Origin of the sequence: Amycolatopsis sp. NPDC026612 (assembly GCF_040638285.1) — a bacterium.
Classification (GTDB): Bacteria; Actinomycetota; Actinomycetes; order Mycobacteriales; family Pseudonocardiaceae; genus Amycolatopsis.
The window spans coordinates 51,320-108,829 of record NZ_JBEZYB010000001.1; the positions used below are offsets into that span (position 1 = coordinate 51,320).

The 57,510-nt window shown below is 69.4% G+C and carries 49 protein-coding genes and 4 pseudogenes (2 of these 53 only partly in view); 29 read left to right on the plus strand and 24 right to left on the minus strand.

The genetic code is table 11. The features are described 5' to 3' along the window. Window positions 1-103 carry the 3' portion of a LysR family transcriptional regulator gene (locus AB0F15_RS00350; RefSeq protein ID WP_360262908.1) on the plus strand. Its footprint begins 746 nt before the window's first position, so only the last 103 of its 849 coding nucleotides appear in the window; its start codon lies beyond the left edge, outside the window; its stop codon occupies window positions 101-103. Between the two features lie 380 nt (window positions 104-483). Continuing rightward, the gene (locus AB0F15_RS00355) at window positions 484-1,095 is read left to right on the plus strand and encodes a hypothetical protein (RefSeq protein ID WP_360262910.1); all 612 of its coding nucleotides are present in this window, start codon (window positions 484-486) and stop codon (window positions 1,093-1,095) included. Window positions 1,096-1,349: 254 nt separating this feature from the next. Here the strand turns inward: AB0F15_RS00355 and AB0F15_RS00360 are convergent, their stop codons facing one another. After that, window positions 1,350-1,553 (minus strand): hypothetical protein, encoded by a 204-nt coding sequence (locus AB0F15_RS00360; RefSeq protein WP_360262912.1) that lies wholly within the window; start codon window positions 1,551-1,553, stop codon window positions 1,350-1,352. Next, the gene (locus AB0F15_RS00365; protein WP_360262914.1) at window positions 1,550-3,109 is read right to left on the minus strand and encodes a hypothetical protein; all 1,560 of its coding nucleotides are present in this window, start codon (window positions 3,107-3,109) and stop codon (window positions 1,550-1,552) included. Before AB0F15_RS00365 ends, AB0F15_RS00360 begins: the two co-directional genes overlap by 4 nt. A gap of 258 nt (window positions 3,110-3,367) precedes the next feature. Between AB0F15_RS00365 and AB0F15_RS00370 the strand changes: the two genes are divergently transcribed. Next, window positions 3,368-4,360: a chemotaxis protein CheB gene (locus tag AB0F15_RS00370; protein WP_360262916.1), complete on the plus strand. Its 993-nt coding sequence runs from the start codon at window positions 3,368-3,370 to the stop codon at window positions 4,358-4,360. A gap of 82 nt (window positions 4,361-4,442) precedes the next feature. On the opposite strand, the pseudogene AB0F15_RS00375 reads toward AB0F15_RS00370, so the two are convergent. From AB0F15_RS00375 to AB0F15_RS00400, 6 genes and pseudogenes are all read right to left on the minus strand, one after another. Next, a pseudogene (locus AB0F15_RS00375) lies at window positions 4,443-5,213 on the minus strand (SDR family NAD(P)-dependent oxidoreductase); the annotation flags it as partial. Between the two features lie 85 nt (window positions 5,214-5,298). Further along, complete coding sequence (locus AB0F15_RS00380; RefSeq protein ID WP_360262918.1) at window positions 5,299-5,436, minus strand: hypothetical protein; 138 nt, start codon at window positions 5,434-5,436, stop codon at window positions 5,299-5,301. Between the two features lie 150 nt (window positions 5,437-5,586). Beyond that, window positions 5,587-6,801 carry an MFS transporter gene (locus AB0F15_RS00385; RefSeq protein ID WP_360262920.1) on the minus strand — a complete coding sequence of 405 codons (1,215 nt, stop codon included), beginning with the start codon at window positions 6,799-6,801 and terminating at the stop codon, window positions 5,587-5,589. 113 nt (window positions 6,802-6,914) lie between these two features. Continuing rightward, window positions 6,915-7,535 carry an NAD(P)-binding domain-containing protein gene (locus AB0F15_RS00390; RefSeq protein ID WP_360262922.1) on the minus strand — a complete coding sequence of 207 codons (621 nt, stop codon included), beginning with the start codon at window positions 7,533-7,535 and terminating at the stop codon, window positions 6,915-6,917. A gap of 38 nt (window positions 7,536-7,573) precedes the next feature. Further along, window positions 7,574-8,302, minus strand: a complete 729-nt coding sequence (locus tag AB0F15_RS00395; RefSeq protein WP_360262924.1) for an SDR family oxidoreductase — start codon at window positions 8,300-8,302, stop codon at window positions 7,574-7,576. Between the two features lie 127 nt (window positions 8,303-8,429). After that, the gene (locus AB0F15_RS00400) at window positions 8,430-9,341 is read right to left on the minus strand and encodes a LysR family transcriptional regulator (RefSeq protein WP_360262926.1); all 912 of its coding nucleotides are present in this window, start codon (window positions 9,339-9,341) and stop codon (window positions 8,430-8,432) included. 107 nt (window positions 9,342-9,448) lie between these two features. Between AB0F15_RS00400 and AB0F15_RS00405 the strand changes: the two genes are divergently transcribed. Then, window positions 9,449-10,369: an NAD-dependent epimerase/dehydratase family protein gene (locus AB0F15_RS00405; RefSeq protein WP_360262929.1), complete on the plus strand. Its 921-nt coding sequence runs from the start codon at window positions 9,449-9,451 to the stop codon at window positions 10,367-10,369. Window positions 10,370-10,717: 348 nt separating this feature from the next. On the opposite strand, the gene AB0F15_RS00410 is transcribed toward AB0F15_RS00405, so the two are convergent. Beyond that, a complete protein-coding gene (locus AB0F15_RS00410; RefSeq protein WP_360262932.1) occupies window positions 10,718-11,347 on the minus strand; it encodes a TetR/AcrR family transcriptional regulator in 630 nt (209 codons plus the stop codon). Between the two features lie 89 nt (window positions 11,348-11,436). Here AB0F15_RS00410 and AB0F15_RS00415 point away from each other — a divergent pair, with 89 nt between their 5' ends. From AB0F15_RS00415 to AB0F15_RS00430, 4 genes are all read left to right on the plus strand, one after another. Then, window positions 11,437-12,366 (plus strand): carotenoid biosynthesis protein, encoded by a 930-nt coding sequence (locus AB0F15_RS00415; protein ID WP_360262934.1) that lies wholly within the window; start codon window positions 11,437-11,439, stop codon window positions 12,364-12,366. Beyond that, complete coding sequence (locus AB0F15_RS00420) at window positions 12,367-13,374, plus strand: alpha/beta fold hydrolase (RefSeq protein ID WP_360262937.1); 1,008 nt, start codon at window positions 12,367-12,369, stop codon at window positions 13,372-13,374. It abuts the gene before it with no gap. Between the two features lie 154 nt (window positions 13,375-13,528). Next, window positions 13,529-13,765: a hypothetical protein gene (locus AB0F15_RS00425; RefSeq protein ID WP_360262940.1), complete on the plus strand. Its 237-nt coding sequence runs from the start codon at window positions 13,529-13,531 to the stop codon at window positions 13,763-13,765. Beyond that, window positions 13,762-14,655, plus strand: coding sequence for a TIGR04222 domain-containing membrane protein (locus AB0F15_RS00430; protein WP_360262943.1), 894 nt, complete (start codon window positions 13,762-13,764; stop codon window positions 14,653-14,655). Before AB0F15_RS00425 ends, AB0F15_RS00430 begins: the two co-directional genes overlap by 4 nt. An 89-nt stretch (window positions 14,656-14,744) precedes the next feature. Here AB0F15_RS00430 and AB0F15_RS00435 read toward each other — a convergent pair whose 3' ends face one another. The 5 genes and pseudogenes from AB0F15_RS00435 to AB0F15_RS00455 all read right to left on the minus strand — a co-directional run bounded on the left by AB0F15_RS00435 (window position 14,745) and on the right by AB0F15_RS00455 (window position 17,318). Next, entirely contained in the window at window positions 14,745-15,236 is a 492-nt protein-coding gene (locus AB0F15_RS00435; protein WP_360263825.1) for a flavin reductase family protein, read from the minus strand. 279 nt (window positions 15,237-15,515) lie between these two features. Further along, window positions 15,516-15,674 (minus strand): annotated as a pseudogene (locus AB0F15_RS00440) (molybdopterin dinucleotide binding domain-containing protein); the annotation flags it as partial. 311 nt (window positions 15,675-15,985) lie between these two features. Further along, window positions 15,986-16,615: pseudogene (locus tag AB0F15_RS00445) on the minus strand (molybdopterin-dependent oxidoreductase); the annotation flags it as partial. Between the two features lie 33 nt (window positions 16,616-16,648). Further along, a complete protein-coding gene (locus AB0F15_RS00450) occupies window positions 16,649-16,774 on the minus strand; it encodes a hypothetical protein (protein ID WP_360262946.1) in 126 nt (41 codons plus the stop codon). A 25-nt stretch (window positions 16,775-16,799) separates the two neighbouring features. Continuing rightward, window positions 16,800-17,318, minus strand: coding sequence for a winged helix-turn-helix domain-containing protein (locus AB0F15_RS00455; RefSeq protein WP_360262949.1), 519 nt, complete (start codon window positions 17,316-17,318; stop codon window positions 16,800-16,802). Between the two features lie 269 nt (window positions 17,319-17,587). Between AB0F15_RS00455 and AB0F15_RS00460 the strand changes: the two genes are divergently transcribed. From AB0F15_RS00460 to AB0F15_RS00475, 4 genes are read left to right on the plus strand one after another with little or no spacing between them, the layout of a single operon-like run. Beyond that, window positions 17,588-19,198 carry an ABC transporter substrate-binding protein gene (locus AB0F15_RS00460; protein WP_360262952.1) on the plus strand — a complete coding sequence of 537 codons (1,611 nt, stop codon included), beginning with the start codon at window positions 17,588-17,590 and terminating at the stop codon, window positions 19,196-19,198. Further along, on the plus strand, window positions 19,195-20,148 hold the full coding sequence (locus AB0F15_RS00465; protein ID WP_360263828.1) for an ABC transporter permease: 954 nt from the start codon (window positions 19,195-19,197) through the stop codon (window positions 20,146-20,148). The genes AB0F15_RS00460 and AB0F15_RS00465 overlap by 4 nt, the downstream gene beginning before the upstream one ends. After that, the gene (locus AB0F15_RS00470) at window positions 20,141-20,974 is read left to right on the plus strand and encodes an ABC transporter permease (RefSeq protein ID WP_360262954.1); all 834 of its coding nucleotides are present in this window, start codon (window positions 20,141-20,143) and stop codon (window positions 20,972-20,974) included. Before AB0F15_RS00465 ends, AB0F15_RS00470 begins: the two co-directional genes overlap by 8 nt. Then, entirely contained in the window at window positions 20,971-22,542 is a 1,572-nt protein-coding gene (locus AB0F15_RS00475) for an ABC transporter ATP-binding protein (protein WP_360262957.1), read from the plus strand. The genes AB0F15_RS00470 and AB0F15_RS00475 overlap by 4 nt, the downstream gene beginning before the upstream one ends. A gap of 63 nt (window positions 22,543-22,605) precedes the next feature. Here AB0F15_RS00475 and AB0F15_RS00480 read toward each other — a convergent pair whose 3' ends face one another. The 4 genes from AB0F15_RS00480 to AB0F15_RS00495 all read right to left on the minus strand — a co-directional run bounded on the left by AB0F15_RS00480 (window position 22,606) and on the right by AB0F15_RS00495 (window position 26,237). After that, complete coding sequence (locus AB0F15_RS00480) at window positions 22,606-23,793, minus strand: acyl-CoA dehydrogenase family protein (protein WP_360262960.1); 1,188 nt, start codon at window positions 23,791-23,793, stop codon at window positions 22,606-22,608. Beyond that, the gene (gene sfnG / locus AB0F15_RS00485; protein WP_360262962.1) at window positions 23,790-24,935 is read right to left on the minus strand and encodes a dimethylsulfone monooxygenase SfnG; all 1,146 of its coding nucleotides are present in this window, start codon (window positions 24,933-24,935) and stop codon (window positions 23,790-23,792) included. Before sfnG ends, AB0F15_RS00480 begins: the two co-directional genes overlap by 4 nt. A 384-nt stretch (window positions 24,936-25,319) precedes the next feature. Continuing rightward, complete coding sequence (locus AB0F15_RS00490; RefSeq protein ID WP_360262964.1) at window positions 25,320-25,772, minus strand: ATP-binding protein; 453 nt, start codon at window positions 25,770-25,772, stop codon at window positions 25,320-25,322. Window positions 25,773-25,928: 156 nt separating this feature from the next. After that, window positions 25,929-26,237 carry an ANTAR domain-containing protein gene (locus AB0F15_RS00495; protein ID WP_360262967.1) on the minus strand — a complete coding sequence of 103 codons (309 nt, stop codon included), beginning with the start codon at window positions 26,235-26,237 and terminating at the stop codon, window positions 25,929-25,931. A gap of 229 nt (window positions 26,238-26,466) precedes the next feature. On the opposite strand from AB0F15_RS00495, the pseudogene AB0F15_RS00500 reads away from it, so the two are divergent. Then, window positions 26,467-26,951, plus strand: a pseudogene (locus AB0F15_RS00500) (molybdopterin-dependent oxidoreductase). A gap of 150 nt (window positions 26,952-27,101) precedes the next feature. Here AB0F15_RS00500 and AB0F15_RS00505 read toward each other — a convergent pair. Further along, window positions 27,102-27,452: a helix-turn-helix domain-containing protein gene (locus tag AB0F15_RS00505; RefSeq protein WP_360262970.1), complete on the minus strand. Its 351-nt coding sequence runs from the start codon at window positions 27,450-27,452 to the stop codon at window positions 27,102-27,104. A 768-nt stretch (window positions 27,453-28,220) separates the two neighbouring features. Between AB0F15_RS00505 and AB0F15_RS00510 the strand changes: the two genes are divergently transcribed. Then, window positions 28,221-28,481 carry a hypothetical protein gene (locus AB0F15_RS00510; protein ID WP_360262972.1) on the plus strand — a complete coding sequence of 87 codons (261 nt, stop codon included), beginning with the start codon at window positions 28,221-28,223 and terminating at the stop codon, window positions 28,479-28,481. Between the two features lie 39 nt (window positions 28,482-28,520). Here the strand turns inward: AB0F15_RS00510 and AB0F15_RS00515 are convergent, their stop codons facing one another. Next, window positions 28,521-29,228, minus strand: a complete 708-nt coding sequence (locus AB0F15_RS00515) for a pentapeptide repeat-containing protein (RefSeq protein ID WP_360262974.1) — start codon at window positions 29,226-29,228, stop codon at window positions 28,521-28,523. 67 nt (window positions 29,229-29,295) lie between these two features. On the opposite strand from AB0F15_RS00515, the gene AB0F15_RS00520 reads away from it, so the two are divergent. The 9 genes from AB0F15_RS00520 (at window position 29,296) to AB0F15_RS00560 (ending at window position 44,654) form a co-directional block, all read left to right on the plus strand. Further along, window positions 29,296-29,832, plus strand: a complete 537-nt coding sequence (locus AB0F15_RS00520) for a DUF4232 domain-containing protein (protein WP_360262976.1) — start codon at window positions 29,296-29,298, stop codon at window positions 29,830-29,832. A 649-nt stretch (window positions 29,833-30,481) separates the two neighbouring features. Then, window positions 30,482-33,019, plus strand: a complete 2,538-nt coding sequence (locus AB0F15_RS00525; protein WP_360262979.1) for a vWA domain-containing protein — start codon at window positions 30,482-30,484, stop codon at window positions 33,017-33,019. A gap of 61 nt (window positions 33,020-33,080) precedes the next feature. Continuing rightward, on the plus strand, window positions 33,081-34,160 hold the full coding sequence (locus tag AB0F15_RS00530) for a DUF4407 domain-containing protein (protein WP_360262982.1): 1,080 nt from the start codon (window positions 33,081-33,083) through the stop codon (window positions 34,158-34,160). An 83-nt stretch (window positions 34,161-34,243) separates the two neighbouring features. After that, a complete protein-coding gene (locus AB0F15_RS00535) occupies window positions 34,244-35,239 on the plus strand; it encodes a hypothetical protein (RefSeq protein WP_360262984.1) in 996 nt (331 codons plus the stop codon). A gap of 88 nt (window positions 35,240-35,327) precedes the next feature. Further along, window positions 35,328-38,474, plus strand: a complete 3,147-nt coding sequence (locus AB0F15_RS00540) for a tubulin-like doman-containing protein (RefSeq protein WP_360262986.1) — start codon at window positions 35,328-35,330, stop codon at window positions 38,472-38,474. Between the two features lie 8 nt (window positions 38,475-38,482). Then, a complete protein-coding gene (locus AB0F15_RS00545) occupies window positions 38,483-40,672 on the plus strand; it encodes a hypothetical protein (RefSeq protein WP_360262988.1) in 2,190 nt (729 codons plus the stop codon). Beyond that, window positions 40,673-41,674, plus strand: a complete 1,002-nt coding sequence (locus AB0F15_RS00550) for a hypothetical protein (RefSeq protein WP_360262990.1) — start codon at window positions 40,673-40,675, stop codon at window positions 41,672-41,674. A gap of 20 nt (window positions 41,675-41,694) precedes the next feature. After that, a complete protein-coding gene (locus AB0F15_RS00555; RefSeq protein ID WP_360262993.1) occupies window positions 41,695-42,756 on the plus strand; it encodes a hypothetical protein in 1,062 nt (353 codons plus the stop codon). Beyond that, on the plus strand, window positions 42,753-44,654 hold the full coding sequence (locus AB0F15_RS00560; protein WP_360262996.1) for a hypothetical protein: 1,902 nt from the start codon (window positions 42,753-42,755) through the stop codon (window positions 44,652-44,654). Before AB0F15_RS00555 ends, AB0F15_RS00560 begins: the two co-directional genes overlap by 4 nt. A gap of 56 nt (window positions 44,655-44,710) precedes the next feature. Here the strand turns inward: AB0F15_RS00560 and AB0F15_RS00565 are convergent, their stop codons facing one another. After that, the gene (locus AB0F15_RS00565; RefSeq protein ID WP_360263830.1) at window positions 44,711-46,039 is read right to left on the minus strand and encodes a glycosyltransferase; all 1,329 of its coding nucleotides are present in this window, start codon (window positions 46,037-46,039) and stop codon (window positions 44,711-44,713) included. 655 nt (window positions 46,040-46,694) lie between these two features. Between AB0F15_RS00565 and wecB the strand changes: the two genes are divergently transcribed. Together wecB and AB0F15_RS00575 are read left to right on the plus strand one after the other, a co-directional pair. Beyond that, window positions 46,695-47,846 (plus strand): UDP-N-acetylglucosamine 2-epimerase (non-hydrolyzing), encoded by a 1,152-nt coding sequence (gene wecB, locus AB0F15_RS00570; RefSeq protein ID WP_360262998.1) that lies wholly within the window; start codon window positions 46,695-46,697, stop codon window positions 47,844-47,846. Window positions 47,847-47,899: 53 nt separating this feature from the next. Beyond that, entirely contained in the window at window positions 47,900-51,577 is a 3,678-nt protein-coding gene (locus AB0F15_RS00575) for a hypothetical protein (RefSeq protein ID WP_360263000.1), read from the plus strand. Window positions 51,578-51,640: 63 nt separating this feature from the next. Here the strand turns inward: AB0F15_RS00575 and AB0F15_RS00580 are convergent, their stop codons facing one another. Further along, window positions 51,641-53,338 (minus strand): hypothetical protein, encoded by a 1,698-nt coding sequence (locus AB0F15_RS00580; protein ID WP_360263002.1) that lies wholly within the window; start codon window positions 53,336-53,338, stop codon window positions 51,641-51,643. A gap of 548 nt (window positions 53,339-53,886) precedes the next feature. On the opposite strand from AB0F15_RS00580, the gene AB0F15_RS00585 reads away from it, so the two are divergent. After that, the gene (locus AB0F15_RS00585; RefSeq protein WP_360263005.1) at window positions 53,887-54,084 is read left to right on the plus strand and encodes a hypothetical protein; all 198 of its coding nucleotides are present in this window, start codon (window positions 53,887-53,889) and stop codon (window positions 54,082-54,084) included. Between the two features lie 36 nt (window positions 54,085-54,120). Here AB0F15_RS00585 and AB0F15_RS00590 read toward each other — a convergent pair whose 3' ends face one another. Together AB0F15_RS00590 and AB0F15_RS00595 are read right to left on the minus strand one after the other, a co-directional pair. Beyond that, window positions 54,121-54,591, minus strand: a complete 471-nt coding sequence (locus AB0F15_RS00590) for a YdeI/OmpD-associated family protein (RefSeq protein ID WP_360263008.1) — start codon at window positions 54,589-54,591, stop codon at window positions 54,121-54,123. A 117-nt stretch (window positions 54,592-54,708) separates the two neighbouring features. Continuing rightward, a complete protein-coding gene (locus AB0F15_RS00595; protein ID WP_360263011.1) occupies window positions 54,709-55,611 on the minus strand; it encodes a hypothetical protein in 903 nt (300 codons plus the stop codon). Between the two features lie 444 nt (window positions 55,612-56,055). Here AB0F15_RS00595 and AB0F15_RS00600 point away from each other — a divergent pair, with 444 nt between their 5' ends. The 3 genes from AB0F15_RS00600 to AB0F15_RS00610 all read left to right on the plus strand — a co-directional run. Then, entirely contained in the window at window positions 56,056-56,340 is a 285-nt protein-coding gene (locus tag AB0F15_RS00600) for a hypothetical protein (RefSeq protein WP_360263013.1), read from the plus strand. A 142-nt stretch (window positions 56,341-56,482) separates the two neighbouring features. Continuing rightward, a complete protein-coding gene (locus tag AB0F15_RS00605; protein WP_360263016.1) occupies window positions 56,483-56,992 on the plus strand; it encodes a histidine phosphatase family protein in 510 nt (169 codons plus the stop codon). 113 nt (window positions 56,993-57,105) lie between these two features. Continuing rightward, window positions 57,106-57,510 carry the 5' end (the start) of an alginate lyase family protein gene (locus AB0F15_RS00610; protein ID WP_360263018.1) on the plus strand. The gene runs 900 nt beyond the window's last position, so 405 of the gene's 1,305 nt are visible here — the first part of the coding sequence; its start codon is at window positions 57,106-57,108; its stop codon lies off the right edge, out of view.

The window sequence follows — 57,510 nt, forward strand, 5'->3', positions numbered from 1 at the left end:
ACCGGTGGCCGACGCACCAACGATCACCACGGTGATCGCCTGGCCACCGCACAGCCGTTCCCGTCCGGTCGCGGACCTCGTGCGAACAGCTCTCCGACTCTGACCTGGCCGCCGCACGAGTGAAGACACACCTTGTCCGTTGACCGATCGTTTCCGGACAAGATCAAGAGTGCCGCACGAGTTGCCGGCGCTGGTGTGGGCAGACGAACATGGCCACGCGCTCGAGCTGCACGTCCCGCAATGGCAGATCGACCCGAACGGCGGACGGCGGCCGCCGCATCGGCTGGTGTTCGACCTCGACGCTGGGCCGAGACCTCGATCGACTGATGGCGCTCTGTGATTAGGGCCAGTCCTGCTCTCTGAAATTCCCCAGTCGGGTGGCTGCGTGATTCTCCGTGTGATGTGTCCTGAACGGATCGTTGTGATGGGCAGCCGCAGGAAAAGAGGTCGCCCTGACGCGGTTTGTCGGACATGATCGGTGCTGTGGGATCGTTCGTGGAACGCCTGAAGCGGGCGCAGGCTTCGTATGAGCTCGTGCGGGTTTCGCGTGTGCTGGGTGACGCGGACCCCGTCGAGGGCTATGTCGTGGACGTGGGCGAGCGATGGGTTCTGGTCGCGGTCCTGGATGCGAGTGTCGTTGTCGACGGCTTCGTGGCCGTTCCGATCGCTGATATCGCGCGAGTCAAGACGCGCAGGGGTTCCCGTGAGTTCGTTGAGCGTGCCCTGCGTCTGCACGACGAGTGGCCACCGGCGCCGCCCGCCGCAACGATCTCGCTCGACGATCTGGTCCCGCTGGTCCGGTCTGCGGCTCGGGAGTATCCGACCATCACGATTCACATCGAAGGTCGCGAACCGGATGTCTGCTTTATCGGGATTCCGGTCAAGTTCGGGCGCCGATCGCTTCGTCTCCTTGAAGTGGACCCGAACGCCGAATGGTGGGACCGCTCACGGAAATGGGCATGGTCGGACATCACTCGCGTCGATTTCGGCGGCCGTTACGAACGCACCCTGTTCGAGGTTGCCGGAACCCCGCCCAGCGACCGCTTGCCGCTCGACTGGCAGTATCCGCTTGAGAGAAACGGCATGCGTGACTGACACGTGGGGTAGCAAGCTTGGCGAGGGAATCCACTTCAGCTGGCTCGGTTGGCGCGGCGGCGTTTAGTGGTGCGCAGCCGGAACGACTCGGTGCCGGTCTCGTTCAGTGTTCATCGAGTGTGGAGGATGCGGTCTGGCATGCTGGCACGGACGTCCATCTGGGTTCACTGGTAGCCACTCGTCGGCCTGGGACGATCTTCCGGTTGTTCGGACGCCTCAGATCAAGATGTCCGGACAAGTCGGAAGCTCATGGGTTAGTCGCCGCGCGCCGCTTCGATCCGTTTGAACAAGGTCGTGGTGAGGAGTTGTGTCTGCGTTCCCCATGCTGCGGCGAACGCCCGCCATCGGTCGGGTGAATCACCGCAGATTTCGGCGACTTTCGCCGCGAGCCGCGGCCCGTACACGGGATGGCGCTCGAGTTCGCGCACGGGCATGCGCCAGGCGAGGTCGTCGGTCATATGGGCGGAGCTGAGGGCGTGAGCGACGATTGAGTCCCGCTCTCGGCCCCGATCGCGGAGCAGGTCGGCAAGCGCCGCCACGGGTCTGCCATCGCCGAGAGTTCCTCGTCCGTCGGCAGGTTTTCCGTGGCTGGCGCTGGCTTGGCTGCAGGGACTGTACGTGATTGCCGGGCGGTGAGCACCTCGGCGCACAGACGACGTGTGCGGCTGCGGGCGGGCAGTGGCTCCTCGATGTCATGGAGGTGATCGTCCGGTAGGTGTTCGAGCAGGCGACGGAGCTGCGCCGTCGATGCCGCGGGGTTTGCCACGATCGCATCGACGAGCTGGTAGTACGAGACCTGCTGTCGAGGTCGGGCGTCTACGGCGGTGGTCACCAAAGCATCGACGCACGCGGAAGTGGTGGTCGCCTTGGCGACTGCTACGAGATCGGCCCACTCGCCCGTGTGGGCGATCCGCACCGGATCCCATCCGCCGGCGATCATGTCGGCGATCACGTCGCCCACCTCGTCTCGCGCAAGCTGCGTGAGTCGTGGAAACCGCTTCAGACAAGCGAGCACATCAGTGGCCTCCGCGGTCTTCAATTCCGGCAGGCACTGAAGTAGTTCGGTGTCGGTGAGTTCGTCGGCGGCGAGAAACGCGCGCCTGATCCGTGAACCCAGTTCGGGGTGGGACAGCAGTTCCTCGCGCCGATCGGACGGCTGCTCGGCGATCAGGTCTCTGAGCAGCATCTCCGAGGTGTGCCGATCCCGCCGGCCCGGGACTTCGGACGGGGGTTCCGGCGGCTGCGAACCGAGCACCACGTCGAGGATGGTCGCGGCGAGTTGCGTTTTCGTCTGAGCGGGCCAGTTCTTGGCATCCCACCAAAGCTTCGCGGCGTCGTCGTAGGACAGCGTGGCGACCTCGCGCATGGCTGTCTGCGAGATCTCGGGCCGCTGTAGCGCGGCTCCGAGAACGCTTGCCTTGGCGGGAAACCGGTTCAGCAGTTCGAGAGCCTGCCGCGGCAGTGCAGCAGTCGGCAGCGACGAGATCCGCGGCGTCCCACGACTCCACACCGGCCAGCAGTCTCTGCCGCGTCTCGTTGTCGAGGTCCGTTCGAGCGAGCAGCGGCTTGATCCCCCGCGAGGATATCCACTGAGCGGCTTTGTCGACGAGTTGCTGCTTTCCTTCTTCCGGCAGACCCGGCAACGCGGCCAGGCGCCCCACAGACCTTGCGACTCGGCGGAGGACCAGCCGGTACCCAAGGAAGGTTCAGGGTGCTCGTTAGCCGTCACGGCGGGAACCACCCTACGGCGTGGGAGACCGACAGCGAGTCTGGCTGCCGGCAGGTCGTCGACGACGACGAGATCCTGGCTCCACTCACCTGGCCAAGCCACGATCAGCAGGTCACTCTCTTCGGCGGCACCGAGCATCGCGCGCTTCGCGGCGTCAGTCTTGGCCTGGGTGACCAAGCCGTCCGCACCTATTCGTAACAACGTCACCGTCCCGGCCAGCCAGGGCAAGGACTCCGCCGAACTCGTCGTCCTCAGTCGCGCGTCGAAAACGATCTTTCCCCTCATCCGCACCAGCGTAGGGCGTCGACCTGCTCGCATACATCGTTTCCGCTATGAAAGCCGGTGAGCTCCCGGACCTGACGCCGTTGCATTCCTTGGCTCAAGAGGTGACTGTTCAGACCGCGGCTGTTCGAGTGAGCGGCCTCGAGGGCCAGGTTCCCGTCTGCCTCGCGGCGACGGCGGTGTCTCCTCTTCCTCGCGGGTGAGGGACGGCCGTGGTTCATTCGCGGCTGCGCGGGTACTCGTGGGCAGAAGGAGGCATCCATGACACCTCGACCGCGCGATGTGGTCGTCGTCGGCGCATCGGCCGGCGGGGTCGAAGCTCTGCGGGCCATGGTGGCCGGACTGCCGGCTGATCTGCCGGCCAGCGTGCTCGTCGTGCTGCACATGCCGGCCGGGGGCACCAGCGCACTGCCCGCCATCCTCGGCCGCGCGGGACCCTTGCCGGCGCGAGCGGCGCGGAACGGCGAACCGCTGGAACACGGGCGCGTCTACGTGGCACGGCCGGACCACCACCTGCTTGTGGCCGACGGTGCCGTGGCGCTCTCCCGCGGGCCGACCGAGAACGGGCACCGGCCCGCGATCAACGCCTTGTTCCGCTCGGCGGCGATCGCGAAGGGTGCCGCGGTGACCGGGGTGCTGCTGAGCGGCCTTCTGGACGACGGCGTGGCGGGATTGCACGCGATCGCCGGCCAGGGTGGCCGCGTGGTGGTGCAGGACCCCCGGGACGCGCTGTACCGCAGCATGCCCGAGCACGCGCTGCGGGCGCTCACCGCCGACCACGTGGCCGCCGCGGCCGACATCGGCGAGGTGCTCGCCAAAATCACCGCCGAGCAGGTCGAGACCGCCTTCGGACCGGCGCCGGCGCTGCTGCGGTGGGAGAACGAGATCGCGGGCGCGAGACCCGCCGAGACGGGAGCGGAAGCCGTGGGCGAACCGTCCGAGTTCGCGTGCCCCGACTGTCACGGCGTGCTCGCGGACATCGACGCCGGCGACCGGTACCGCTGCCGGGTCGGGCACGCCTGGACCGCCGAAGCGCTGCTCGAGGCCCAGCGTTCCGCGGTGGATCACGCGTTCTGGACCGCACTTCGCGCGCTCGAGGAGAAGGTGGCGCTGTGCAGCCGGTTGGCTTCCCGGGCCCGCGAGCGCGGCAGCCAGCGGATCGCCGAGCGGTACGACCGGCAGGCCCGGGAGGCGAAGGAAGCCGCACACGTCCTCCGGCACCAGATGGATGTCCGGACTGACGAACTCAGCTGACGGCCCCGCTTCGGCGGCAGCCAGAACTTGGAGGTCGCCGGCCGCGCGCACCTGATCCGCCCGGCTTCGACGTCCCGGTCGATCAGTCCGGGTTCCCGGAGCCCGGTTCGTGCAGCTTGCCCTGGGCGGTGGCCTTCATCCGATCCGGAAGGACCCTCGACACCCCCGCCATCGCCTTGTTGGCGACCGAACCGGCGACGACCTTCTGCTGTCCCTTCATCAACGCCTCGTAACCCTGCCGCGCGACCTCGGCGGGGTCGTCCTTCTTGCCGGAGCCGACCTTCGTGTCCTCCATGCCTGCCCGCTCGAAGAACTCGGTGTCGGTCGGTCCGGGCAGCAGGGTGGTGACCGTGACTCCGGTGTCCTCCAGTTCGATCCGCAGGGCTTCGGCGAAGGAGGTGATGAACGCTTTCGAGGCCGAATACACGGCGTTGTGGGGAACCGGCGCGGTCGAGGCGATCGACGAGGTGAACAGCACCCGCCCGTGGCGGCGTGCAGCCATGGCGGGGGTGGCCCGCTTGGCGAGGTGCACCGCGGAGGTGACGTTGAGGTTGATGGTGTTCAGCAGGGCACGCAGGTCGGTGTCCCCGGCGACGTCTCCGGCGACGCTCACCCCGGCGTTGATCGCCACCGCGTCGATGGGGCGGCCGCCGGCCTCGACGCGGGCCATCAGCTCTTCCACACCGGCGAAGGAGGCCAAGTCGGTGCGGACGGAGTCGACTTCGGCACCGCGTTCCTGAAGCTGCTTCGCCGCGCTGATCAGTTCGGCGTCTTCGGCGGCGATCACGAGGTCGAAACCGTGGTCGGCGAACTGCTTCGCCAGTTCCAGTCCGATCCCGCTCGACGCCCCGGTGACGACGGCCGCTGCGGGCTAACCCGTGTTTCCCCGGCGCGGCACCGGGTAGGCGGCAGGCGAAGGAAAGAGGCACCATGTCCGATCACGAACTCGCATCCGGTCCCTCGACGAGAACCAGGTCCGCACCCTCGTCGAGCACGAGCACGAGCACGAACACGCCCACGGCGGGCGGTTGCCGATCCTGCAGCTCCTCGAAACCCGCCTCGACCAGCTGCGTCACGGTGCCGAACCCGCGCCCGGCGATCCCCAGGCGGCACCACCCCTGAGCGGCACGCCGGGCGGCTCGCCGGTCGGCGAATCGACCGCGGCCCCGAGGTCAACACCGCTGCGGCACGGCGTTGCCGAGCAGACCCCGGCTCGGCTCACCCGGTCAGCGACCGGTCCGGAACGCCGCGCGCCGGCCGAAACCGACTCCGATGAGCGCGACGGCGGCGAGGATGGTCATCACTGCAGGCAGGCTCTTCGCGCCGACGCCGTCGACGATGATCGCCCCTACCGCACCGGCTGCGAAGATCGCCAGGTTGAAGGCGGTGGTGACCATGGAGATGGCCGCGTCGGCGTGCTCACCGGTGGCTGCTCCCGCGGCGGTCTGCAGCTGTGTCGCCGAGCCGCCGAAGGCGAGTCCCCACAGGATGATGGCGAGGATCGCGAGCGGCGTGGATCCGTGGGCGGCGAGGAGAATCACGCCGGCGACGATGAACAGGCCCAGGCTGGCCAGGGTGAGTCGGCGGAGCATGCGGTCGACCAGCGTGCCGGTGATCCAGACACCGCCGATCGCGGCGACGCCGAAGATGACCAGCGCGACGTCGGGTGTCAGGTCGAGGTGTTCCTGCCGCAGGTAGGGGGCGATGTAGGTGTAGAGGAGGTTGTGCGCGAGCAGCCAGCCGAAGACGACGGCGAGGATGGTCGCCAGACCGGGGATGCGCAGCACCTTGCGGAGCGGGATACGCGTGTGCGCGTGCTGGCCCGGAGCGTCGGGGACGACGATCAGCGCGCCGGCGAGGATGGCCGCGGTGAACAGGGCCGTCCCGGCGAACGCCCAGCGCCACCCGACCGTCGTGCCGAGCCAGGTGCCCAGCGGAGTTCCGGCGGCGAGCGCGAGCGGGATGCCGGTCATGGCGATGGCCAGGGCGCGGCCGGCGCGCTCCGGAGCGGTGATGCGGATGGCGTATCCGGCGAGCATGCCCCACAGCAGACCGGAAAACGCGCCCGCGACGAAGCGGACGGCGAGAGCGACGGGCAGGTCGGGGGCGAGTGCGGTGGCCGTGTTCGCGAGGAGGAATCCGAGCAGCCCGAGGCACAGCAGCGGCTTGCGCCGCGCCCCGCGGGTCAGCATGACCGCGGGAATCGCCCCGAGGACCGCGCCGACCGCGTAGGCACTGACGAGCTGTCCGGCCGAGCCGTCGGAGACGCGGAGTCCGCCGGCGATCTGCGGGAGCAGCCCGGCCGGCATCGTTTCGGTCACGATGCCGATGAAAGTGGTGCAGGCCATCACGATCAGCGCCGGCAGCGGAAACCGCGGGGCCGGCCGACCGGAAGCGGGCGTGCTGCCGGTCGCGGCCGGTGCCTGGGTGGTGTCGGACATTTTCGGCTCCTTGGGGTACTTGCCGCGCCAGGCGGCCGGCGCGGCAAGTACGGTGAGATTGCTCTGGGTGGTCGAGTGATCGGGACGGTCCGGCGCCAGGGGCGGGCGCGCGCTCAGCCGGAAGTGCTGACGCCGAGGCTGAAGTCGAAGTTTCCCGCGCCGTGACGGCCCAGGCCCATCATCACCAGGCCCATTCCCTCCAGCCAGCGCGCCATTTCCAACGGGCCGGTGTCCAGCGGACGCAGCCCGAGGCTCTTGATGAACGCCGACACACTCGCCTTGGCCTGGGCGTCGTCGCCGGCGATGAGCACGTCCAGCGGGCCGCCCTTGGCCAGCATGTGACCGAAGACGGTGTTGAACGCCTTGACGACGTGCGCGCCGGCCGGAGCGACCTTGGCGATCTCCTGCGCGATGGAAGTGCCGGCCGGGGTGGTCAGCCCGGTGGCGTCGGCGTCGAAAGCGTTGGCGATGTCGACGATGACCTTGCCCGCCAGCGCATCCCTGTACCGGGCGACGACCGGCGCGGCGTCGGCGTGCGGCACGGCGAGGATGACGAGGTCGCCGGCCGGTGCGGTGCCGAACGTCCCGATCGTGGCGTCGCCGAGCGCTTGGGCGACGCTCGCGGCCTTGGCCGCGTCGCGGCCGATGACCTCGACGGCATTGCCGCCGCCGACCGCCCGGGCGCCGATGGTGCGGGCCATGTTTCCCAGGCCGATGATGCTGATGCTGCTCATGAGTTGGTTCTTTCTTCCAGTCGCGATGAATGTGGTGGTCAGGCCCAGCGCGCTCCGCCGTCGACGTGGAGGGTTTCGCCGGTGATGAACGGGTTGATCAGCAGCGCGCGGGCGGCGGCCGAGACGTCGGAGGGCTCCCCGACACGGCGTGCCGGCGCGGTGGCCGCGACGCGCTGGAACAGCAGGTCCCTGTCGGGGACAGCGGTGTTCCAGGCGCTGGTGGCGATCACGCCCGGCGAGATCGCGTTGACGCGAGTGGGCGCCAGCTCGACCGCGAGAGCGGACACGAGCGCGCTCACGCTGCCGTTGGTCGCCGCCATCACGACACCTCCCGGCGCCGGCCGCCACGCGCCCAGCCCGGAAAAGAACAGCAGCGAACCCTCCTCGGCGATCACCGGCGCGAAGTGCTTGGCCAGCAGGATCGGGCCGAAAACCTTGGCGTCGAAGGCCGCGAGCACCGCGCGGCGCTCAGCGGAGACGACCGGCCCGTTCGCTCGCTCCGTGGCGACGCTGACGAGGTGGTCCAGGCCACCTGCGGCCCTGGCCTCGTCCGCGGCCGCCTGGATCGACTCCTCGTCCGACAGGTCGAGGGCCATGGGCCGGACGTCGTCCCCGACGGCCTTCGCCGCGACAGCCGTTTTCTCGAAGTCCCGGCCCGCGAGCGTGACCCGCACCCCTTCCCGCAGAAGATCGGTGGCCAACGCGGCAGCTATGTCCGAGCTGCCCCCCACGATCAGAACGCGCTTGTTCTCCAGTGCATACGTCATCGATTGCTCCTCGAAGTCACGCAGGACAGGCAGCACGCCCGTGCCCTGACCGCCTGTGCAACTACCGGCGAGGAGCCAACCTTCCCGTCTCAGTATCGATAGATATGAGGACAGGGATAGATTTTTCTCATATCACCTCTTCGCTGAGTTGAACCCGCACGTCGCGGGGGACGCGCACGCCGTACCTGCGCATGCTGGTGATGAACCGCGCCGCGAGCGGGTCGAGTGTGGCGGGGGTGACCGCCACCAGTTGCCGGACCCAGCGTGGTGAGAACGATCGGACCGCGCCCGGGAAGCCGGCGCTGATTGCGCTCACCGGGCATACCGCGACGCCCAGGCCGGCGGCCGCGAGTTGCGGGGCCGCGGCGGTCACGGATGTCCGCATCACGGGCTCCGGGCGGACGCCGGCCTTGGTGAGGGACCGGTCGAGCCACGTGCTGAGGCCGTTGTCCGGGGCGAAGTGCACGAGGCGCACGCCGTCGAGATCCGGTACGCGCACGACCGGCTGCCGGGCGAAGACGTGGTCCCTCGGTGCGGCCAGCACGATCTCCTCGTCAGCGACCGCGGTGGTCGTGAACCGCTCGGGTACGGGTGCGGGCATCAGCACGACGTCGGCTTCGTCGGCGTCGACGAAGCCGTGGAGCTCTTCTGCCGACACGGATTCACGCAAGGTGATCGCCACCTCGGGGTGACGCTGGTGCCACTCGCGCATGACCGGGGCGAGCACGGACACCAGGCTCTGCGCGCAGGCCAGCCGCAGCGCTCCGCCGGTCGCTTCGCCGACGGCGCGGGCCGACCGGACCGCGGAGGCGGCCGCCTCGATCGCTCGCCTGGCGTCCGCGACCGCGGCCCGCCCGGCGGGAGTGAGCTTGACTCCCCGAGGTTCGCGGCGAAGCAGGGGTGTTCCGGCCTCGCGTTCCAGCGCGGCGAGCTGGTGGGAGACCGCGGGCTGCGATGAATGCAGCAGCCGTGCGGCCTGGGTGACCGAGCCGGAGTCCGCGACCGCGACGAGGCATTCCAGCGCCCGAAGAGAAGCCATCCACGGATCTTATCGCACGCCGTCAAAGTATGAATCTTTTGGAGGGAATGGTTCGCGGCCCGGGCTGCTTCACCCAGTGAAGGCTGGTTCCGACGAAGGAGAGTTTCATGGCACAGACGTTCGTCACGGGTGGTTCAGGGTTCATCGGCCAGGCGCTGGTGCGCCGGCTTCTCAGCGAGGGACATGCAGTCCGCGTCCTGGTCCGCAGCGAGGACTCGGCCGCGAAGGTGTCGGCGCTGGGCGCGGAACCCGTGCGCGGCGAGCTCACCGACCCGGCCACGTGGCAGGACGAGGTGACGGGCAGCGAGGTGGTGTTCCACCTCGCTGCCGAGACCGACATCTCCGCCGATCGTGCGCGTCAAGAGCTGGTGACGGTTCGCGGCACCCAGGCAGCGGTGGAGACGGCCCGCTACGCGAAGGTTCCCCGGTTCGTCCATTGTGGAACCGAAGCTGTGCTCCTGGCCGGGGACCCGCTCGTGGAAGCCGACGAGACCGCGCCGCTGCGGCCGGATTCGGAGGCCGTTTACTGCGCGGTCAAGGCCGACGCCGAGAAGATCGTGCTCGACGCGAACGGACCGGGCTTCGCCACGGTGTCGATCCGCCCGAGGATGGTCTGGGGTCCCGGCAGCATCCTGATCGACATGCTGATCGAGATGGTGAAGGCGGGGCAGTTCGCCTGGATCGAAGGCGGCCGGCACACGACTGAGATCACCTTCGTCGACAACTGCGTCGAGGGCCTCGTACTCGGCTGGCAGCGTGGCCGGCCGGGCCAGGCCTACTTCGTCACCGACCAGCACCGCGTCACCTTCCGCGATTTCTGGGAGACCGTCTTCGAGATCTACGGCGTCGACAAGCCGACCACCGAGCTGGACGCCGAGACTGCCGCCCGTACGGTCCCCGTACCCGCTCGATGGTTCCTCGGGCAGACGTGCACCCTGCGGACCGACAAGGCCGTGACCGAACTCGGGTACCAGCCCGTTGTCTCGCACGCCGCCGCGCTGGACGCCCTCCGGAACTCGCGACCGTGACGCAACTGCCGGTGCGTCAGGCGACGTCGACGACCGCACGCATGTCCTGCCGGCGGTTGAACGCGCCGACCACCCGCGTGACGGTGGACGACCGCCCAGCCGGAGCACGCAGTTCAGCTGCTCGGCGATCGTTTCGGGTGCCGGCACCGCGCGCAACGTCAGTGCTGTGCGGACAGCGGGGTCCAGCGCCGGGTGGCAGCACATGAAGATCAGCCCGAGCTGGTCCCGGGGTGCCAACCTCAACCCGGCCCGGCTGCCTCGGTTCGTCCCGGCCGGAGACGGCGGCCCGGTCGGTGATTTGCGGTAGCGGCAGGAGGCCCTGCTGCAGCAGGGCCGGCGCGGTGCCTGTCACTTGTCGGCGTTGACGAGCATCCGCTGGAGCAGGGCGGTGACCTGCGCCGTCAGTTCGGGGACGCTGGAGCCGCGGCTGGCCGACGCGCCGGCCAGCGGCCCGTCGATCGACAGCACCGCCAGGCCGACAGCCACCGACCACAGCATGGTCACCAGCGGAACCGGGTCGCCGGCCGGGGCGGCGCCTTCGCGCTGGGCCGCGATCACCGTGTCGGTGACCAGCTTCATCCCCTCCTGCGCGTGGGTCGCGGCCGTGTGTCCCTTCGTCGTCTCGGACAACTCCGGGCGGTACATGAGCCGGGCGTACGCGGTGTGCTCACGGGAGAACCTCACGTAAGCCTCGATCATGGCCCCCAGGGCTTCCACCGGGGTGCCGGCGCTCTCGTGCGCCGCCCGCATCTCGGTCACCAGTCGTTCGAAGCCGCGTGCCGTGATGGTGGTGAGCAGCTCAGCCCGGTCGGCGAAGTGATGGTAGGGGGCTCCAGGGCTCACGCCGGCTTCTCTCGCGACGCGGCGAAGGCTGACCGCGCCGATGCCCTCACTCTCGATCAGCGCGACGCAGGCTCGGATCAACTCTTCTCGCAGGGCACCGTGGTGGTAGGTGCTCCTGGTCTCGCTGGCTGGCACCCCTTGAGTCTAGACGGGCTAATCTATACAGTGATTAGAATCAGAACGCCGATTAGATTGTCGTCGGCGTACCGCCGAGAAGAGGTTGCATGACCACTGTCAAACCCACCGGCCGCGTGCACCCCGCGGGAAATTCACCGCCGCGCTACGGCTGGACCGTCGCCGGCCGCGTCCTCGTCGCGATCGCGGCGCTGGTGGTCGTCGTCCAGCCCGTCCTCGGCATCACGACACCCGTCGTCATGTTCTTCGCGATACCCCTCGCCGTCGTCCTGGCCCGTCGGCGCTACGGCTGGCGAATGACGGGACTGTTCTTCGCCGTCACCTTCGTCGTCGCGAACGCCTTCGAGAACTTGAGCATCTCCACCGGCTTTCCGTTCGGCGGCTATCACTATCCCGGCGGCGGCCCGCGGATCGGCGACTTCCCGATCCAGGTCGCAGTGGCCTATTGCTCACTCGCGATGGTCTGCTGGCTGACCACGGCCGCGTTGTTCGACAACGCCGACCGGAGCCTGGGTGATCGCGGCAACCGGGCCCGCCGCGTCGACATCGTCGTTTTGCCCGTGGTCGCCGCCGCCCTGATGACCATGTTCGATCTCGGCGCCGATTCGGTCAGCGCCACCATCCAGAAGAACTGGATCTGGGATCGCGGCGGCGCCGTCTTCGGCGTGCCTTGGACCAACTACCTCGGATGGTGGTTCGTCACTTACGTCTTCTTCCAGATCTTCGCTCTGGTGCTGGCCGGCCGCCGCCGGTCGGTCGATCCCTCCCTCGACAACAGGCAGAGTGAGCCCGTCGCGTTGGCCGTCGCCATCTATTTCCTGCTCGCAGCCACCACGATGGTTCTTTTCTTCACTCAGGCCGGCCGTACGGTGACCGACGCCGCCGGACACACCTGGAGCACTGACGACATCTACGGAACCATGTTCACTTTCAACCTTTTCGGTCCGGTCGTCATCGTCGTCATCGCCGTAACGCGAATCATCCGTTCCGCCCTCGTCGGCCCTACTCAAGGATATTGAATGCGAATCGAAGAACACGGCCTGCGTGCGGCCGGTGGCGAAGCGGTGGCGAGCCGCTCGTCGTTCCTGGAAGGCGGGATACCCGTCAGCCGGCCCTCCGCCGTGACGACCTTCCAGCCCCTCACCATGGCCGTCCCCGGGCGGCCGGTCGCCCTTCAGGTCAAGGTTTCCGCGCCGGCCACCGGCAAGGAACTGCCGGTCATCCTGCTGTCACACGGACACGGCTCCTCGAACCACCTTTCCTCACTCCACGGCTATGCGCCGCTGGCGGACTTCTTCGCCGCGCACGGCTTCGTCGTCATCCAGCCCACCCACCTGGACTCGACGACGCTGGGCCTGCGCGACGAGAACGACCCGGAGGCGTCTCTGCACTGGCGGTCCCGGGTCCAGGACATGACGCACCTCCTCGGCCACCTCGACGAAATCCAGACGACTGTGCCGGGCCTGCGCGGGCGTCCGGACAGCAGCCGGATCGCCGTCGTCGGGCACTCCATGGGCGGCACCACCGCGACCATGCTCCTGGGCCAGGGCGTGACCGACCCGGTGGATGGACCGCTGGATCTCGCCGACGACCGGATCAAGGCCGGCATCGCCATGGCACCCGCCGGCAACGGCGCCGACCTCACGCCGCCCGCGAAGGCGCAGTCGCCCGCGATGCGGACGCTGACCTTCGGCACCATGACCAAGCCGGCCCTGATCGTGTACGGCGACAACGACTTCAACCCGGCCTTCTCCGCGTGCCGAGACTGGCGGTCCGACGCCTACTTCCAGAGCCCCGGCCCGAAAAGCCTGCTGACCCTGTTCGGCGCACAGCATTCGCTCGGTGGTGTCGCGGGCTACGACGCGAAGGAAACCAAGGACGAGAACCCGCAGCGAGTCGCCCTGCTCCGGGCGATGTCGTGGGCCTACCTGCGCAGTCAGCTCTACCCCGGCGACCCGGCTTGGGCTCGCGCGGTCGACGCCCTGAACCGGACGGCCCAGCCGCTGGGCAAGGTGGAGTCCAAGTGATGGTCAGGCAGACCGGCGCGGACCTGGTCCTCCGTGGACCCGGTGGCCCCTGTCCGGCTCGCCACGAGCCCGGCCGTCCGCTCGGTTTCCACCAGGCCGCGGTGCACCACCGTGACGCCGACACGGCCGGATCGCCATCGGCAAGGTCATTCTGGTGGGGTGGTTTGTTCCCCGTCCCACACCCAACCGGGGGAAGCTCATCGACGCCCTCAACACCGAACTCGCCGCCTGGCAACGCACCATCGACACCGAACGGCGCCAGGTCCGCTGGCAGTTCTTCACCGACGAAGCACGCGTCAAACTCCGCCACTTAAATCCTCCTCAAGAGAGCAACCCGCCGCCCGTCCTCGAACGTAGTCTTCGCACACGGACGATGGAGGCGGAGTCATGACCGACACCTGGAACATTTCCGGCCCGGTTTTCGCAGGTCTCTGCCTGAGCCTCCTGGTCCTGCCGGCGCTGTCTGCAGCGGTGCGCCTCCGGCTGCTGCGGCGCGGCCGCGCGGGCGGTGTCCCCGAGACGGCAGAAGAGCTCGCGTTGCTGACCGGTGGCCGCCCGCGCGTTGGCGAGGTCGTCGTCGCGCGGCTGCTGGAGCAGCAGATCGTCCGGCTCGACAGCACCGGACGGCTCTCACGCGTCCAGGGCACAGCGTCCGACGACCTGGGCCGGGCGGCCCTGGGCAGGATCGGCAAGCACGGCGCCTCGGTCGATTGGATCCGCAACGCGGTCGGGGACCAGCCGGCGGTGGCGGAGCAGCAGGCCGGGCTGATCGCCCGGGGCCTGCTCACTGATCCCCGGAAAGTGCGCTCGAGCTGGGTGTCCACCGCGGTGGCGGCCTGGCTGCTGGTCGTACTCGGCGTCGTCCGGATGGTCGCCGGGTCGAGCACCGGGCATCCGGTGGGGTACCTGCTCGGGCTGGTGGCGGTCGGCACGGTCGCGGCGATCGCCAGCACGGTCAAGGCGCGCAGCGAACCGCGGGTCACGGCCACCGCCGCCGGCCGGGTGGCCGCCGACGAGGCGCGCCGGGCAGGGACGTTCGTGGCCGGCCCGTCGGGCTTGGTCGCCTCGGGCGGCCTCGCCGGGCATCCCGACAAGGACGTCCGGTTGGCTGTCGCGCGCGCCACGCGGCGCTCGACTGCACGCACTTCCAGCCATGGCGGCCGCTTCGCGGGTGCCGCCGGCGGTGGGTTCGCCGGCTTCTACGGCGGCAGCTCCTGCGGCGGGGGTGGCGGTTCCTGTGGAGGTGGCGGCGGCGGAGGTGGCGGGGGCTGCGGCGGTTGAAACGCCGACGCGAGCGCCTGCGTCTCATGCCACCCGCCGGTCCGGGCTGCCGCTGCTGCCTGTCCACCGCCTCGTTGCTCGGCCGGCCTTCACACCGCGGCGAGCCGGCGGAACCGGCTGCCGTGGAAGACCAGGGGCGGGGTTTCGGCCGTGTGCAGGCCGTGGATGCGCAGCAGGGCGATCAGGTGGTCGCCAGCGAGGACTTCTTCGTGCAGCGAGCACTCCAGCCAGGCGCTCGAACCGCTGATGAACACGCTGCTGTGGGGCCCGGGCTCCCACTCGACGTCGCGAAAGCGGTCACCTTGGCGCGCCGACAGCCGAAGGCAGGCTTCGTCCTGGCCCTCGGCGAGGACGCTCAAGCCGAGCCGGCGCCGGTCCCGCAGCCTTGGCCACGTCGACGACGTGCGCTGGATGCAGATCGACACCAGCGGCGGAGCCAGCGAGACCGACGTGAAGGAGCTGGCGGCCATCCCGTGGGGGACACCGTCGATGAGGGCGCACACGGCGGTGACCCCGGAGGGGAAGCAGCCGAAGGCTTCGCGCAACCGGCTTTCGGACGTCACGGGCTGCAACTCGATCATCGGTTTCCTCTCTCGATCGGTGGCCGCCAGGCCCGTACTTCCGGGACCGGGCCGGTGAATCGCTCGATCTCGACCAGGGCGTGCTGTCCGGCGCAGCCTTGCGACAGGCGGGACGACGGGATGTCGGCGGTCAGGACGTTCGGGTTGCCGTGGGCGCACAGCAGGCCGGTGGGGTGGTCGTCGACCGGGTCGAACCAGGCGCCGGTCGCGAGCTGGACGACACCCCGGCCGGACGGCGTCGTCCAGGACGGCGCCCGCGAGGCAGGCGCCGCGGGTGTTGAACACCCGGACGACGTCGCCGGGCGAGATGCCGCGGTGCGCCGCGTCGGCCGGGTTGAGCCGGATCGGTTCGCGGCCGGCCACCTTGCCCGCCTGGCTGACCTCGCCCGCGTCGAGTTGCTGTGCAGGCGGGTGTGCGGCTGGTTCGCGATCAGCCACAGCGGCCCCGACTCGGTCGGCGGCAGCCAGACCGGGTGGCCGGGGCAGTCCGGGTAGCCGAACCCGGCGACGGTCGCCGACGTGATTTCGATGCGGCCGCTCGGGGTGGGCAGGGGATGCGCGTCCGGGTCGGCGCGGAAGTCCGCGAACAGCGTGTGGTGCTCACGGCCGGGCGGGAGCCGCAGCTCGCCCGCGGCCCAGAACTCCGCGAACGACGGCGTGTCGCGCCAGCCGTCGTAGAGGTGTTCCAGCCACTGCCGGGTCGTGCGGCCTTCGGTGAATTCCGCAGAAACGCGGAGCCGCTCCGCCAGCGCGGCGAAAATCGCGTAGTCGTCACGCGCTTCGCCGGCGGGCGCGGCGATCCGGTGCATCGCGATCACGTGGGTGTCGCGACGGCCGGAGCCGATGTCCTCGCGTTCCAACGCGGTCGTGGCGGGCAGCACGATGTCGGCGTGCCGGGCGGTGGCCGTCCAGTGTGGCTCGTGGACGATCACCGTGTCGGGGCGGGTGAACGCGCGGCGGAGGCGGTTGAGGTCCTGGTGGTGGTGGAACGGGTTGCCGCCCACCCAGTAGACGAGCCGCGTGTCCGGGTAGCGGCGAGCTTCGCCGTTGTAATCGTAGGTCTCGCCGGGGTGCAGCAGCAGGTCGGCGATCCGCGCGACCGGGATGTACTCCTCGACCGGGTTCACGCCCTGCGGAAGGTACGGGATCCGCAGCTCCGGCCCGGTGCCGCCGACGTCGCCCATCGAGCCGTAGCCGTGGCCGAACCCGCCGCCCGGCAGGCCGATCTGTCCCAGCATCGCGGCCAGGGCGATGCCTGCCCACACCGGCTGTTCGCCGTGTTCGGCGTGCTGCAGGGACCACGTCACCGTGACCAGGGTTCGTTTCGCGGCCATTTCGCGGGCCAGCGCGACGATGTTCGCGGCCGGGATGCCGGTGATGCCGCCGGGGTTGAGGTGATGTTCGGCGAACCTTCAGCGGTGGTAACCGAATGCTTCGGTCCGCCGGGTGAGGTCGACGGTGTTGCGCACGGCTTCGGCGACGTCGGACCCCGAACTGATCGGGACGAGGCCCAGCACCGACAAGGGGACGTCAGCCACGAGAATTCTCCTGTTCGGCAGCGGTTCAGACCAGGGCTACCCGCGCTGATCCCTCGAAGCGGTAGCCGACGCCGCGGACCGTGGTGATCGGATCCAGGTGTGGCTCGAGCTTGGCGCGGAGCTTGCGGACGTGGACGTCGACCGTCCGATCGCCGCCGTGCTGCCGCGGCCAGAGCGCGGATTTCAGCGCGGCGCGGGTGAAGACCCGGTCCGGGTGCGCGCGCAGGAAACGCAGCAGATCGAACTCCAGCCGGGTCAGCGTGAGCAGGTTGCCCAGCAGGACCGCGCGCCGGGAATCGGTTTCGATGCGAAGGAGCGGGTCGGAGACCAGTCTGAGGTGCGGCCCCGGCTTCGCGGTGGCGGCCGGTCCGGCCGCCGCGGGCCGAGGATGGACGGTCGTGACGTCGACGCTCGCCAGGCCGTCCAACGCGGTGGACAGCCGGGCGGCGACGAGGGCCGCATCGCCGGCTCGGCCGGCGAGGTCGATCCGGATGTCCATGCGGAACACCTCGGAGGTCGTGCGTCGTTCGGGCTGGGTCGTCATGAGCGCGATTGTGGTCCGTGACCGTCTCGGCGTGAAGGATGCCCGGCGGGTGGAACGACTTGACGGCACGGGGCCCGCTGTCGGCACGATGATCGTGTTCTGCGAAGCAGACGGATCCGCACCGACGAGCGCTTCGCCCAGGCTTTGTGTCAAGGGCACGTCCTCGCGGTACCAATCATTGAGACGCCGGTTCGCACAGTGGGACGGTCTCAAGCGCATGACTAGCGTCGGGTCCGAAGACGCAACCATTTCCGGCTGGAGGCCGTCCGGTGTCCCGACTTTCCTTTGCCCGCAACGCCGCGGCCCTGCTCGCTCTGCCCGTGCTGCTGACCGCCTGCTCCGCCGCGGGCACCGAACAGGCCGCCGATGCCGGCCCGCCGAAGCCCGGCGGCACGCTGAGACTGGGCATCTCGTCCGCGCCCGACTGCCTCGACCCGCAGCAGGTCGCCACGAACGCGTCGATCAACGTCGGCCGCCAGCTGGTCGACTCGCTGACCGACCAGGACTCGAAGACCGGCGAGATCAAGCCGTGGCTGGCCGAGAAGTGGTACGTGAGCGCCGATTCGACGGCGTTCACCTTCCACCTGCGTCCCGGCGCGACGTTTTCCGACGGCAGCCCGGTCGACGCCGCCGCCGTGAAGACGAGTTTCGACGGCATCAAGGCCCTCGGCACGAAGGCCCAGCTCGGCTACGGTTACCTGGCCGCGTACAAGGCCTCGGCGGTCGTCGACCCGCAGACCGTCCGCCTCGAGTTCTCCGCGCCCAGTGCGCAGTTCTTGCAGGCCAGCTCGACGGTCTCGCTCGGCGTCCTGGCTCCGGCGGCGTATCGGAAGACGCCGGAACAGCGCTGCCAGGGCAACGGCCTGATCGGTTCCGGGCCGTTCGTGTTCGAAAGCCTGAAGCAGAACCAGGAAATCGTGCTGGCCAAGCGAAAGGGCTACGCGTGGGGCTCGTCGCTGTTCAAGCACAGCGGCGAGGCCTACCTCGACAAGATCGACTACAAGATCGTGCCCGAGCCCGGCGTCCGCACCGGCAGCCTCGCCTCCGGCCAGCTCGACGCGGCCACCGACATCCAGCCGGTCGACGAGCCGCAGTTCACCGCCAACGGCTTCACCGAGAACATCCGGCCCAACCCCGGCGTCGTGTTCAACCTGCACGCCAACACCACCCGCGGCGTGCTCACCGACGAGAAGGTGCGCCAGGCCGTGCTCAAGGGCGTCGACCGCGCCGAGGTCGTGAACACCGTGCTGACGCCCAGCTACAAGGCGGCCACGAGCATCCTCGGCTCGGCGACACCGTTGGTCAGCGACCTCTCGCAGCAGCTGGCGTACGACCAGAAGGGCGCGGCCGCGCTGCTCGACGGCGACGGCTGGGCGCCCGGACCGGACGGGATCCGCGTCAAGGACGGGCAGAAGCTGAGCGCGTCGGTGGTGTTCTCGCCGGTGTTCAACCAGAACCGCAGCGTCCTGGAACTGATCCAGCAGCAGCTCCGCAAGATCGGCTTCGACCTGAAGATCGAGCAGCACACCACGGCCGAGACCACGCAGATCCAGCTGTCCGGCGACTACGACTTCCTCTGGTACAACGTGACCCGCGCCGACCCGGACATCCTGCGCGGCCAGTTCTCCACCAAGGCCGGCAACCGCAGCAAGCTCACACCGGGCAACCCCCTGGATGTTGCGCTCGACGCCCAGTCGTCCACTGTGGACATCGCGAAGCGCAAGCCGTCCGCCGACGAGGCGCAGAAGCTGATCATCGAACACGCCTACGCCATCCCGGTGTTCGAGCTGACCCAGGTCGTCGCGCTGAGCTCGAAGGCGCACGCCGTCGACTTCGAAGCGTCATCACGGCTGCAGCTCTTCGACGCGTGGCTGTCGTGAGGCGCTACCTGCTCCGCCGTTTCGGGCAGGCGGTGTTCGTGCTGTGGGCGGCGTTCACGCTGTCGTTCCTGATCCTCTACCTGCTGCCGGGGGACGCCGTTTCGGCGAAGCTCGCCAGCGGCGAGGCCGGTTCGTCGGCGACGCCCGAGCAGCTCGCCGCCGCCCGCGCCGAGTACGGCCTCGACTCGCCCCTGCCCGTGCAGTACCTGAAACGGCTGGTCTCGGCCCTGCACGGCGACTTCGGCCGCAGCGTCGCGACCGGCGACGACGCGTCGCACATGGTCGTGACGGCACTGCCGCCGACGCTCGCGGTGACCGGTCTGGCCCTGGTGTTCGCCGTCCTGTTCGGCGGTGGGTCGGCGTTCCTCGGGACGTTCACGCGGTTCCGCTGGCTGCGGCAGGCGCTGCTGTCGCTGCCGTCGCTGGCGATCTCGCTGCCGCCGTTCTGGGTCGGGCTGCTGCTGATCCAGTTCTTCTCGTTCCGGCTGCGGCTGCTGCCCGCCCTCGGCACCCAGGGCTTCGAGACGATCATCCTGCCCGCCGTCACGCTGGCCCTGCCGACCGGCGCGATCATCGGGCAGGTGCTGGCGAAGAGCCTCGCCACCCAGCAGGAGGAGCCGTACGCGGAGATCGCCGCGACGAAGGGCGCGAGCCGCTGGCGCGTCCACTTCGGACACCTGCTGCGCAACGCGGCGGTGCCGGCGCTGACAGTCGCCGGCGTGGTCGCGGGCAACCTCGTCGCGGGTTCGGTGATCACCGAAACGGTGTTCTCGCGCGACGGCGTCGGCCGGATCACCGCGGCCGCCGTCACCGCGCAGGACGTCCCGGTGGTGCAGGCGGTGATCGTGCTGGCCGCGCTGGTGTTCGTGGCGCTCAACCTCCTCGTCGACCTGCTGTACCCGCTGCTCGACCCGCGCATCGCCCGGACGCCGGAGGTGGCCCGTGGTTGACCTCGCCGAAGCCCCCGCGCGGCACTTTCACGTGAAAGTGCCGCCCGGGCTCCTGCTGGCTGTCGCCGTGCTGGCGTTCGTGCTGCTCGCGGCGTTCGTGCCGGCCCTGCTGACCGGGCACGACCCGATCACCGGCGTCCCGGCCGAACGGCTGCACGGGCCGTCGCTGCACCACCTGTTCGGCACCGACGAAACCGGCCGGGACGTCTACGCGCGCGTGATCCACGGTGCGTCGCTCTCGCTGCGGGCCACCGCGATCGCCGTGCTCGTGGCGCTCCTCGCCGGCTCGGCGCTCGGCCTGCTCGCCGGGTTCCGCGGAGGCTGGGCCGACACCGCGATCATGCGGGTCGTCGACGTCTTCCTGGCCATCCCGCCGATCCTCTTGTCGCTGGCCCTGGTCACGGCGCTCGGCTTCGGCACGACGAACGTCGCGATCGCCGTCGGCATCGCGAACCTGGCGTCCTTCGCGCGGGTAATGCGCGCAGAGGTGCTTCGCGTGCGCAACGGTGTGTTCGTCGAGGCGGCACGGGCCTCCGGAGTGCGCTGGTCGGGCGTGCTGCTGCGGCACGTCCTGCCGAACGCGGCGGGCCCGGTGCTCGCGCTGGCGACGCTCACCCTCGGCACCGCCGTGCTCGAGGTGTCCGCGCTGAGCTTCCTCGGCTTCGGCGCGACACCGCCGACGCCGGAGTGGGGCTCGCTCGTCGCGGGCGGGCGCAGCTTCCTGGCCACCGCGTGGTGGATGACGACGTTCCCGGGCCTGACGGTGGCGGCGGTGGTCCTCGCCGCGAACCGGCTGTCCCGCGCGCTGGACGGAGGAGACCGATGACCCTGCTGCGCATCACGGATCTGGCCGTGTCGTACCAGGCGGTGCCGGCCGTGCGGGACGTCGGGTTCGACGTCGGCGAGGGAGAAGTGGTCGCCGTCGTCGGCGAATCGGGCTCGGGCAAGTCGACGACCGCGCACGCGGCGATCGGGCTGCTCCCGCGCGGCGGCCGGGTCGACGGCGGCGCGATCACCTTCGACGGCCGGGACCTGCTTCGCCTCTCGGACAAGCAGTGGCGCGGAGTGCGCGGGCGCGAGATCGCGCTGGTCCCGCAGGATCCGGCGGTCTCGCTGAACCCGGTGCACCGGATCGGCGACCAGGTCGCGGAGGTGCTGCGGATCCACGGACTCGCAGAGCGGCGCACCGCGTCCCTGCAGGCGATCGAACTGCTCGAACGCGCCGGCGTGCCGTCGCCGGAACTGCGGGCCCGGCAGTACCCGCACCAGCTGTCCGGTGGCCTGCGGCAGCGCGTGCTCATCGCGGCCGCGCTGGCCGGACGGCCGAAGCTGATCATCGCGGACGAGCCGACCAGCGCTCTGGACGTCACCGTGCAGCGGCGGATCCTCGACCACCTGACGTCGCTGGCCGCGGATTCCGGCACGGCGATCCTGCTGATCACGCACGACCTCGGCGTCGCGGCCGATCGGGCGTCGCGGATCGTGGTGCTCTCGCAGGGTTCTGTGGTCGAGGAAGGCTCGTCAGTGGTCAGCGCGCCCACGCATCCGTACACGCGGCAGCTGCTCGCGGCGGCGCCGAGCATGTCGAGTGCGTTGCGTCCGGCAGCGCCGCCCGCCGAGCCGCTGGTTTCGGTGCGAGACCTGGCGAAGACGTTCGACGGCGGGATCCGCGCGGTGGACGGCGTCTCGTTCGACATCCCGCGCGGGCAGACCCTGGCCCTGGTCGGCGAGTCCGGCTCGGGCAAGTCGACGACCGCGCGGATGGTCCTGCGGCTCGAAACGCCCTCGGCCGGCACGGTCGAGTTCGACGGCCGGGACATCACCGCACTGCCGGGCGGCGACCTGCGCCGGCTGCGGCGGCGGATGCAGATCGTCTACCAGAACCCGTACGCGTCGCTCAACCCGAAGTTCTCCATCGAGGACGTCGTCGCGGAACCGCTGCGGGCGTTCGGGGTGCCGGATCGCCGTGCCCGCGTTTCCGAGCTGCTGGAACAGGTGGCCTTGCCGTCGTCGGTGGCGCGCCGGAAGCCGGCGGAACTGTCCGGCGGCCAGCGGCAACGGGTGGCGATCGCCCGGGCCCTTGCGCTGAAGCCGGACCTGGTGGTGTGCGACGAACCGGTGTCGGCGCTGGACGTCTCGGTGCAGGCCCAGATCCTGCGGCTGCTGGCAGACCTGCAGTCCTCGATGGGCTTGTCGTACCTGTTCATCTCGCACGACCTGGCCGTGGTCCGCCAGCTCGCGGACCACGTCGGGGTCATGCGCGAAGGCACGCTGGTGGAGCTGGGCCCGGCGGCCCAGGTGCTGGCGGAACCGGAGTCGGAGTACACGAAGGAGCTGCTGGCGGCGATTCCCGGGAGCCGGATGCGGAACGGGCTGAGCACCACGGGACGGTGAAAAACAGGCGTCGCCGGCGGCCGGTGGGACGAGGTCGAAGTCCCTCCGGCCGCCGGGCCGGGCTTACGTGTACCAGGTCGGCTGCGGGTGCTCGCCGTTCAGGGCGTAGGCCCCGACTTCCCGCCGCTTGTAGGGCAACGGGTCGTGCAGCGAGTGCGTCCGCAGGTTCCGCCAGAACCGGTCCAGCCCGTACTTCGACGCGCTCGCCCGCGCACCGGTCAGTTCGAAGATCCGGGTGCCGATCTCCAGGCCGGTGTCGACGATCCGCTGCTTGGCAGCCGCGATCAGCACCGCGACCTCGCCGCGCGCCTCGGGCGTCAGGTCTTCCCGCGGTGCGTGCAGGATCGGCGAGATCGCCGCGCCGGCCTTGTCGACCAGGGCCTCGGCCGCCCACAGCTTGGCCTGCAGGTCGCCGTACCCTTCGAGGACGTACCACTCCTCGGTCGCGGACTGCTTGTCGTCCCCGCCGTAGGGCCAGGGCCGCGTCCGCTCCCGCGTGTACGCCAGCGCGGATTCCAACGCACCCTGCGCGATGCCGAGGTAGAAGTTGGTGAACACGAGCTGGATGGCCGGTACGTTCAGCGTGTTGTAGACCAACGGCCGGAATTCCCGGTCCACGTATCCCGCGGCGTCCGACCAGGGCACGCGGACGTCCGAAATGGTGACGCTGCCCGATTCCGTGAGCCGTTGCCCGAGGTTGTCCCAGTCGTCGTGGAACACGATTCCCGGTTGGTTCGACGGCACGATCGCGAAGATGTGCTCGTCGGTCCCTTCGAGCACGCCCTCCAGCACGGTCAGGTCGGACACCTTGCCGCCGGTGGAAAACGACTTGTGCCCGTTGAAGACCAGTTCGTCGCCGTCCTGGCCGATCTTCAGGTCCGAGTCGCGCGGGTTGACCGCGCCGCCGAAGAAGAAGTTGTTGCGGGTGTACAGCTCCTCGACCGCGGTGATCTGCGCGTCGGTCGCGACCAGCCGCGCCGCCCACGCCCACAGGTAGTGGTAGCCCAGCAGCTGGCCGATCGAGCCGTCCGCCTTCGCGACCTCCCGGATCACCCGGTAGGCGGTCTCCCAGGTCTGCCCGCCGCCGCCGTGCTCGACCGGGCCGAGCAGGGTGACCAGGCCGTTGTCCTTGAGCAGCTGGACCTCGGCGTAGGGTGTCTTGCCCTCGCGGTCGCGCTCGACGGCGTCGATCGCCAGTTGTGCGGCGACCTCGCGGGCACGGGCGAGCCAGTCGGTTTCGGTGGTGGTCACGAGAAGCTCCCAACGGGTTCGGGGGTGGCGGCGCTGGTGTCGAGCTCCTTCTCGAGCTCGCGGATGATCGGCAGGACGTGGCGGCCGAAGTACACGACGTCCTCGTGGTAGTGCAGGAATCCGAGCAGGAGCAGGTTCGCGCCGCGTCGCTTGTACTCGACGGCCCGCCGGGCGATCTGCTCGGGTGTGCCGATCAGGCCGGTGCGGAACCCGTCGTTGTACTGGACCAGGTCGGCGAAGTCCGAGTCCGCCCACATGCCTTTCTTGTCCGAAGTGGACTTCCCGGCCTGTTTCACGGCGGACCGGAACCCTTCGACGGCCTGGACGTCGGCCTTTTCCACGATCTCCCGGAGCACGGCCTTGGCCTCGGCCTCGGTGTCGCGGGCGATGACGAAGCCGTTGATGCCGAACCGGACCGCGTGGTCGTTTTCGGCCGCGTAGCCGCGGACCTCTTCGACCTGCTCGCTGAACCCGTCGAAGTCCTTGCCGTTGCTGAAGTACCAGTCCGACACCCGGCCGGCCAGCTTGCGGGCCGCGGTGGAATTGCCACCCTGGAACACTTCCGGATGCGGCCGGTCCGGGCCGGCGACGGGTTTCGGCTTGATGTCGAAGTCGTGGATCCGGTAGAAATCGCCCCTGAACTCGGCCGATTCGTTCGTCCACAGTTCCTTGAGGACGCGGATGAACTCCTCGGAGCGCCGGTAGCGCTCGTCGTGCTCCAGCCACGGCTCGCCGAGGCCGGTGAACTCACCCTTGAACCAGCCGCTGACCACGTTCACCGCGGCCCGACCGCCGGACAGGACGTCCGCGCTGGCGATGAACTTGGCCAGCACTCCCGGCTGCCACAACCCGGGGTGGACGGCCGCGATCACCTTCAGCCGCTGGGTGGCCAGCAGCAGCGCGAGGCTGAACCCGGTGGACTCGTGCTGGTAGGAGGCGCCGTAGCTGGCGGTGTAGCGGACCTGGGTCAGCGCGTATTCGAACCCGTTGTTCTCCGCGAGCACGGCGAGCTCGCGGTTGTAGTCGTAACCCCAGTCGGTGCGCTGTTCGATAGTGCTCGTGACGAGCCCGCCACTGACATTCGGTACCCAATAGGCGAATTTCAGGGGCTGTTGAGGATCGGGTGGGGGAAAGCTGGGCATGAGGACTCCACCAAACGGTTTGAGGATTTGTGTATCGACGGCCGCTCGCCAACCTGCTCCGAGTAAAGCGCTGGACAGGTCCGACGGGCAACGCGGTCCACGGCGTGGGAATGGTCACCCGCAATGGGCAGTGGAGATCGAGAACGGTTTCTCTGTTCCGCCCGTCCACTCGAGTGGCGTGGTCACCAGGGCGCCGGCAGTCGCTGCGTACCGCTCCGGAACCGTCCACATCGGAGTGCGGGATTCAGCGGGCGAAGGGGTGGCGCGCTTGGGTTTCGCGAGCGAGGCCGTCGAGCGCCGCCGGTGGCCGATCGGGCGGGCGAGGTCGGCGGGCGCCGCGGTAGGCGACGATTCGGGTCGAGCGCACCGACGCCGGCCCGGGAATCAGGCCGCGGTGTTCGGCCGCATCGCCGCGGGCCGCCAGATCATCGTCACCTGGGTGCCGTGCGCACCGGTGTCGACCGTCAGCTGGTCGGTGACCTCGTCGATCAGGAGGAGGCCGCGGCCACCCGACGTCGGTGAGGCCGGCGCGCGGTCCGGTTTCGCGGGGATCCCGCGCCCGGTGTCGGTCACGGTGACCTTGACCGTGTCACCGGCCCAGTCGGCGTACAACCGTGCCCAGCCGGGCCGGTCGGGGTAGGCGTGCGCGATGTCGTACCGGCTGGCGGGGTCCAGCGGTAGCTGCTCGAGCCAGCTGGCCGGCTTGCGGCGCAGAACGGCCGCTTCACCAGGCAACGCCGGCGCGAGTTCTTCGAAACTCGACCGGATGGACGGGTCGATCGGCGCGCCGGCACCGGCCGTGGCGGGTTCAGCCGCCTCGGTGTCGCTGCTCTCCATGTCCGGCTCGGGAGTACGTCGGTGCACGATCAGCCCTATCCCGCGTCCGCAAGCGCCCCGCGGCCCGCGAGCGTCGTTCATCGACGGAAGTACCCGGGGCCTTCGGTTCTCACCCGTGACCGGACACGAGCGCCTCGGCGCGGATGCCATCCGGCCCTAACGGGTGACGTCGTCGACGAGTGCCTGGGCGACCTCGCGCAGTTTCGTGTTGGTGACCTGCGAACGCTGCCGCAGCATGTCGAACGCCTCGTCCGCGGAGCAGCGGTGTTGCGCCATGAGGATGCCCTTGGCCTGGTCGATGACGGGCCGCGTGCGCAACGCCTCGCGCAGCTGGTCGGCTTCCAGCGCGGCGCTCCGGTACCGGAGCGCCCACACCAGGGCCGCATGAGGAGCCTTGGCCTCGCGGCGCGGCGTGACGTCGAGCCTTTCGAGGGTCGTGCGGTGTTCGTCCTGCGGCGGGGTCAATCTCCTCACCTCCCGGGGACGGGACATCTCACCGATGAGCTGCCCAGGACCACGGCCTGGCAAACGTTCCTGCCCCGCTCGGCCCTCGACCAGGGACTCGCGTTCCGCTCCGTGGACGTGCTGGCCTCGCACTGGCCGCGCCGCTGCGGCCGCGGGGCCGATCGTCAAGCCGGTGCCACCGGAGCTGTTCGAGGTCCACGGCACCAACGCGGAGACCCGCTGGGAGGCGATGCGCGGCCAGGGGTACCGCGACCTGCTGGCCCTGCCGTCCGAGACGATCACCGCGTTCATCGAATGTGCCGGCAACGGCCGGAGCTTCTTCACCGGCCAGCAGGGGCAGCCGGTGAGCGGGACCGCGTGGCGCGCTGGCGCGGGGTCCGGCTCGCGATGGTGCTGGCGAAGGCCGGGCTGACCCGCGACGCGGTGGACGTGCTGCCGGAGGGCCTCGACCCGGACTACGTGGCGGCCGGGGTGAACCTCGGCAAGGTGCGGTGGCCGCTGCTGCCGGACCACGGTTTCCCGGTGCGGCTCGTGGTGCCGTCGTGGGCCGGGATCTCGTCGATCAAGTGGCTGGGCCGGATCGAGGTGTCGGCGAGGCCGCTGGTGTCGCCGTGGAACACCCGGTTCTACCGGCTGCTGGGCCCGGACTACTCGGCCGAGGGCACCCTCGTCACCGAGCAGGTGGTGAAGAGCGCCACGGTGAGCCCCGCATGACCCGGCCGGGTTCGTGCCCCCGGCCCGTGGTCGAGCTGACGTCCGCATCCGGGACCATCCGCCGGGGCACGGCTGGTGGCTTTCGACGCACATCGGCACGCGGCCCTGGCCGCGTGCCGAGTCGGTCGATCAGTCGGTCGATCGTGGGGATCAGTCGATGGTGTTGAGCTCGGTGTCGGGCCGCCGGGATCGGTTGAGGCGCTGGGCTTCGTGCAGCTGGTCTTCGAGGGTGATGATGCGGCAGGCGGCGTCGACGGCGGTGCCGTGATCGACCAGTTCCCGCACCCGGGCGGCCAGGCGCAGCTGGTGCCGGGTGTAGCGGCGGTGCCCGCCGGCGGAGCGTTGCGGGGTGATCAGGCCGGCTTCGTCGAGGCTGCGCAGGAAGCCTTGGGTGGTGCCGAGCATGTCGGCGGCCCGGCCCATGGTGTAGGCGGGGTAGTGCTCGTCGTCGAACTTGTCGGCCCCGCTCGGCGTGGCCGGTCTTGCCTGGTCAGGAATCATTCCACCTCCACATCAGAAAGGACCCCGGGCGCCGTCCACGGCACCCGGGGTCCTCAAGGGTTGGGATTTACACCATTGTCAACCGGCGCGACCGCCGGCGTCCTGCACCCGCGTCCGGCCGAAAGCCGGATCCTGCGGGGATCGCTCATTCGTGACCGAGCACCACCTCCGAACTCGATGGGACTGCGGTACCCGCGCGGCACTACCTGGCCGCCGCGGGCGATCCAATGATGGTTCCCGTCCCTTCCTTCCGGTGTTTTCCACTTACTCGGTACTGCTACTTCACTTGCCGCGCACGTCACCGCCGAGACCCCTTCCACTGATCGGTCCCAGCACGCTGACGCCGCTGGTCACTGCCCGGAGCCCTTTCACCGATCGGCTCCGGCCACCTGACCGGTCCTGCAACTGCACATGACAAACAACTGCACTGAACAAATACACATACTGCTGATCTTCACGGGCACACGCGCTCCGCCCGCGTCCTGCACTGCCGCTTCAGGGCCGGCACTACCTGATCAAACCTTCTTCACAACTCGGGCCCTGAAGTACTGCTCCCGGTCACCAGCCGAAACCTTGTTCCGTGATCGGCTCCGCGCTGCCTGACCGTCTTGTCTCACCTCGCGGGTAGTTACGTCCTCTCCCGCGCTTGCTTGACGTTGTCTCTCTCGCTACGAGGAGAACACTACACACATCCAACGCCGGATGTCTACTCCGGCGCGGGTAGATTTTCTGGAGCGAGCCAGACGGCGGGGAAAGGGGCACATGACCATGAGTGACGAGGTCATGCGGGATCCGCTCGGTGAGCGGTACGGCCTGGCCGGTGTCCGCGACCTGGACGAGTTCGCCGAAGCCCTCGCCAGGCTGCTGGAGCGGGGACGGCGAGAGCGGTGCGTGGCGTTGCTGTCGGAGGCCGAGGCCTACGCGGCGGCGGAACTGCTCGGGCAGTTCGCGCAGCTGGATCCACTGGGAGCGGTGAACCGGCTGGCCGCATCGTTGGCCGGCCGCCTCTACAGCCGACTCGGCGCATGACCACGCGGTCGAAGTTCCCGGGAGCGTGCCGTACTTGGCTCAGGCGCTGGAGGTGTCCGTCCGCCTCGGCGCCGGCTGCGCGCGTGACGATCGGGAAGACGTCGGCCAGGCGGTGATTTCCAGCAGGCGGCGGATCGCCGGAGACGGTGAGTGGTGAACGGTGTTCCCACCACAGCGGAGAACGCAGCGGTTCGCTGGAATTGGACTGTGGCATCGGAACCTCCGATTCCGTCGGCGTGCTGAAGGAATTCGAGGCGGCTCGTGCCTGAACCGGATGACCGACGCTGAGGTTATTGCACATCCCGTGATGGTGCGGCCGCGGGCGGTCCGGAGGTCGGCTCCGCCCAGGGCGGTGTTGACCAGGACGGCGCCGTCGAGCCGGGCGTCGGAGAGGTCGCATTCGCTGAGGTCGGCCTCGCGCACGGTGGTCCGGTTCATCCGGGCGCCGCGCAGGTCGGCGTCGCGCAGCACGCTGCCGGTGAGCTCGCCGCCGGCAAGATCGGCGTTGCGGAGGTCGAACCCCGTCAAGTCGGCGCGCGGGAGGGCGACGCCGTGCAGGTCGAGCACATCGCGCTGACCGCGTGGTGGCTTTCCCCGGTCGCGTAGCGTCGCCAGCGCCGCGACCACGTCGTCGGGGATGGCGTCGGTGATGGGGTGCGCGCGCAGGTAGCCGGTGACGGTCCGTAGCACGCGATCGCGATCCCGGGGTGAGTCGTGCAGGATGCGTCGGGTTCCAACGGGCGTCATGACAGCAGCGCGGGCCGGAATACTTGCCGAAAGGAATCCTGGTCGGAGGTGGTGGCCGTGTCCGCCGGTGGGTGAGCTGTTTGCTGCCCGATCATCGCGATGGCAGGAAGAGGCACGGGTTCCTCCGTGCGGCTCGGACGATCTCGCGGTGTCGGTCCGGTGGTTCCGGGCTTCGGGTGGTGGGTTGCGTGGCGAGGTCGTTGCGGAGAACGTCAGCGGGCGGATCTGCCGGTTGGGCAGGAAGCCGGGACTGCAGCCGTTGGGGTTGGACGGGCAGCCGCTTGGTGTGGATCAGTGGGTCACGTTGGAGTTGCGTGTTCCGCCTTTCGCGATCTTGGTGTCGGGTCAGTTGGCGTCGGCGTCGATCAGCTGGTCGGGGTGGAGCGGGAGGTCTGCCTCGGGGCGGATTGTCGTGTCGTGGGAGGGTGGCTCGGCGACGGTCGATGCTGCCGGGCCAATCGAGCCCGGGCCGCCGGAACGCGGAACGGCATCGCCGGTCGAACCGTCGCGCGTGGTCGGCTCGGATTGGTGGACAGCCGGCGTCGAGGCGGAACAGTGGATCGAGCCGGCGGTCGCGGAGGAAGCCGGCGATCTGAACGGCTGATCAGACGGCATCCCGGGATCGTTCACCCATGACGCGCCGTCGAGCGGTGAGGGGTGCGGTCCAGTCGGCCGCCTGTAGCCGTCGCTCACTGGGACCCCGCGTTGCGGTCGAGCTGTCCGCGTCGGGCGATGGCATTTGAACAGGCGTCCACCGAGCCGGGACGAGGTAGCCACGGATGTGGCGGCGGTAGCCCGCCTGAGCCGAGTCGGGTGTCCAGTCGGGGCTGCGGCCGTGGGACGGTCGGTGATCATTGCCGGTGACGTATCGCTACCGCCCGGATGGCTGAACGGTCCATGGCAAACTGTCAGAAGAATCGTGAAAACCGTTGGTCCATTACTTTCGTTTCCTCCATCGGTCCGCCGGGTGCTGGAAGGCCTCCGTGTCTGACGCTGCCTAATGCTTCCTGTTGGCTCGCCAATCAGATTTCCCTGCCTGTCGCAAGAATCAGGTGACCGTTCGGGACGGCCATGTCGCCACGCCGGTTCGGTGTGGGATTGCCGACCCTGCCGCGGATGACGGACAAAAATTTCAGGGAACTGGACAAAAACGCGTCAAATCACTCCTGTGGAGCCTGTCATGCATTATCTGAGTGGAGGTATGTGCTTCGTCCAATCGTGTCACGCGGTTGGGGCATAGGGCCGATGCCGAAGTGTTGCTCTGCGACGTAACACCAGCATGCGGGCGCGCGACATTCGAAACATTACGAGCGCCGAAGGATTCGACCGTAGAAGGGTTGGCCATGTTCGCACCACTCTTGATCGGCTATTCACGTGGTGGGAGGGCATGCCATTCGGTTTCCTGTCGAGGCGGGAAGTGGCGTAGGGCGGCGTTCCTCGGTTTGGTCTGGTTGTTGATCGCTCTGCAGTTGCCGATGTCTGGAAGCGCTTACGGACAGGAGGCGCCGTCCAAGCTGCCTCCGTTGCAGGTAGTCGTGCTCGTGGACGAGTCGGGCAGTCTGAGCGAGTCCGATGTCGTGCGGGAAAAGGAAGCGGCCCGGACGATCGTCTTCAGTGCGCTGGCACCGGGCTCGGTGGTTTCCGTCGTGGGCTTCGGCAGTTCCAATGGACCCGGGCAAAGCGCGGTGCAGGTCGTTTGCCCGCCGACGCCGCTCGACAACGCACAGAGTCGTGATTCGCTCGCGAAGTGCGTCGGTGATCTCCATCGGCGGTCACCACAGGAGGGCGACGGGACTGACCACGTCGCGGCGCTGCAGCAGGCGCTCACCTTCGTCGGCGCCGCACAGCCCGAGAAGAAGGTCGTTTTTCTCCTGACGGACGGAAAACTCGACGTGTCCGACAGTCCGGCCTGGGGTGACACCCCTGCGCGACGCAACGGTGCGGCCACGGCGAAGGTCGGTGAGGTCCTGGCCGACCTCGATCGCGCGAGCGCTCAGGTGTGGCCGCTCGGGTTCGGCGCGGTCAACGACGCGTTGCGCGGCTTTGCGAAGGGCAAAAGCTGTACGCCGGGCGCGGCGGACCCGCACGAGCAGGTCGCCCGCACAGCCACCGAGCTGGCTTCGGCCGTGGTGGAGGCGTTCAGCTCCGCCAGCTGCGTCAAGTACGGCCCCCTCCAGACCGGCAACGTCCCTACGGGCGGCTCGACCGAACTCACCGTCGACATCCCCGCGGTCGCCAGCTACGCCGCCATCCTCGTGTACAAAAGGGATCCGCGGGTGCAGGTGGAGTACATCGCCCCGGGTGCGAGCAGGCCCGCGCCGGCCGCGGGCGGAGCGAACTTCGAATTCGCCGGGCAGAGCACCGAAACGGAGTCACTGCGCATCAGCGACCCCGAGCCGGGGAAGTGGACCATCCGGCTGTCCTCGGCCGACGTTCCCGCGCAGGACGTGGCCGCCACGGTCGCCTACCAGGCGGAGGTCAAGGCGTACCTGACGGTCAGTCCGCCCCAGCCCGCGGCCGGACAAACGGTGGACGTGGACATGCAGGTGTGGGCGCGCGGTCGCGCGGTGGTCGACACGCCGACCCTGCAGTCTCTGACGTTCACCACGACAATGAGCGGGAACGCGGGTTTCCGCGAACAGCAGGTCACCTTGGCCGATCCCGAACACGACGGCAGTTTCAGCGCCCAGCTGCGGGTTCCCGGCGACGCGTCCGGCGACCTCACCTTCACCGGCCAGGTCACCGGTATCGGCATCGGCGGCGATACGCGGGTGCTTTCGACCAAGGTCCAACGCGGCGCCGTGGCCATCCAGGCGCAGATCCTCTTCGACAACAACCGAACCACGGTGACCCCGGGCGGAACGGTTTCCGGCACCGTGTCCGTGACGAACAATTCCGGTCGGGTGGCCCCGTTGCGGCTGGAGGTCGGCGACCCGGCGCCCGGTACGACGTTGACCGTGGACCCGGCGGTGGTACAGGCGTTGCCCGGCGTCACCAAGGTGCCGTTCACCCTCCGGTTCGGCGAGAGCACGACGTTGGGGGCCAACGCCGCGACGCTGCGGCTGGTCGCGGACACGAGTCCGCCGGCCGCGATCGCCGAGCGGCTGTTCACCACCGTCGTCGCTGCCGAGCCGGGCATCGTGGAGAAACTTTTCTGGCTGTGGGCCGCGCTCGCGGTGCTGGTCGTCGCAGCTCTGGTTTACCTGCTCACCAGAATCCGGACGCGGCGGGACAAAACGAGCGTACGCGGCCTGAAGGTGCAGCTGGCGCAGAACGGCGTTGTCAGCTCCGAACTGGAACCCGCGAAGCGGCTCAAGACCTTCGCCTTCGTCCTGCACGACGAGTTCACCGGCCCGAAGCTCCAGGTGGCGGCCGCGAGCGAGCCGGACGCGTACCAGGTCCGCCGGGCCGGGCCTGACTTCAGCCTGACCCCGCCTGGGCGGCAGCCGGTGATCCTGAACCCCGGGCAGCGGCACGACCTCGGCCGGGACCGGGAGCTCGTGCTCCTCGACGAACGGATCGCCACCAGTGTGCCGGTGCCCGACGTCTCGTACAGCCCCTTCGACGGGATCGCCCACAGCGATCCAGCGCCGTCGAGTTCCTACGTCGACTCGTTCGGCGACTCCCCGCTGACACCGGCGCCGGACCCGGCGCCAGGCGCGCAGCGCACCGATCCCCACCAGGGGGATCCGTTCGCCGACACTCCGTTCGGCGCTGGTCCGGCCGGCAGTTCGCGCGGCGGCCCGGCGTCCGACGGCGCCTACGCAGACCCCAACAACCCGTTCGGATGACCGGCAGGACAAGCGTCTCGACGGATACCGAGCATTGACCTGGCGAGGAGCGCAGGGAATCATGCTACATCTTCGAAGATCCCCGATCGGTGCCTCGATCGGGTCCAGCAACGGCGATGACCGCAAGACCGGCACCGCCGAATCCCGGCAGCAGAGCCTCCGCCGGTGTGCGCTCGCGTTCGCCTTTGGTGTACCGATCCTCGAAATAGTGCCGGTCATCGTCGGGTTCCGTCTGTCGGTGATCCTCTGGCTGCTGGTCATCCCCGGCTTCATCGGGATGTGGGCGGTCAACCGGGTGACCGTCGGTCGATTGACCGGAACCCGGCCGGCGCCGATGGTGCTGGCGTTCCGGGTCGTGATCGCCCTCGGCGGAAGCCTCGTTGTCGCTCTTGCCGCGACACTGTGGACGTTCGACGCCGCGATAGAAGCCGAGCGTGCCCCGTCCGGCTCCGCTGGTCCGAGCGCCGACGTCCGGACCCTCGAAATCGACAGGCAGCAGAGTCTCGACGTCCTGGCACAGCGGCTGCCGATGGAGGCCGATGATCCCGAAGTGGTTCGTCTCGGCCGGGCGCTGGTCGACACGAGCGCGAAACTCGATGAGGCCAAGCGCGAGGCGATCTGCGAACTGGATGGCACTTGCGGGACCGGGGTCAGTGGTAAGGGCTTTGCCTACTACGAGAAAGTCGGCTACCGAGATCAGCTCCAGCGTGCAGTGGACGCTCTTCCCCAGCAGCTCGCGGGCGCCAGACGGGCGGTGGCCGATCAGGCCGCCCGGCTCGGCGAGAACCAGCAGAAGGCCAGGGGCAGGGTCGCCGACATCGACAAGCAGCTGGCGGCACTGCGGGCGCCTTCGGCCCCGCGGCCGAACCGGTTGACGGCGTTCTTGAGGGTGGCGGACGAAAAGCCGATCCTGGTGGCCTTGTCGTCGATCGGGTTCTCCGTGCTTCTCTTCACGGCCGACTGCTTGGCCTTCCTCTTCGTCGTGCACCGGATCTGCCGCCGGCCTGACGACCTGCGGATGCCCGACCGGGACTCCGTCAAGGCGCAGCACGAACAGGACGAGATTCGCTCCCAGGGCGCAGTGGCCTACGAGAGCCTTCCCCCGGGAATCCGGGACGGTATGACCGGCGGTAGCTCGTGACGGCGGCGAGGAAGGTGGAGGACCCCGGCGGGCCGGAACGGGGGCAGACCCTGGCCCAGAAGTTGAAGGCAGCGGAGCAAGCCGTGATCAACCTGGGTGAGCGCATCCGCCGGGACTGGAATGCGCCCAAGAACGAGCGGGTTCAGAGCGCCTGCGGGGACGCCAAGCTGGTCGTGGAGTTCGTCGCCCGCTACTTCCATTCGGCGGAGGTGAGTGCCGTCATGAGAACGGCCCTGCGGCAGGACAATGACTTCGTCGAGGCGTTCGAGATGATCCACGGGACGGTCGACGAGTTCGGTGGCTGCCTGGCTGCCATCGGGCAGGCCGGTCACGAAACCAACCTGGTCGAGACGCTCGAGAAGCTGGCGGACGACCTCCGGCAGTGGCTCGAAGAGGCGGTCAGCGCCTTCGTGGCCGTGGTCGATTCCCGAGCGGTGGGACAGCAGCGCCTCGCCACCGACCGTTCGAACGCACTGCGGGTGGCCACGGACGTCCGGAGCGAGCTGAGTGCCCGGAGGTTCGTCCACCAGGCCGAGCGGGCACTGGGTGAGACGCGGCGCGTCCGTGATCAGACGATGGAACTCGCCGGCGAATTCAGCGCCGGCAAGTCATCGCTCCACTACGATTCCTACGCCCGATCGGAGTTCAAGACGGCGAACCGGCTGCGGTCGGCCGTGGTCGCGCTACTGCTCGGGACAGCACTGGCCGTCGTCGCACTGAACATCTGGCTGGAAGAACTGTCGCTCGGTGCCGAGCTGCTCCGGCTGTCGGTGACCATCCCGATCGCAGTGCTGGCCGGCTACCTGGTGCGCGAATCGTCGAAACACCGCGCGACCGCGATCTGGGCGCGTGAACTCGCCATCGCGATGCACACCATCACCACTTACATCCAGCCGCTCGACGAGGCAGGCGTGGAACTGCGGCGGGTGCTCGGCCTGCGGGCTTTCGGCTCCGGCGCCGACCGCGTCGCGGCCTCCGGAGATCTCGGTCTGTACGACGACTTGGCGGACGCGGTGTCCAAGGCCGAGGGGATCCTCCACCGCGTCAACGAGCTCTTGGAAAGGCGGTCGAAACCATGAGAACCCGGCCCGCGCCGCGTTACGCGGACACGCAAATCACCCTACTTCGCCAAATTCGCAGGCCCGCGACCGTGAGGACGATGCCGCAATGAGAATCTATCAGCCGATGCTGTTCATCGGACTCGGTGGGACCGGCTGCAAGGTCGGTGCCGAGCTCGAAAAGCGCCTCCGGGAAGAATTGTGCGGGCCGGACGGCACGCGCCTGCTGCCGGAGATGCACGACCCGAACTTCCGTCCCTACCAGTTGCCTTCGTGCCTGCAGTTCGTCTACGCGGATCTCAGCTTGAACGAGCTGCAGCGGGTTCGGCGCGAGGTCGTGCCCGGCCGCGAGCACGACCAGGCGGCGCAGAAGACGATGCACCTGATCACCGAACTCGTGCCCACGCAGCTGGCGAACTCCGCCGACGTCGCGCAGAGCCTCCGGATCAACACCGACGAGCAGACCATCGGCTGGCTGCCGTCCAAGGAGAGCGACCCGCGGATCGGGCCGCTGGTCCGCGGTGCCGGCCAGCTGCCGACGGTCGGGCGCGGGGTGCTGTTCGAGACGATCCGGCGCAACCCCGACAACGCGGTGCTCGGGATCAAGCAGGCGCTGGCGGCCATCAACGAGTCGGGCGGCGACCTGTTCACCGTCAGCGGCAAGCGCACCCAGCGGGTGGACCCGGTAATCGTGTTCGTGGTGTTTTCCGTTGCCGGCGGCACCGGCAGCGGGATCTTCTACGACTACCTGCACCTGATCGGCGACCTGATGCAGCGGGGCGGCAAGCAGGCCGAGATCTACCCGCTGGTTCTCATGCCTTCGGCGTTCGACGACGGGCAGGGCGGCGGCCGGCCGGCGGACCTCAACGCGGGTTCCGCGCTCGTCGACCTGTTCCGGCTGATCGACGACCAGAACGCCCACGGCTCCGACGACGAACTGGACGCGAGTGGCACCCGGGGCTCGGTCTCCGTCCGCTACCCGCTGCTGGAAGTCGTGCAGCTGGAGGCGAACACCGTCCAGACGGCGTTCTTGTTCGGCCGCCCGGTCGGCGGCGTGCGCCGCGACGACCTCAACCGGTCGATGGTTTCCCTGATGACGTCGTTGATCGGGGCCGGGCCGTCCGACCAGGCCGCTGACGACGATGACGAGGGCAGCGCCAGCCAAGCCCACCCGTCGTTCGCCGACGGGTTCATCAACAGCAAGGTGGACCGGCACGCCACCGCGGAGACGGGGGTCGGGCGGCGCGGAGTGACGACGAGCGCGGTCGCCGCGCTCACCACGCCCTTGCTGGAGCTGACCGAAGCGGTCAGCTCACACTTGCTGGCCAACGCCGTCAACGAGCTGCTCGTCCCGCTGGGTGCGGCCGAGACCAACAAGGCGCACATCCGGCGGTTCATCACCGCATCCGGCTTGGACAAGATCCTCGACGCCGCTCCCGCGCGCATCCCGCCGCACGGAAGCCCGACCGGCTACGGGCCGGTGCTCGCCGCGCTCACCGAACGCGCGAACGCGATGAGCGCCAACATCGCGCGCGACCTCCAGGCGCTCGGCGGCCCGGTGGCGACGCTGGCCCAGAACTTCGACCCCTCGGCGGCGGCCGAAGTGCTGCTGCGCGACCTCGACCTGTTCCGGTTGCAGCGTGCCGTCTTCGGTCACCGGGACCTCACCGACCCGGTGGACAAGAGCGGATTCCGGTCCCTGCTCGAGGGGTGGCGTTCCCCGCCGCCCGCGCCGGCGAACCTGAACGCCGCCGCCCCGCCGCTGCCGCAGAACCTGCCGCGCAAACTGACGCAGCGGCTGCGGATCACTTCGGAGCCCGCGCAGGCCGTGATCCGGCAGCAGGACGTCTGGTACGCCTGGCAGACCCGGCGGATCTGGAACGCCGCCTGGAACGACAGCCATCGGATCTGGACGCGGCCGTGGCAGGCGTTCACCGCGGAGTTCGCCGCCGTCCACGAGCGATTTCTCACACACGCCCGCAGCGAACCGCAGTCGTTCGACCAGCGGGCCAAGGACCTCTACAAGGCGCGGGTGGGCGTGGCCTACCTGTTGCCGCCGGAAGACCACGGGCTCGAGGGCTTTTACCAAGCCGTTCTGACGCGGCTGAAGGAGGAGTACGCCCAGCACCTCGGGGCCAACTCGCACGAGGGCCACGTGCTCAACCTCCTTCTGGGCCAGGACGGCTGGGCCACCGCGTACGCCAAGGGGCGCCAGGACCCGGAGGCCGCCGTCGCGCACGTCCGCCAGCGGATCAAGGAGGCGGTGACCGAGCACGTGCGGCCGGGCGACCGGACCCGCCCCGCGCTGGTGCCCCGGATGGAAGACCTGCTCGCCAACGCCGTGCAGCGGCGGGACAACTCCGTGGGCGACAACGATCTCACCCGCTTCCGGCAGAAGCTCGCGGAATTGGTACCCGGCGGGTTCGCCCCGGATGGCCGCGCACCGCTCAAGGCGTTGTTCACCTATCCGGCGGGGCAGCAGAACAAGGACATCGAACGATTCCTGCGCAACGAGGTCTCACTGCCGGTCGACCTGATCGGTGAGCCGGAGTTCCGGGCCGTGCAGGCCGACGCCATCGTCGTCGTGCTGAACCGCAGTTCGATGGGGGTCACCGAAGTGCCCGAGCTACGCCGGGTCGTCAAGCTCTGGGCCGAGGCTCAGCGCCGTCCGCACCCGCAGGACAGCCTCGCCTGGCGCCGGCGGCTGAGCCAGGACGCCGGTTACCTGCTCATCGGCGAAGAGGATCGCGGGCACGTGCTGCACCGGCTGCTGTGCGCCGCGTGGGAAGGCAAGGTCACCGTCACCGGCGACGCGACCAGCCCGACGGCAATCACGGTGGAGATCGGCAGCCGCGAGTCCGTCTCGATGAAGCTGGAGCTGACTCCGCTCGGGTCGCTTTCGTCGTGGGCCAGCGTGCTCCAGGCCTACGAGAACTGGATCATCACCGACGACAACCCGATCCGCCGCAGTCTCGCCGCACGGCTGATGTCCTCGGTCCCGGAGAACGCCGACCGGTCGCCCGCGCCACCGGCGCCGGAGTTCGCCACGATCGTCGACCTCGCGGAAAGCGAACTGCTCAAGGTCAAGGAGGCCGAGCAACACCGGGTGCTGAGCCGGGATCCGCAACTCGCCGTGATCCGGCAGTTCTGGGCGCAGGTGTTGCCCGCGGCCCTCCGGGAGAACGTCGGAGTCACCACCAAGAGCCTGCTCGACCTGCGGGAGCAGGTCGACGTTGCGCACGGGCTTGGTGGGTGACGGCGGGTATGGAGACCTCGAAGATCGTCTTGCTGGACCTGCGCGGATCGCCGGGCGACCAGCCCGCTGAGATCTCCGGCGGAGTGGTGGTGCTGGACGACGCCGGTTCGCTGATCAAGCACGCCGACCTCTACATGTCGCTGGTGGCCGAGGAAATGGTGACCGGCATCGTCTGCGTGGCCGTCGGTGAGTCGACAACGGACAGTCCCCCGGATGGCGCGGTGCTCGCGGTGCCGCCCGTGCTGCGGTACACCACCGTCCTGTGGGTGGGGGACGAGCGCGGAGTGGACTGGGCGCCGGAGCACTCGGCCCCGCGCCCGGCGGACGGTGAGCCGGACGCCCTCGATGCGCTCGTCGCCGCGTTGCGGGTGCCGGAGGTGTTCGACCGGGTCGTCGCGCTGACCGGGGACCGGCCCGGCCTCGTGACCGGCCCGGGCATCCGGCTGGTGTCCGTCGCCGTGGATCCGGGGGAACTGGCCGAGATCAGGGCCGCCGCCGTCCGTTCTCTCTGCAAAGCAGGCCAGCCGGCTTCGCAAGCGTTGGACGCGGCCGTGCGCCAAGTGGACGCGGTGCACGAGCCGGAGGGTGCGGTGCTGTCCGGGCCGGTCGCCGCGGCGGCGGCCGAGGCGACCCGGCGGCTGAACGAAATTGACGACCTGGCCAGGCTGCTGGGGACGTGGAAGGGAGTGCTGGGGGCACGGCGGCCCACCGAAAGGCTGGGTGAGCGGGTGACGGGGGCCGGGCAGGCCGCCGAAACGTACCGTCTCCACCTGGTCGAACTGCTCGACCGCATGGACAGCCACCTGGAGATCGGCCGGCCGGCCATCGACAGCGTGGTGGAGATGGGCGTTCAGCGTCCTCGGGAAGCCAGGGGAGCAGAGGTCGCTTCCGGGATCAAGAGCCTTGTCGAAGCGCGACTCGACGGAGGCACTCCGCTCTCCGTGCTGGCCCAGGAGCTGCGGTCGGCCGCCGCGGCCAGTAGTCCGCAAGGCTGCGCGGCGGCGCTCGACGAGGTCCGCAGGCGGGGCCCGCTGGCCCTGACCCCGCCTGCTTTCCGCCGGTGGCCGCTGGGCTTGCTGACGTTGCCGCTGATGTTCCTCGGCTGTGCGCTGCTTGCTCTGCTGCTCGGCCCGGGAGTATCCGGCTGGCTCGGTGGCGGAACGCTCGCCGCGGGCTGGTTCGGCGTGGGCTGGCTGCTGATGAGCCGCCGGCCCGGGCTGCAGGCCGAGACCGCTCCCGCCACGGCGCGGGTTCCCGCGTTGCTGATGTACGGCGGGCCCAGTTTCCTCGGCGCGATAGGTGGCGCGGTTCTTGCGGGACGCCGGCCTGGCCTCCTTCCGGTTTCCCCCCTGATCGCCGACATCCTCAGCGTGGTCGTGGTGCTGGGCGGCGTGGGCGTGGCTGCGCTCAGCTGGCGTTCGGCGGCCCACCGATGGGCCGCCGAACTGCCGCTCCAAGGCTTGCGGCGAACCCTCGCGGACCTGACGAGGCTGGCCGAAGAGGCGACCGCGCGGGAATGGCAGCCGATGTGCCGGCGCCGGGCGATCGCGTCGTCCGCCGGCCAGGTCGGCGCCGCGCTCGACGAGATCGTCGCTGGTCTCGAGGAAGTCGGCGATCGGCTCTTTCTCGCACCGGCCAGCGGGTCCGCGGGCAGTCCGCCGTCCCGGCCGGTCCCACCGGAGTTGTACGGAGTGGTGCGCGGTGACCTGGCCGACCTGTGCCGCAGTGCGCTGTCGCCGGTGTGGTCCGCGACGGGCGGTACCCGGGTCACCCCGGCAGGGGTGTTCGCCCGGCGGCTGAAGCAGTTGCTGGACGAGTACGGCGCGCACGTGCGGAGCAATGGCCTGATGACCACCCCCGCGTTCGGCCTCGACCCCGGCCCGCGGGACGCGCTGACCGCCCGAGTCTGGTCCGAGACACCGGAGTCGCTGACGGCGTTGCGCACCGGAGCCGACGGCGAGATGACGCAACTGTGCCGTAGTGGTCAGCTCCGCTACCTCAGCACTGCGACGGAACCGGTTTTGATCCGGTTCGCGCCTTCACGGCTGCGTCGGATTCTCGACGAGGGCGGCACTCACCAGCGGCTCGCCGCGGATCCGGGGGTCACCTGGACCCACGGCAGCGAGCTGGTCGGCGCGGTCCGGCTGCTGCCGCTGCGCGCGGAGTCGGTCCGGCAGGTGCTGGGTGGTGGGTTCTAGGTGACCGAACGGACCGATGTCGTGTTGTGCCGCGATGTCCACGGCAGACTGCGTGAGATCCACCTGGCCGACCGGGGCGCGTTCGTCACGCCGGGTTCCGCTCTCCAGCAGCGCCTGGTGGTGGCGAACGATCAGCGGCTCATCCGCAAGTTCGTTTCCCGCGCCGATGGCGCGCGCAATCCCCACCTGTACGAACTGCTGGACAACGAGGTCCGCGCCGGCACCCGGCTCGGGCAGGTCTACGCCGGCTTGTACCCGGCGGACCTTTCGCGCCTGGTCGCCTACAACCTGGACGCCGAAGAACCGTTCGTCCTGCTGCGGGACTACACCGGTCTGCCGGCCGCGGACCTGATCAAGCAGTTCGACGACGCCGAACGCCGTCAGTTCCAGGTCGGCCTGCTTCGTGCGCTGCAGCTCACGGCCGTGGCCGGGGTCGTGCACGGTGCGGTGAGCCCGACCACGGTGCGCTGGGCAGACGGGCGGCTGCAACTGGTCGACTTCGAGTTCGCCGAACGGGTCGGTGAACCCCGCCGCACCGGAGGCGGCTTGCGGTTCCGTTCGCCGGAACAGGCCGCGGGGCTGGGGGAAGTCGACGTCCGGGACGACCTCTGGGCGGCCAGCCTGCTCATCCGCACGCTCTACACGGGAGCGGAGGCCAACGGCTCGCCTCCGGACCGCCGCCGCGATCCGGAGCGGCTGCGGAGCCTGCTCGACGGGATCTTCGACAACCCGCTGGAGCAGCGGCCGACTCCGGCCGATCTGCTCGTACGGCTCCACGCCGGTCAGGAGCTTCCGCCGTCGGTCGATCCCGAGGTGGGCCTGGCCGCGGGCCGCCGGCTGTTCGAAGAGATCAACAGAGACAAGCGTGGCACGGTTTCGGCCGGGACGGTCGCCGACGGCGGGACGACCCCGGGCAGTGGATCGAAGCGGGTGCTCGCCTTAATGGCGATGGTGGCCGTGCTGGCCGCCGTGCTGATCATCGGAATGGTGGTACTGGTATGACCGAATCAGCTGGCCGGCGCGTGCGGTGCCCGATTTGCGCCGACGAATACCCATGGCCGGACGACCCGGTCATTTCACTGTTCGACGAGGAGAACGACGCGTACCAGCTGGTCGACGTCTCGACCGCGACCCCCGAGAAACAAGCGGATCTGGCACGCCGGGGTTACCGGGAGTGCCCCAACCCGTCGGGCGACACCCCGCAGCACTACCTGCCCGCCACCTACGTCGACTACCTCGCCCCCCTGGTGATCGGTCTGGTCGGTGCGCCGGCTTCGGGGAAAACACACCTGTTGACGGCGATGATCCGACAGGCCTACATGGGCGGGCTCCGGGCACACCGGATCACGACGGCGGCGCTGGACTTCCGGCGGCACGCCGATTTCCGGAGCCGCTACATCGACAGGTTCGAGAAGGGGGACGCACTGCCGGGAACCGAGACGGGTGTGGTCGAAGCAGCCGACATCCTGCTGCTGCGCGGCCCCGGTGGTGAGCGTCCGGTGACGTTCTTCGACGTCGCGGGAGAGGATCTGCAGAGCACCGCGGCCCTCAACCGCTCCTCTCGGTTCCTGGTCGGGGCCAACGCGGTGATCTTCGTCTACGCGCCGGAAGACCCGCTGGAGACGAAGGAAGCCGCGGCACCGACCGAGAACCGGTCGTTCGACCTGGCCGTCGAGCGGCTGCAGGGCCGGCCGGCCGGAACCGACCGGCTGCCAGTCACGGTCGCGGTGACCAAATCAGACCGGCTGCGGTACGTCGCTCCGGCGGATCGTTGGTTGCGCCGGGGAGACGAGCACATGGTCGACGCGACCCGTATCCGAGCAGAGAGCCGGGATGTGTTCAGCTATCTGCACCACATCGGCGCGGGCGCCTCGTTGGGCCCGTTCGAAACGTTCAAACGGTGCACGTTGCACTTCGTCTCGGCCAGCGGCGGTGATGCCATCCCGGTCGGCGGACGGGGCAACCTTGACAAACACTTCGCGCGCGGTGTCCGTCCGATCCGGGTCCTGGAGCCGCTCGTCTCGATCCTCGCGATGACCGGCATGATCACCGGCCCCGAAGCTTCGAAGGTGGGACTGCCGTGACCGAGGCTCGATCCGGCAACGCGGTGCAGCAGGCGTTCTTCGGCTGGTCGCACGACGACAACGGACTGACCGTGCTGGCGCACTCCTTTCTGCAGAGGGAAGACGCACAGCGCTACCACCGGCGTCTGGAACCACACCTCCGGCTGCGGCCGGTGGGGGACAACGCCGTCCCCGCCATGGCCCTGTCGTACTTCGACTTCGGTGACGGGACCGCAGCCGTACTGCGGCGAGTGCACACCGGCCATTCGATCGGGCGCAACGACTCACACGCGTTCATCGGCCCATCGGAAGTGCTCAACGTGAGAACCGCCCTCAGCCTCGGCGAATCTCCACTGTGGAAGGACAAAGTCTCGCCCGGGTACCAGATGCCAGGGTTGTCCGCGAATCTTTTCACCGGTGGCGACGCGGCAATCGAAGAACTGTTCCACCGGTCCGTCCAACTTGAAACCGAACTGGTCGTCGTGCTCTCGCGCCTGCTGGACCAGCCCACCGCGCCGTTGAGTGTCATCGGCCTCCGGGACCGCGACCGGCTCCCGATGGTGTGGGCGCTCGCCGCAGCTGCGGATCTCTACCTGCGTGACGAGCTCCGGTTGGCACGGCTGTGGTCCTTCTCGACCTACGAGGACCGTCATGACGCTTCGGTCGACCGGCTGCCCGAGATCGTCTTCCTGCCGGAGAAACCGTCGAGTATCGCTCCCGTCCACCGAACCATCGTCGACTTGGGGAAGGAACCCACGGCCAGCGCGAACGAGGCCGTGGCCGCCCAGCTGATCGAGGCCTACTTCACCGGTACCCCGTACACCGCGGTGGTGCAGGCCCGGCAGGTGGCCGTCTCGGCATCCGACCTGGTGCCGCACGACGACGAGCCTCCGGCAAACGGGCGTGCAGTTCTCGCGGCGGACGAGCCCGTCCCCGCTGAGGGGCACCAGCAACTCGAGGAGGTGCGCCGGCATCGAAGCCGCAGTGAGGATGCGATGCCGTCCGGCAGCGGTCCCATCGCAGCCCTGCTGAGGGTCAAAACGGTGGCGGAATTCGACGCCGAACTGGGCAGGCTGGAAATCGCAGCTCAGTTGCGGCACTATCGCGAACAGCTGCGGGCCGGGATCGACGTCGGCGTTGTGGACGCGATCGCGAACTTCGCAGAGTTCACCGCCGGTCGTGAACTCCTCCTGCGGCTTCTCAAAGTGCTTTACGGAGTGGAATTCGAAGATATGGCCGAACCCGCGGTGCGGAAGCAAGCCATCAAGTTCATCAGGAACGGGCGTTCCGACCGGCTGGCCATGATTCTGGGCGGAACTGCGAGGCGGAACGAATCGGAACCTGTTCGCTCGGCCGCGTTCGAACGTTTGGCTGCGATGGGGAATCCGGTCACGCCGACCTTGATGCACCGCACGGAGCGCGCGATGAGGCTGGCGCACCGGAGACGTTACCTTTCCGCGGCTGTCGTCGTGGCAGCGATCGCCCTGCTGGGATTCGCGTTCTTGCTGGGGTACCTGGCCGGGCAGCCGCAGCCGGCGCAGGCCGTGCCCGCCGCCTCGCAGCCGGTGGCACCGCCTGAGACCACTTCGGCTTCAGGAACGTCCGGCACCCTGCCGGGGTTGCCCGCGTTGCCCGTCACGGGCACGGTGAACAGCACTCCGGACGCGGGCCATCATTTGTTCAGCTTCGTCAAGGTCGGGATTCGCTACTACCCGCAGGCCAAGTGTTCGAGCCTGGGTAACGGCGGCTGGCGCTGCGAGTGGCGCTCAGCGCCGCAGGCGAGGTCCGGCGAACAGGCGGAGTTGGTGGCGGTGGCGGTGCCGCAGACGCAGTCGTCGCGGTTGGCGGAGCAGGTGGGGAACAACGAGGCGGCGATACGTGGGGAGGATTGGGGGCCCGATTTGCCGCTGGCTCCCTGAACACCGGCTCCGGAGGGCGATGCCATCCCGAAGCTGGAGCTGGCGCACCGGAAGGATCACCGGTCCAGGGCCACGGCCTTCGACTGCGTGGACTCGGTGTTGCGCCGGGTTTTGGCCCAGCCGTTGCGGCCGCGGGCGAGGCGGAACAGGGCTCGCCAGACGGTGACGTAGAAGGTGTAGATGTAGCAGGCGTAACCGAGGCCGTAGACGATGCCGCGGAGTGGGCCGGAGCGGGGTTCGCAGTGTTTGCGGTAGACGGGGCCCCAGACGAGGAACGGCAGCAGGCCGGCGACACCGTACAGCAGCAGGTACTTCCAGGCGCCGCCGGTGTACCAGGCCCACACCGCTGAAGGATCGGTGATGGCCTGGACCGCGAGCAGGACGAACGGGATGGGGTAGACCACGCTGCCGAGCAGTTGCATCCACGGCTGTGCGAGGTAGTAGAGCATCTCGGCGGCGCCGAAGGTGGACAGGTGCGGGGAAGTCCAGATCCGGCGGGCGTACCGGGCGCACTGCATGGTCCCCTGGCTCCAGCGGGTGCGCTGGGCGAGGAACCGGCGCATGCTGTACAAGCCTTCCTGGTCGACGTGCGTGTCGACGGAGAAGCCGGTCTTCCACCCCGCGGTGAGCAAGTGGACGCCGAGTTCGAAGTCCTCGAGCAACGAACCCCGCCACGGTTGCCGTTCGGGGCCGGCGATGGAATCGAGGGCGGAGAGCCGGGTGAATTGGCCGTTGCCGCCCATCGCGATCGTTCCGGTGTGTCCGCGGGACATCTGGATCGCGGCGATCGCGGTGCGGAACTCGAGGTCCTGCATGCGCACGAGGGCGCCGCCGAACAGCCGGCGCAGCTTGGTGCCGCCCGGGGGCGCCACACCCCGGTTGCTCATCCGGACGTCGATCTGCACGGCGCCGACGGCCGGGTCGCCGAAGAGGTGGGCAGCCGTGCAGACGTACAGGCAGTTGCCTGCCGGCCTGCCGTCCGCGTCGACCACCACGACGATCGTGTTCTCGGCGTTGCCGTGGGGCTCGATCCGCGCTCGCAGGGCCCGGTAGGCGGCGTTGAGCGCGTCGCTCTTCCCGGTGCGGGCGTGGGGCCGCCGTCGTTGCACGACGTGCAAGTGGTCATCGCGCCGGTGGGGCGGCCCTTGCATCCGGAGCGCGACCTCCAGCGTCCGGTCATCGGAATGGTCGTCGATCACCCAGACATGGGCGGCCCGGAACCGGGTCCGCAAGTAACGGATGGTGTTGGCGATGACGATTTCCTCGTCCCGGCACGGTACGAAGAAATGCCACTCGAACTGGGAAGGATCGCCTGGCCAGGTGGGCCGGTGCCGGAGGTACGGCACGATGATCGCGCAGACGTAGAGGACGAACGCCGCGCTCATGACAATCGCGAACGCCTGTGCGCAGCTCAGCAGGAATGACAGGCTCAATGCGTCGCTCCGGTGGTGAGGAACCGAGCCCGCATGAAGACGCCGACAACCATCGGCGGTCCTTTCCCGGGGCAGTGTCAGGGGTGTTGCCCGAACAGTAATGCGCTCGCTCTTCGGCGCATTCAGCGGGGTTGATCACTCGTTCAGGGGACCGTTGTTCGTGGCAGCGGCCGTCCGCCTCGCGGAAAAAACCCGAGGTCTTCGGTCTGGATGGGTCCTAAACGTCCACGTTCGGGTGTTGTCGGGGCGCGCCGTTTGCGGTATTTCGAGCCCTGCGGATACTGTCTCGCTCGAATCATTCGGGTTCCTGCTGCGGACGTGCGTCGAAGAAAAGTCGACACGCGTCGGTGCGGTCGCGAAAAAACGGAGAGAAGAACGTGTATCGACCTGGAGTAGGTGGCGTCGTCGCGGGTACTGGCGTCCTCGCATCGACCGGTGCGAACTTGACGTGGTGGATTGTCTTCGGTGTTGTCAGTCTCGTTGTGGGCGTGATCCTCGTTCGGTTCGCCCGTCACCGCCCGCAGGGTGACCCCAGCTGACCCCACCTCCCGGCCCCGGTGCCCATCGGGTGAACGGGTTCGATCGGGAAATCCAAGCGAGGAATTCGTTGACTGACGTTCTGCTGCTCGTCGGCACCCGGCCGGAAGCGGTCAAGATGGCGCCGGTCGCCGTGCGGCTCACCGAGGCCGGGCACCGGCCGGTGATCGTCCACAGCGGACAGCATCGCGACATGGTCGAGCAGACGCTGGTGCCGTTCGGTCTCCGGCCGGACGAGCGGCTGCCGGTCGACCGCGGTGCGGGCAGCCAGGCGGAGCTGGTTTCCCAGCTGCTGCCGGCTCTCGACCACGTCCTGGCGCGGCGGAATCCGGCCGTGGTCGTGGTGCAGGGCGACACGACCACCGCCCTCGCCGGTGCGCTGGCCGCCTTCTGGCGGCGTATCCCGATCGCGCACCTGGAGGCCGGGCTGCGCACGGGAGATCTCGCCGCGCCGTTCCCGGAAGAGGCCAACCGGCAGATGATCGCCCGGATCGCCGCGCTGCACCTCGCGCCGACCGCTGCGGCCGCCGCGGCACTGCGCCGGGAGTCGGTACCGTCGGCGGAGATCGTCCTCACCGGCAACACGGTGGTGGACGCGGTCCGGCAGATCGCCGCCGCGGACCTGCCGGCCGCCGACCCGCGGCTCGCCGCGCTGGAACGAGAACTCGACGCCACCGGGGCCCGGCTGGTGCTGATGACGGCCCACCGCAGGGAGTCCTGGGGGGCGCCGCTCGCGGAAGCACTCGAAGCGGTGTCGACGCTGGTCGACTCCTACCCGGACGTGCGGCTGCTGCTTCCGCTGCACCCCAATCCCGCGGTGCGCGACCAGATCGCCGCCGCGCTCGGCCGGCATCCGCGGGTGGTGCTCACCGACCCGCTCGGCTACCCGGACCTCATCCGTGCGCTGCGCCGGGCCGACCTGGTGCTGACCGATTCCGGTGGCATCCAGGAGGAAGCGCCCAGCTTCGGTGCTCCGGTGCTGGTCCTGCGCGAGGTCACCGAGCGGATGGAAGCCGTGGACGCCGGGTGCGCGTGGCTGGTCGGCACCGACCGCACCCGGCTGCTGACCGAGGCGTCGCGGCTGCTGGACGAAGGACTGCGGGTGCCTGCCGAGCGGAATCCGTTCGGCGACGGCCGAGCCGCGGAACGCGTGTGCGCGGCCCTCAACCTGCTGATGCACCGCGAGGCCGGTGCCGACGCCGCTCTCACACCTGCTTCCTGACCAACCCCGATCCCGGCAGGAGCCGGGAAATTCGAATGAGGAGAAAAGAAGTCATGCATCCTTGGGCCAAACGCGGTCTCCAGTCCGCGCTGCTGGCCGGCGGGCTGATGATGCTGGGTACCGGCATCGCCTCCGCCGACGAACAGGTCAACCCCGACCTGGCGCCGTCCCCTGTGGACGGTGGGGTGAGCGTGCCGATCCAGATCCGCAAGATCGAGCTCGGTACTCCCGCCGGTCAGACGCCGGTGCCCCTCGACATGGACACCGAGGTCACCACCGGGACCGTGCTCGGCGACGCGACCAAGCCGGCGAGCGGCCTGCTGCTGGGCAACGTCGTCAAGCCCGATGTGTCGGCTCCGGTCCAGGTCACGGGCTGGGCGGTCGGCGCGGCCGGCGACTCGCACGTGGTGAACGACTCGCAGCAGGTTCACCAGCAGGGTGGCCCGATCACCACCACGGGTGAGGGACGTCCGGCAGGCGGCAACGTGGTCACCGCGCCGGTGACGGCTCCGATCGGGGTCAACAACCTGGCGTTCGGCACGCTGTCCAACGCCACGGTGGACGGCTTCGCGAACCAGAACAGCACTGTCGGCGGTCCCGTCACCACCGATGGCGACAACGGCGTCGTCTCCGGCACGATCGCGGCGGTCCAGGGCGGCCTGCCGATCGGGGTCAACAACACCGCAGCCGGCTGGGGTGGCACCGGAACGGTCAACACGACCACCGACCAGACCGCGAGCTCGCCGGGTTCCCTCGCCTCCAGCGGGAACGACGGCGTGGCATCCGGCACCATCGCCGGCGTTCCGGTGGCGGCGGCTCCCCAGGTCGACGGCACCGCGGCCGGCTGGGGTGGCAAGGGCACCGCGAACACCGGCAACACGGTTCTCGCGCAGGCCGGCGTCACCCAGTCCGACACGCGGGTCGGCGACGACAGCCCGCCCTACGCGACGACGAGCGGTCTGTCCTCGGTCGTCGGCGGCACCGCGCTCACCCCCGAGGTCGGTGCGCCGGTCGCGGTCAACTGCACCTCGGGCGCCTGGGGTGGGTCGACCACCACGGACTGCGTGAACGACCTCAACGCCAACACCGGCGGCGGCACGATCACCAACGGCGACAAGTCACTGGTCGGTGGCACCGCCGCCGAGGCTCCGGTGGCCCTCCCGGTCGCGGTGCTCGGCACCGCGGCTGCGTGGGGTGGCCTGTCCTCCGCGACCTCCGAGAACAACGTCGGCTCGGTCACGGGCGGCGAGATCTTCACCGGTGGTGACAACGCGGTCGGTGGCGGCAGCGTCGTCCACCCGCAGGTCGCCGGCCCGGTCGAGGTCGACTGCACCTCCGGCCCGTGGGGCGGCATCACCAGCACCGTCTGCGCCAACGACTTCACCGCGCACGCGGGTGGCGGGGACTCGACCAGCGGCGACAACGCGCTCGTCAGCGGCACCGTCGCCGACGCGCCGGTCGCCATGCCGGTGGCCGGCAACCACAACTCGGCTGCCTGGGGCGGTCTGTCCGACGCCACCGGCGCCAGCGCCATCGAGTCGGCGGCCGGCGGTGACGTCTACACCAGCGGCGCCGGCTCGGTCGTCGGCGGGACCATCGCGCACCCGCAGGTGGCGGAGCCCGTCACGGCGTCCTGCAACACCGGCGCCTGGGGTGGCATCACCTCCACCGCCTGCACGCACGAGAACACCGCGGACGCCGGTGGCGGCCAGGAGACCAACGGCAACGGCTCCATCGTCGGCGGCACCGTCGCCGACGTGCCCGCCACGCTCCCGGCCCAGGTCTGCGGCACCGCGGGCGACTGGGGCGGCATCTCCACCGCCGAGTGCAACACCGTCCTCACCTCCGAGGTCGGTGGCGACACCTACGACCACGGTGACGGCTCGGTGGGCGGTGGCAACATCGTCGGCCCGTCGCTGGCCGGGGACGCCGACGTCATCTGCAACGCCGGTGCGTGGGGCGGCATCCCGACCTCGTCGTGCACCAACGACGAAACGGTCGCCGCGGGCGGGTTCCAGGGCACGTCCGGCAACGACTCGGTCGCTGCCGGCAACATCGTCGACGCGCCGCTGGCGACGCCGGTCGAGGTGCTCAACGGTGCCTACGCGTGGGGCGGCATCCCGACCTCGACGATGACCGAGACCAAGGACATCACCTCGGGTGGGGCCAACAACACCGACGACGACGGCGGTGTGGTCTCCAGCAACATCGTCTCCGCGCCGGAAGCCATCGGCGCCCAGGTGATGAACATCGCCGGGGCGTGGGGCGGCAACCCGACCAGCCACGGCGACTTCGTCACCGACGTGACCGCGGGCGGCGCGAACTCCGCCACGGGCAAGGGCGGCGCCGTCGCCGGCAACATCATCAGCCAGCCGAGCTCGCTGCCGGTGCAGGTCAACACGATCGGCGCCACGTGGGGCGGTCAGGCCGAAGCCATCGGCACCAACCTCACCAAGTTCACCTCCGGTGGCCCGAACTACGGCGACGGTGACCAGGGTGCGGTGACCGGCGACGTCGTCGAGGCCCCGATCGGTGGCGCCGGCCAGGTCAGCAGCTGGGCTGCTTCCTGGATCGGCGGCGCGGTCGCCGACGCCGACAACGACGTGACCTCGCACGCCGGTGGCCCGACGTTCACCTCCGGCGTGGGTGGCGCCATCGCGGGTGACGCGGTCGCGGCTCCGATCCAGCCGCTGGTCCAGGCGACCGGTCAGTCGGTCTCGCTGATGGCCAACACGGCCAACCACACCGAGAACACCTACGACATCGCCTCGGGTGGCCCGATCACGACCGACGGCACCGGCGGCGCGCTCGCCGGTGACATCGTCTCGGCCGACGCGCAGGCGATGCCGCAGGTCTACGGCCTGGGCATCTCCGCGCTCGGGTCCGCGACCAACGGCGTCACCAACGACCTGAAGGCCACCGACGGCGGCGACGAGACCACGGCCGGCAGCGGGGCGCTCAACGGCGCTCTGCTCGACGTCCCGGTCGCGGCCGACCCCGAGGTGTTCCGCTGGGGCGTCGGTGCGCTCTCGACCGTGAACAACCACGTCGACAGCACGGTGGACAGCCACGTCAGCGGCACGCCGACGGCGTCGCCGGCGCTGCAGATCCCGGTCGGCCTGGTGCCGCAGGTGAAGAACGTGACGATCCCGGTCCTGGCGGAGGTCCTCAACACGGGCACCGACACGACCGACGTCATGGTCGGGCGGACCGAGGCTGCGCAGATCCCGGTGGAGCTCGACCTCAGTGGTCTGCTCGGCGGGGTGGCGCCGCTGGCTCGTGACGACGCATCGGCCCGGTCCGACGCTCCGGCGCCGGCTCTCGGCGCGGACGGTCTCGGAACCGCGTTCGAGCTGCTCGGTCACGGCTCGGCCGACGCGCTCGGCAAGAGCACCGGAATGGTCGGCTCGGCCTCGGGCCAGACGGTCGGCGGCCTGCCTGGCACCCTCGCGGGTGCCACTGGCCACCAGTCGCGCAGCGACAGCCCGGTGCCGGCGCTGCCGACTGTGCCCGTGATGTCGGGGCTGCCCGTGAGCAGCGGAATGCTGCCGCTCGCGCAGCTGACGCACGTCTCGCTGCCCACCATGGCCGGCTCGCAGCTGCCGGTGCCGCGTTCCGGCAACCCGGTGCCGGTCGTGTCGGGACTGGGCGGGAGCAGCCTGCTGTCGATGGTCAAGCAGCCGAACCTCTCCCTGCCGGCGGCGTCGAGCCTGCCGGTGCCGGCGAAGTAGCCTGCTGAACGAAATCGGGGCCCTGGAGCGAACCGCTCCAGGGCCCCTTTCGCATGAGTACGGCTACTTGAGGAACGGCAGGTTCCAGAAGTTGTCGAGAATGATGTCGAGATCGGTCTTGCTGTTGTGCGAAACGCTTTCCTTGGCCGCGGCATCGATGGCCTGCCGCACCTGCTTGCCGGTCCATTCCGGGCTGGTGGCCCAGTCCGGGGAGACGTAGTAGTTCAGCCAGTACCCGTTGTCGAACAGGGGCCCGCCTGCGGACCAGAACCCGTGGCTGGTCACGTAGTCGTGCACGCGGGTAGCGGCTCCGTTCTGCCAGATGCCTTCCACGCCGGGGGTGGACGCGCCGAAGATGACCATCTTCAGCCCGGCCTTGTCGAGGTAGCCGTCGGTCACCTGATTCCTGGCCACCGTGGCGTCGGCCAGCCCGCCCATGTCGATCACCCTGGTGGGAAGCCGGTAGGGGAGCACCCCGGCGTCGACGATCGCGATCGACCCGGGCGGCATCTTGCCGAAGTCGAGCGTGGAGAGGACACCGCCGAGGGCTTCGTGCGCGTACTGCAGGCGGTACCGATAGGCGGTCCAGTTGATCGCTTCGGTGGTCTGGCAGTAGCCGAGGCCGACCGCCAGGGCCGCCGCGGCGACGGCGAGGGCCCCTCGGTCGCGCCACACCAGGCCGACGATGACGCAGCTGAGCACCGCCATCGCGCAGAACAGCAGCACGATGCCCACCCCGGCGGCGGAGGGATCCCACGCGATCATCGTGGCAATGGCCACGCCGATACCGAACAGGCCACTGCGTTCGCTCCCTTGCTCGCCACCGGTCTCGTCCGGCTGCTTGGTCCCGAACCGCAGCGGACGGGACAGCGCGACGAGCACGACGGGGAACAGCACCTGCCAGGCGAACCGGTGCACGGGATCCATCACGAGGTGCGACTGCTTGTAGACGCCGATCACGAGCACGGCGGAAGTCAACGCCAGCACCAGGGGTACCGCGTCGCGCAGCCGGCTCGCCCGCTCCTGGGTGGGTTGCGTGTACCGGACCAGGACGAGCGCGGCCAACCCGACGAGGGCCGCGACACCGAGCACCGGGGAGAAGGCCTGGAGGAACGCCACTGCCCTGCTGGCCAGCTCGGCGTTCGAGTCGGTCTTTTGGTAGAAGGTGTTCGGGAAGAAGGCGTGGAAGTAGGTCGAGCGGGCCACCCAGTACACGGCCCAGCCTCCCAGGACGGCTGCCGCCCCTTTCACCGCCGCGCGCTTCGGGGCGATCAGCAGCGCCCAGCCGATGGCCACCCCGGCGAAGACGATGCCTTCGGGCCGGGTCGACGCGAGCGCACCGGCGACGAGGAAGCCGGTGGTGCCCAGCTCGCCCTTCCGGTACAGGATCCCGAAAAGCCAGGCGATCAGCAGCGCGAAGGAGACCGTCTCCAGGCCCATGTAGAGGAGCAGCAGGAACACCGGGCTGGCCACCGTCACCGCCAGGAGCAGGAATTCCTGACGGCGCGGCAAGTGCATGCGCCGCACGACGACGACGTAGGCCGCCAGGATGCCCAGCGAGATCACCTTGAAGAAGACCTCGACCGGGATACCGAGGAGTGCGGGAACAATGGCGAGCGCTGCGTATAGGGCGTTCGTGTAACCCTCCACCAGCGGGCCTTCGGCGTTGAAGTTCCACACCCCGGATTCGACCAGGGTGCGGCCGTAGCGCCAGGTGATGAACGCGTCGTCGACGGTCGCCCGGATGAATACCGCGCTCATCGCGAAAACCACGAGCCCGAGCACGAGGTAGGCGATGCTCCACGGCTCACCCCGCCGTACGCGAGCCCCGAAGTCACGTAGCTCCGCCCGTAGCCCTCGCGTGGAACGCGAGGTCCACTCAGCGGCCGATCGCCACGCTGGGCCGCGTTTTCCCGACCGGGTGGTTTCGGCGGTTCCGCCGGCCGCCCGCGGCGATGCTTCGCCGGATATCGTCACGTTGTTCTCCTGCAGTCTGAAACCGGGTTGGATGCGGGGTGGACGGTACGTGAATCCGGTCGGCGATATCTTGTGAACCAGGTGGCGTGGAGTCACCTGTTCGGTGGAATCTTTTTCCGCGATGTTTGACTGGCTACCCCGGGATTTGCGACCACGTTTGTGCGGCACTGGCGGGATAGGACGGGAAGACTGCTGAGCGGTGACCGATGAGGCTCCAGTGGGTGTCACCCGAGACGGTGCCAAAGCGCCTGAATCCGTTCCGCCGCACCGGTTCCGGGGCACCCGGACGGCACGAGCAAAACGGAAACCGGCACTAGAACAGGAGAATCGCCATGCGACGCATCACAGCCACGATCGGCGCCCTGGTGTTGACGACCGGAGTCCTCCTCGGGGCGACCGGAACAGCGTCCGCCCAGGAGGAATCCACGCCGGGGAGGAGTTGTGTGGGCAGCTCGCTCGCGATGTTCGCCACCACGGCCCTCTGCGTCGTCGACCGGGAGATCCCCGTCCTCGTCACCCCGGGCGCCTGACCGTCCGCCCGGCCGGGTTGGCCGGGTTCGCCGGCGTCACGGCCGTGGCCGCTGCTTGACCCGCGCCGCGAGCAGGTCGACCACTTCGGCGATACGAGCGGCGCGGAGATCCGGACGGCGGGTGGTCGCGTCGATCCAGCGGAGGTAGGCCTTGCGGTAGAACTGCGCCAGCGTGTCGAAGAACGCAGCCGCGGCCGGGTTGCCGGCCAGGGCCGCGGCGATGTCGTCGGCGAGGTCTTCGCGTTGGGGACCTTCCGGGGCCAGTTCGACGGTCACCTCGGCGCCGATCGTGACGCCGGTGTCGCGCAGCCACATCGGCGTGACGGTCAACAGCCATCCGCTGCCGGTCGGCGACAGCCTCCCGCGGACCCGCCGACCCTCGATCGTGCCGCCGACGGGATGATCGGCCTTGGTGCCCCACGTCTCGTCGGGGTCGAACGGCACGGTGATGACCGCGCTGTTTCGCGGACCGGCGGCCACGACGGCGCGGAACTGCTGCGGGCTCACGACCGTGATCGTGGCATGGTTGCCGTGGTCGTGGAAGGGCGCCTCCGCCTGGCGCCTGACCGCGAAAAGCCGGCAGCCGGGTGAATTCCCGGCTGCCGGCTTTTCGGTTTCCCCGGATCAGGGGTGGTAGATCTCCTTGACCGTGCTGATCTGGTCGTCGCCGTTCACGCTGATCTGCGCGAGGATCGAGGTGCCGTTCTTCAGCTGCTGGACCAGCTGGTCCTGGCTGCACGGCCCGTTGCCGTAGCCCTGCTTGTCGACGGTGATCGATTCACCGGGGCACAGGCTGACCGCGCTGAGCACGGTGCCGCCCTTCTGCAGGGGAAGCCGGTAGGTCTTGCCGTCGACCGGCACGTAGTGGCCGCCGTCCGGACCGCCGTCCTGGCGGGTGATCAGCTGGAAGCGCACCATCTGCACCCCGGCGTCGTACCCGGTGAACTGCACCGACTGGGTGGTGTTCGGGAACTTGCGGACCTGCTGCGCAGGCGTCTTGCCGGCGCCGCCCGCGGGCCTGGTCTCCAGTTGCAGGGAGCTGTTGGGCACGCCGCAGACGACCGAGCCCTGGCTGCCTGCGGAGTCCGCCTGACGGGCGCAGGTCCACTTCCCCTGGACGTCGAGAACCCGCTCACCAGGGCCTTCGGCCTGCGGCAGCTTCTCGTAGTACTCGGTGATCACGTTGAACGCCTCGGTGCAGCCTGGTGTGGTGCCGTCGGTGGCGGCCACCGCGATCAGGTCCATCTTCGGCCGCCCGGGTGCGCCGACCTGGCCGCCGTACTGGCTGCAGTTGACGTCGCCGTTCGACCCGGCACCGGAATCCGCAGCGCCGGACCCTCCGGTGGCCGCAGCCCCCTGACCGCCGCCTTCCGGCACCTGCTCCACGGCTGCCGGCTCCGCCGCGTTCCTCACCGGAGAACTGTTGCCGGCGATACTGTTCCCACTGCACGCGGAAAGCAGAGCGGTGACGGCGAACGCCCCCGCAATCACAGCCGTTTTGATTGTTTTCTTCGCGGTGAATTCCATCTCGGCGCCCCTCTCGCAGCTTTTTGAAGCTTTGTCCGGAAGACGTCGGAAATGAGCTCGGGTTGTTCGTGTGTGCCGACGGACCGCAGTGCTGCACGAAAGTCCGAGCTTCCCTGTCCCCGCGGGCAGAACTCGGCCGGCTTCGCAACCTCTCGACACCGACGACGACGCTCGCGAGCTGCGCGGCGCTCCGGCCCACCTGGGCGTTCGCCGGAGAAGCTACGGCCAGGTGCGGAGCCGTCACGGCGAGTTCCACGTTGCCCGCTGCGGCATATCTACGTCAGCGACCCGCGCGTAGCGCATTTCACCGAGAATTCAACTCCGCTGGCCGAGTGGGCGATCTTCGAAGATCAAAAGGGCAGGCTTGCGTTTCGGCCGTTGCCCGCAGGTCTTCCGGTGGCCGAGACTCGGACCGCTGTCGCTGTTATCCGACAAGGAGAGCCCATGCTCCGCAAGTTTGCCGTGGCCGCCGTACTGGCCGGCGCCGCCCTCGCCGTCACGGCACCCGCCGGCTTCGCCGCCACCGGTCCCGGGTCCGGTGCCGGTCCGGGCACGACCGCCCCGGCGCCCGGGAACCCGCCGAAGGCCACCACCCCCTACTACTACGCCTGGTACACCAGCCAGAGCGCCGCTCAGAAGGTGTGCAACGACAAGCTCGGCCAGGGGCAGTGGCGGACGTGCGCCGTTCAGGCCAAGTCCGGCCTCTACTACGTGTGGTTCAACCTCTGACGAACGCCTACGGGCAGGTCGTGGCGCTGTCGGTCGGCAGCGTCGCGACCTGGGTCGTGCTGCCCCGGTCGTCATGCCGGAGAGCGTGCCACCGGGTGTCGGGGCCGGCCGGTGGCGTTCTGCTGTCGTTAAGGTGGCGGACATGGACGCGACCAGGTGGCTCATCGTTGTCCGGCACGCCAAGTCGGACTGGTCGGACGGCCTTCCCGACCACGAACGCCCCCTCGCGCCCCGTGGCCTGCGTGACGCGCCCGGGCTCGGCCGGTGGCTCGTCGAGGAGGGGCGCATCCCGGAGCTGGTCGTCTGCTCCACCGCCCGGCGCACCAGGGAAACCTGGCTGCGCGTCAGCGCAGAACTACCCGCGCCGCCGCCCGTCGAGTACGACGACGACCTCTACGGCGCCGACGTCCCCGAGCTGCTGAACGCCGCCCGCCGGACGCCGCCCGAAGTCACCACGCTCGCGCTTGTCGGGCACGAGCCCGGCGTCAGCGACGTGACCCTGCACCTCGCCGGCCACGGGGAAGACACCTTGCCGGTCCAGACCAAGTTTCCGACCGGCGCCGCGGCCGTGCTCGCCACCTCGGACTCGTGGGACGCACTCCGCACCGCCCGGCTCGTCGCCTTCTTCCGGCCTCGAGACGTCACCGCCTGAGATCTCGCTGTTCGGCCAACTAGGTCTGGACCAGGCATTGCCTCGGCACAGTTCACATGCGTACCCTCCATTCACTCAGAGGTATGACGTTCATATTTGTGAATGGAGCGGACATGGTCTTCCGCCACACCGTCGTGGCCGCGCTCGCCGCCTTCGGCCTCGCCGCCGCGTCGTTCGCCGCACCGGCCGACGCCGCGACGCGACCCACCGGCTGCACCGTCCCCGTCATCGGGCCGGTGTGCGCGCCCCAAACCGCGGTTCTCGACGGCAAGCAGCTGCTTCGCACCAAGCTCGCCGCTCTCGTCGGCGAAAAGACGTCTCGCGCAGCGCTGAGCAACCTTCTTGCCGCCGCGAGAACCGATCTCACGACCGGGCCGTGGAGCGTCACCGCGAAGAAACAGGTCCCGCCCAGCGGCGACAAACACGACTACCTCAGCCTCGCGCCCTACTGGTGGCCGACCACGCAGCCGACCGCCGAAAACCCGTGGGGCTGCCCGTTCGTGCAGCGTGACGGCCAG

Coding starts and splice junctions, on each gene's coding strand:
- AB0F15_RS00360 (WP_360262912.1), bottom strand. CDS start 1,553: ATGACCGACGACCTCGCCTGGCGCATGCCCGTGCGCGAACTCGAGCGC.
- AB0F15_RS00365 (WP_360262914.1), bottom strand. CDS start 3,109: ATGAGGGGAAAGATCGTTTTCGACGCGCGACTGAGGACGACGAGTTCG.
- AB0F15_RS00370 (WP_360262916.1), top strand. CDS start 3,368: ATGACACCTCGACCGCGCGATGTGGTCGTCGTCGGCGCATCGGCCGGC.
- AB0F15_RS00385 (WP_360262920.1), bottom strand. CDS start 6,801: ATGTCCGACACCACCCAGGCACCGGCCGCGACCGGCAGCACGCCCGCT.
- AB0F15_RS00390 (WP_360262922.1), bottom strand. CDS start 7,535: ATGAGCAGCATCAGCATCATCGGCCTGGGAAACATGGCCCGCACCATC.
- AB0F15_RS00395 (WP_360262924.1), bottom strand. CDS start 8,302: ATGACGTATGCACTGGAGAACAAGCGCGTTCTGATCGTGGGGGGCAGC.
- AB0F15_RS00400 (WP_360262926.1), bottom strand. CDS start 9,341: ATGGCTTCTCTTCGGGCGCTGGAATGCCTCGTCGCGGTCGCGGACTCC.
- AB0F15_RS00405 (WP_360262929.1), top strand. CDS start 9,449: ATGGCACAGACGTTCGTCACGGGTGGTTCAGGGTTCATCGGCCAGGCG.
- AB0F15_RS00415 (WP_360262934.1), top strand. CDS start 11,437: ATGACCACTGTCAAACCCACCGGCCGCGTGCACCCCGCGGGAAATTCA.
- AB0F15_RS00420 (WP_360262937.1), top strand. CDS start 12,367: ATGCGAATCGAAGAACACGGCCTGCGTGCGGCCGGTGGCGAAGCGGTG.
- AB0F15_RS00430 (WP_360262943.1), top strand. CDS start 13,762: ATGACCGACACCTGGAACATTTCCGGCCCGGTTTTCGCAGGTCTCTGC.
- AB0F15_RS00435 (WP_360263825.1), bottom strand. CDS start 15,236: ATGATCGAGTTGCAGCCCGTGACGTCCGAAAGCCGGTTGCGCGAAGCC.
- AB0F15_RS00455 (WP_360262949.1), bottom strand. CDS start 17,318: ATGACGACCCAGCCCGAACGACGCACGACCTCCGAGGTGTTCCGCATG.
- AB0F15_RS00475 (WP_360262957.1), top strand. CDS start 20,971: ATGACCCTGCTGCGCATCACGGATCTGGCCGTGTCGTACCAGGCGGTG.
- sfnG (WP_360262962.1), bottom strand. CDS start 24,935: ATGCCCAGCTTTCCCCCACCCGATCCTCAACAGCCCCTGAAATTCGCC.
- AB0F15_RS00490 (WP_360262964.1), bottom strand. CDS start 25,772: ATGGAGAGCAGCGACACCGAGGCGGCTGAACCCGCCACGGCCGGTGCC.
- AB0F15_RS00505 (WP_360262970.1), bottom strand. CDS start 27,452: ATGATTCCTGACCAGGCAAGACCGGCCACGCCGAGCGGGGCCGACAAG.
- AB0F15_RS00510 (WP_360262972.1), top strand. CDS start 28,221: ATGAGTGACGAGGTCATGCGGGATCCGCTCGGTGAGCGGTACGGCCTG.
- AB0F15_RS00515 (WP_360262974.1), bottom strand. CDS start 29,228: ATGACGCCCGTTGGAACCCGACGCATCCTGCACGACTCACCCCGGGAT.
- AB0F15_RS00530 (WP_360262982.1), top strand. CDS start 33,081: ATGCTACATCTTCGAAGATCCCCGATCGGTGCCTCGATCGGGTCCAGC.
- AB0F15_RS00540 (WP_360262986.1), top strand. CDS start 35,328: ATGAGAATCTATCAGCCGATGCTGTTCATCGGACTCGGTGGGACCGGC.
- AB0F15_RS00545 (WP_360262988.1), top strand. CDS start 38,483: ATGGAGACCTCGAAGATCGTCTTGCTGGACCTGCGCGGATCGCCGGGC.
- AB0F15_RS00565 (WP_360263830.1), bottom strand. CDS start 46,039: ATGAGCGCGGCGTTCGTCCTCTACGTCTGCGCGATCATCGTGCCGTAC.
- AB0F15_RS00575 (WP_360263000.1), top strand. CDS start 47,900: ATGCATCCTTGGGCCAAACGCGGTCTCCAGTCCGCGCTGCTGGCCGGC.
- AB0F15_RS00580 (WP_360263002.1), bottom strand. CDS start 53,338: ATGAGCGCGGTATTCATCCGGGCGACCGTCGACGACGCGTTCATCACC.
- AB0F15_RS00585 (WP_360263005.1), top strand. CDS start 53,887: ATGCGACGCATCACAGCCACGATCGGCGCCCTGGTGTTGACGACCGGA.
- AB0F15_RS00595 (WP_360263011.1), bottom strand. CDS start 55,611: ATGGAATTCACCGCGAAGAAAACAATCAAAACGGCTGTGATTGCGGGG.
- AB0F15_RS00600 (WP_360263013.1), top strand. CDS start 56,056: ATGCTCCGCAAGTTTGCCGTGGCCGCCGTACTGGCCGGCGCCGCCCTC.
- AB0F15_RS00605 (WP_360263016.1), top strand. CDS start 56,483: ATGGACGCGACCAGGTGGCTCATCGTTGTCCGGCACGCCAAGTCGGAC.